Here is a 57,671-nt window from a genome sequence, read left to right as displayed (position 1 = left end):
GCACGCCGGAAAGCGCCATCGCGGCGGCACAGGGACTGCTCTCTGACAGCCTGAAATGGGTGGCGATCACCAGTGCGCCTGTCGCTGACGACCCGCAAAACATCCACGTGGTGCTGGTGACGAATGAAGGCGTTACCGTCAGTGCGCATCCGCGGGTAGAAACCGATCTGAAAGGGACGGGCGATCTGTTCTGTTCAGAACTGGTGAGCGGCATTGTTGAGGGGAAAACCGTTGCCGATGCCATTCGCATGGCTGGCGATCGGGTGACGGACGTGATGCTCTATACCCAGTCGAAAGGCTACGACGAGCTTATCCTGCCGGCATAAACAAAAATGGCGCCCGAAGGCGCCATTTTACTGTGCGGCAAGAATTACTTCTTGATGCGGATAACCGGGGTTTCACCCACGGTGACGCTGCCAGACAGTTTGATCAGTTCTTTGATTTCGTCCATGTTGGAGATAACAACCGGAGTCAGGGTAGACTTGGCTTTTTCTTCCAGCAGTGGCAGATCGAATTCAATCACCGGGTCGCCAACTTTCACACGCTGGCCTTCTTCCGCGATACGTTTGAAGCCTTCGCCTTTCAGTTCAACGGTGTCGATACCGAAGTGAACGAACAGTTCGATACCGCTATCAGATTCGATAGAGAACGCATGGTTGGTTTCAAAAATTTTACCGATGGTGCCGTCAACTGGAGCAACCATTTTGTTGCCAGTTGGTTTGATAGCAATGCCATCACCAACGATTTTCTCAGCAAACACTACATCCGGCACGTCTTCGATGTTGACGATCTCGCCGGAGAGCGGAGCAACAATCTCAATAGTTCCGGAGTCTTTCTTATCATCAGAAACCAGAGATTTCAGTTTATCGAACAAACCCATGATCTTCTCCTAAGCAGTAATTTGGGCCGCATCTCGTGGATTAGCAGATTGTTTTTTCTTCAATGAACTTGTTAACCAGCGTCATTAACTCGTCCGTTGTCGGTTGAGCAAGAGCCTGCTCTGCTAACACCTTCGCATCTTCGAAGTTCGTGTTACGGATAATCTTCTTAATGCGCGGGATGGAAATGGCGCTCATAGAGAATTCGTCCAGACCCATACCCAGCAACAGAAGTGTAGCACGTTCGTCGCCTGCAAGCTCACCACACATGCCAGTCCATTTACCTTCTGCATGAGAAGCATCAATAACTTGCTTGATCAAGTTCAGTACGGACGGTGACATTGGCTGGTAGAGATGTGAAATCATATCATTACCACGGTCAACTGCCAGGGTGTACTGCGTTAAATCATTGGTACCGATACTAAAGAAATCAACTTCTTTGGCTAAATGACGCGCAATGGTCGCCGCCGCTGGTGTTTCCACCATCACGCCGATCTCGATTGACTCGTCAAACGCTTTACCTTCGTCGCGCAGTTCCTGTTTGTAGATTTCGATCTCTTTCTTCAGTGCACGCACTTCTTCAACAGAGATGATCATTGGGAACATGATGCGCAGCTTACCGAACGCAGAGGCACGCAGGATCGCGCGAACCTGGTCACGCAGGATCTCTTTACGATCCATTGCGATACGGATTGCACGCCAGCCCAGGAACGGGTTCTCTTCTTTCGGGAAGTTCATGTACGGCAGCTCTTTGTCGCCACCGATGTCCATGGTACGGACGATAACCGCCTGAGAGCCACACGCTTCAGCCACGGCTTTATACGCGGCAAACTGCTCTTCTTCTGTAGGCAGCGCGTCGCGGTCCATGAACAGGAATTCAGTACGATAGAGACCGACGCCTTCCGCACCGTTGCGCTCAGCGCCATCAACGTCGCGGACGGTACCGATGTTTGCGCACACTTCAACCTGATGGCCGTCCAGGGTGATGGCTGGCAGGTCTTTCAGCTTAGCGAGTTCCGCTTTTTCACTCGCAACCTGCTCCTGAACCGCGCGCAGTTTATCGATCTCTTCATTGGTTGGGTTAACGTAAACCAGATTGTTTACGGCATCCAGAATCAGATAGTCGCCGTTTTTCACCTGAGAGGTGACGCTACCGGTACCCACGATGGCAGGCAGTTCCAGAGAACGCGCCATGATAGAGGTGTGGGAGGTACGGCCACCCGCGTCGGTGATGAAACCGAGGACCTTTTTCAGGTTCAGCTGTGCGGTTTCAGACGGGGTGAGGTCAGCAGCAACCAGGATCACTTCATCCTGAATTGCGCTCAGGTCGATAATGGCCAGACCCAGGATGTTGCGCAGCAGGCGCTTACCGATGTCACGTACGTCAGCCGCACGCTCTTTCAGGTATTCATCATCCAGTTCTTCCAGGGCAGTTGCCTGACCTTCGATAACTTCATGCGCAGCCGCGTCGGCCGTCATGCCTTTATCTTTAATCAGGGCTATGATTTCCTGCTCCAGCTCCTCATCTTCGAGCAGCATGATGTGCCCTTCGAAGATGGCTTCTTTTTCTTCACCGAAAGTTTCGCCAGCTTTAGTTTTGATTGCTTCCAGTTGCGCAGATGCCTTGGCACGACCGCTCAGAAAACGTTCAACTTCCTGATCAACCTTGTCGGCAGAAATTTTTTTCCGGTCGATGACGATCTCGTCTTCTTTCAGCAGCAGTGCTTTGCCGAAAGCGATACCCGGGGATGCTAAAATGCCTGAAATCATAACCCTACCTTACTTGTGACTGATATTTAAAAGAACCCGGAAACTTACTCGAGCTCAGCCATCAGTTTTACCAGATGCTCAACTGCTTTCTGCTCGTCTTCACCTTCCGCAGAGATGGTGACTACGGTGCCCTGAGTCAGGCCCAGAGTCTGCAGTTTGAACAGGCTTTTTGCGCTCGCGCTTTTGCCGTTGGAAGTCACAGTGATTTCAGAAGAAAAGCCTTTTGCTTCTTTAACAAACTGAGCAGCAGGGCGGGTGTGCAGACCGTTCGGAGCGGTAATGGTAACTTCTTGCTGGAACATTGTATTTCCCCAACTTATAGGTTTAGTGTTGTGGAACTAAAGTCTAGCCTGGCGACTGAACTTTAGCCTGTATTGTTAGCGCTGACGTTTCGATCGTCATTAAACATTATGCAGCGAAAGCAAGACTTGAACCAAATCATAAAATCGATTCAGCAAGGCTATTTCGTTCGCTGATTAATTTCACGCATCAAAATAATTGCTGGTTTAAATACCAGACCCTTCGGGGTGAAGCAATGCCAGGAGGGGTAAAAGTTTGAAGCAGGCCACAAAAAAGCACCTGAAAAGGTGCTTTTTTACGCGTTATTAACATGCTGGCACTACTGTTGCAGCTCTTTTTCAGTGAAGAGATCGGCAAACAGCGCGGTGCTCAAGTAACGCTCACCCGAGGAAGGAAGGATAACCACAATATTCTTATTGGTAAAGGCTTCATCTTCCTGAAGCTTGAGCGCTGCCGCAACGGCCGCACCGGAAGAGATACCCGCCAGAATACCTTCTTCATCCATCAGGCGACGCGCGGTAGAGATGGCTTCTTCGTTCGTAATGGTGATCACTTTATCGATCAGCTTCAGATCCAGGTTGCCCGGAATGAAGCCTGCGCCAATACCCTGAATTTTGTGCGGGCCGGGTTTGAGCTCTTCCCCCGCCAGCGCCTGGGTGATAACCGGTGAGTCAGTCGGCTCAACGGCAACGGTAATCAGATCTTTTTTACCCTTCGTGCCTTTAATATAGCGTGACACGCCGGTCAGCGTACCGCCGGTACCCACGCCGGAGATAAAGACGTCAACCTGGCCGTCAGTATCTTCCCAGATTTCCGGGCCGGTGGTCTTCTCGTGAATTTCCGGGTTTGCCGGGTTGCTGAACTGCTGCAGCAGCAGGTATTTCGCCGGATCGCTGGCCACAATCTCTTCGGCTTTCTGAATGGCACCTTTCATGCCCTTCGCGCCTTCGGTCAGCACCAAGTTCGCGCCCAGCGCTTTCAGCAGCTTACGACGCTCGATGCTCATGGTTTCAGGCATGGTCAGCGTCAGCTTGTAGCCGCGCGCGGCAGCAACATAGGCCAGAGCGATCCCGGTATTGCCGCTGGTCGGTTCCACCAGCTCAACGCCAGGCTTCAGTACGCCACGTTTTTCAGCATCCCAAATCATGTTTGCACCGATGCGGCATTTTACGCTGAAGCTCGGGTTACGTGATTCGACCTTCGCCAGGATGCGTCCATTACCGATACGGTTCAGTCGAACCAGGGGCGTATGACCGATAGTCAGCGAGTTGTCTTCATAAATCTTACTCATGGCCTGTCCTTAACTGTATGAAATTGGGATACCGACCCAGCATACCTGCTAAGCAGGTAGGGGGAAGTAAGGAATTCGCATATCTATATACTGCAAGGAAATAATGGGGATCAGTATGGAATAAGGGGCGGCATAAGCCACCCCTGCTTTACACATTTTTGCATTATTTCCATAACGCGTGCTTAGCACGGTAGCAGTCCACCCACATTGCCGTCGCGCCGCAGACGGCAACCGGCATGATGAACAGATTCAGGAATGGGGTCATGGTAAACAGGCTGGTCAGCGCACCAAACTGCATATTGGCAACCTTCTGGCTGCGCAGGGCAGTGCGCATCTCTTTAAACGGTACCTTGTGGTTGTCGAACGGATAGTCGCAGTACTGGATGGCCAGCATCCAGGCGCTGAACAGGAACCACAGCACCGGAGCCACCGTCTGGCCAATGCCGGGCACAAAATAGAGGATAAGCAGCACAATCGCGCGGGGCAGGTACCAGGCAAACTTCTGCCATTCACGCTTCATAATGCGAGGGAGGTCTTTCATGATCCCCCATATGCCCGTGTCCGGCGGTGTTGCGCCGGTAAGGCGCGCTTCCAGCTGTTCCGCCAGCAAACCGTTAAACGGCGCGGCTATCCAGTTGGCAATCGTCGAGAAGAAGTAGCCAAACACCAGCAGCACGGAGATCACCGCCACCGGCCAGAGCAGGTAGTTAAGCCACTGCAGCCAGTTTGGCACATGGCTCATCAGCGACGGGATCCAGCTCTCCAGCTTTGTGAACAGCCACCAGAACGCGCCGCCCATCAGAATAATGTTGATCAACAGCGGCAGGATGACGAAGCGTCGAATACCCGGCAGGGAGACCAGTTTCCAGCCCTGAGAAAAATACCAGACGCCGCTGCGCGGGGGGGAAGAAGATGTTGAAACCATAGCCAGGCTGTACTCCTTTTTACACAACCAGTGGAATTGCCCGCCTATATTATCCACTTACGGACCAATGACCAGTTCGGAAATGTTCGAAAAACCAGCAAAAAGCACGATTTCCTTCATCTTTATGCTGTGAATGCTCTGCACACACTTGCACTTGACGTAAACGGCAAATACTCTTAGTGAGTAAATGTTTGCCGTGGTGGCAAGGTGTTAGAACAACAGAGAATATAATGATGCAGGATTTGCGTCTGATATTAATCATTGTTGGCGCGATCGCCATAATCGCTTTACTGGTACATGGTTTCTGGACCAGCCGTAAAGAGCGTTCCTCGATGTTTCGCGATCGCCCACTGAAGCGCATGAAGTCCAGTCGTGACGACGATGACAGTGAAGATGACATCGATGGAAGCGACGATGACGGCGTGGGTGAAGTTCGTGTTCATCGGGTCAATACTGCGCCCGGCGTAGGCCATGGGGAGCATGAAGCGCCTCGTCCTTCGCAGCACCAGTATCAACCGCCGTATGCTTCTGCACAGCCGCGCCAGCCAGCGCCGCAGCCTGTGGAAGAACCGGTGCGCCAGCCGCCGCAACAGCCTGTCTATCAGCAGCCTGCTGCGCCACAACCGGTTCAACAGCAACCGGTGCAGCAGCCCGTGCAACAGCAGCCTGCACAGCCGGTGTCACAACCGCAGCAGCCTGTTCATGTTCAACCTGCGCCGCAGCCCGCGCCAGCCCCGCACGTTGAGCCTGAGCCCGTTGCAGAGCCAGAACCGGTTGTTGAAAAACCGCAGCGTAAAGAAGCGGTGATCATCATGAACGTGGCCGCGCATCACGGTAGCCATCTCAACGGTGACGTTCTGCTTAACAGTATTCAACAGGCAGGCTTCAAGTTTGGCGATATGAACATTTTCCATCGTCACCTGAGTCCTGACGGTAGCGGCCCGGCGCTGTTCAGCCTGGCCAACATGGTTAACCCAGGTACCTTTGATCCGGACATGACCGGTGATTTCGTTACGCCTGGCGTCACTATCTTTATGCAGGTGCCGTCTTACGGCGACGAACTGCAAAACTTTAAGCTGATGCTGCAGTCCGCTCAGCATATCGCTGATGAAGTGGGCGGTGTGGTGCTCGACGATCAGCGTCGAATGATGACCCCGCAGAAACTGCGCGAGTATCAGGACCGCATCCGCGAAGTTAAGGAAGCTAACGCGTAATCGCCGCGTTGACTTCGACTCCTCCTCAACCCCCGCCTGTCGGGGGTTTTTCATCTATGGTAACGTTATGAACAAAACTGAGATATTAAAGCAAATAGAAAATCTTCGTGATGAGCTTCGCTACCATGAGCACCGATATCATGTATTGGTAGATCCGGAGATTACCGACGAAGATTACGATTCTTTGATGAGACAACTGATCCAATTAGAGACTTCGTACCCGGAATTTGTAACTCCGACTTCTCCGACTCAACGTGTCGGTGCTCCAATCGTAGATGGCTTCAAAAAAATCAAACATCGAATTGCGATGTTATCTTTAGACAATGTTTTTGAAGAAAAAGGTTTTTACGCATTTAATTCTCGTGTCGAACAGAGACTGAACCGCAAGGTTTCTTATTGCTGCGAACTTAAGCTTGATGGATTAGCTATTAGTATTTTTTATGAGAATGGTCACTTCATTAGAGCAGTTACTAGGGGAGATGGTGTTGAAGGTGAAGACGTTACGGCAAATGTTAAAACCATAAAATCAGTGCCGTTAGTGCTTTACGGTAATAATATTCCTTCTCAATTGGAAATCAGAGGAGAGGTAATTTTACCAAAACAAAAATTTAATGATTTGAATAATTATGCTCGTAAGCATGGTGGGAAACTGTTTGTAAATCCTAGAAATGCAGCGGCAGGAACCATGCGATTACTTGATCCTGCACTTGTAAGCAAAAGGAATCTGTATTTTTACAGTTATGGCTACGGTGTTGTCGAAGGCGGAAATTTACCTGAAGGGCAATATGAAACATTACAGTTATTCAAAAAATGGAGAATACCTGTAAGTGATGATGTGCAATTGTATGAAGATGTGAATGATGTAATGAGTTATTACAATCGAATCGAATTGCGCAGGCCATATATGGGATTCGATATTGATGGAATAGTAATTAAAGTCAATAACAAGCGCCAGCAAGAATTGCTAGGGTTTGTTGCTAAAGCTCCACGATGGGCTGTTGCATATAAATTTGCGGCTCAAGAAAAAACCACACGTGTCATTGGTGTTGACTTTCAAGTTGGAAGAACAGGAGCTATCACGCCTGTAGCACGATTAACCCCGGTATACGTCGGTGGTGCAACAGTGAGTAACGTCACTTTGCATAATGAAGATGTTATTAAAAATCTTGGATTAAAAATTAACGATTGGGTAATAGTGCGGCGCGCAGGCGATGTAATTCCGCAAATTGTAAAAGTAATTGAAAAACAAGATGATGAAATGCGTCGTGTTGATATTATCTTCCCAACCCATTGCCCTGTGTGTGGCTCGGACGTTGAGCGTGTGGAAGGTGAAGCCGTGGCGCGCTGTACGGGGGGCTTAATCTGTGGCGCACAGCGTAAAGAGTCACTGAAGCACTTCGTTTCCCGTCGCGCTATGGACGTGGACGGCATGGGCGACAAGATTATCGATCAGCTGGTTGAGAAAGAGTATGTCCACACGCCAGCGGACCTCTTCAGGCTGACCGCAGGTAAACTGACCGGTCTGGACCGCATGGGGCCAAAGTCAGCCCAGAACGTGGTTAACGCGCTGGAAGCCGCCAAAGAGACCACCTTCGCCCGCTTCCTGTACGCGCTGGGCATTCGTGAAGTGGGTGAAGCGACGGCCGCGGGTCTGGCGGCGTATTTTGGTACGCTGGAGGCGCTGGAAAAGGCGAGCATCGAGGAGCTGCAGAAAGTCCCGGATGTCGGCATCGTCGTTGCCACGCACGTCTTTAACTTCTTTGCCGAAGAGAGCAACCGTAACGTCATCGGCGAACTGCTGGAAGAGGGCATTAAATGGCCCGCGCCGGTGGTGGTTAATGCTGAAGAGATCGACAGTCCGTTCGCCGGTAAAACGGTGGTGCTGACCGGCAGCCTGAGCCAGCTTTCACGCGACGACGCCAAAGCCCGTCTGGTGGCGCTGGGGGCAAAAGTGGCGGGCAGCGTGTCGAAGAAAACCGACCTGGTGATTGCCGGAGAAGCGGCGGGGTCGAAGCTGGCGAAAGCCCAGGAGCTCGGCATTGAGGTTATCGACGAAGCGGAAATGATGCGTCTGTTAGGAGAGTAAGGTGGAGAAAGAGCAGCTCGTTGAGATCGCCAATACCGAGATGCCGTTCGGTAAATACAAGGGCCGCAGGCTGATTGATTTGCCGGAGGAGTATCTGCTGTGGTTTGCCCGTAAGGATGAATTTCCGGCAGGGCGACTGGGCGAGCTGATGGCGATAACGTTACTGATCAAAACCGAGGGGCTGACCCAGCTGGTGCAGCCCCTGAAACGTCCTTAAGCCTTCGCGGCGCGGGTCGCTTCCTGCGCCAGCTTTTCGGTCTGGCGCTTGTAGCGACGCGCCAGCACCGCGCAGACCATCAGCTGGATCTGATGGAAAATCATCAGCGGCAGCACCATCATCCCAATCACCGAGGTCGGGAACAGAATGTTGGCCATCGGGATGCCGTTCGCCAGGCTCTTCTTCGAACCGCAGAACACAATCGTAATTTCATCCGCTTTGTTGAAGCCGCACTTACGTGCCACAAAGACGTTTACTGCTATTACAATCGCCAGCAGGACAATGCTGACCACCACGATAAACAGCAGCGAGCCTGCCCCCACCTTGTGCCAGATCCCGTTCACGACAGCTTCGCTGAAGGCGGAGTAAACCACCAGCAGAATCGAGGTCTGGTCGGTTTTTGAAATCCATTTTTTATGCTTCGCCACAAATGCGCCGGTCCACGGGCGGGAGAGATGACCCAGGACAAACGGCAGCAGCAGCTGCAGACAGATTTTGCCCACCTGCTCAAGGTTACCTTCCGCACCGTGCATGTTCATCAGCAGGCCCACCAGCAGCGGCGAGACGAAAATCCCCAGCAGGCTGGAGGCTGATGCCGAGCAGACCGCGGCCGCCACGTTCCCTCCCGCGAGAGAGGTAAAGGCAATGGCGGACTGCACCGTGGCCGGAAGAATACAGAGATACAGGAAGCCGGTGTAGAGCGCCGGGTCGACGTTAACCGGCGCCCACCAGGCAAACAACACCCCGAGGATCGGGAACAGAATAAACGTGCTGCACATCACCCAGAGGTGCAGTCGCCAGTGGCTACCGCCCGCGATAATGGCTTCACGGGAGAGTTTTGCGCCGTGCATAAAGAACAGCAGCGCGATGGCGGCCGTCGTCAGTCCTTCAAAGAACGGGACGAACCCGCCGCGAGCGGGAAAGAACGAGGCCAGTAAAACGGTAACCACCAGGGTGAGCGTAAACGGATCAACAATACGAAATAGTTTCATAATGACTCCTGAAAACAGATGTCGCTATTGTGCTTTTTTCCATTTAAGAAATAAAATTGATTTATTGCATCCATTCATGAATTAAACAGATGAATTATTCCTTACGCCAGCTTCGCATTTTCGTCACCGTCGCCCATGCCCGCAGCTTTAGCCGGGCAGGGGAGATGATTGGCCTGAGCCAGTCGGCGGTCAGCCACAGCGTGAAAGAGCTGGAGAATCAGACGGGGGTAAGATTACTTGATCGTACCACGCGCGAAGTGGTGTTGACCGAAGCCGGGCAGCAGCTGGCTCTACGCCTTGAACGGCTGCTGGATGAGCTGAACAGCACGCTCAGAGACGTGGGGAGACTGGGCCAGCAGCTTTCGGGTACCGTGCGGGTTGCGGCCAGCCAGACGATCTCTGCGCACCTTATCCCGCAGTGTATTGCCGAGGGAAGCCATCTCTACCCGGACATTGATTTTGTGCTGCATGACAGACCGCAACAGTGGGTGCTGGAGAGCATCCGCCAGGGAGATGTCGATTTTGGTATTGTTATCGATCCCGGCCAGGTGAGCGATCTGGAGTGCGAAAGCGTACTTTCAGAGCCCTTTTTGCTGCTCTGCCGTGACGACGATCCGCTGGCCGCGTTACCGGAGGTCAGGTGGCAGTCACTGCAGGGCGCGAACCTGGTTTTACAGGATTATGCCTCGGGCAGCCGTCCGCTGATTGATTCCGCGCTGGTGGATCAGAGGGTCAAGGCTGCAATCGTGCAGGAGATTGGTCACCCGGCGACGCTGTTTCCCATGGTGGAAGCCGGCATTGGCATCAGCGTATTGCCCGCCCTGGCGCTTCCCCTGCCGCAGGGAAGTCGACTGGCCGTGAAGCGGTTGATGCCCGTTGTCGAGCGAAAGCTAATGCTGGTGCGGCGAAAAAATCGTTCACTCTCGGGGGCGGCGCAGGCTATCTGGGAAGTGGTGCGTATCCAGGCACAGCGATTAACCGAGGCCCGCATACGCGATCCACTGTTTAACGCATCAGAAGATTAGATGTAGATATCAATCTGATTAGTGTCTGACGGGCTATTCACGCCTTCCACTTTGCCCAGTTTTTGTTCCTGCTTTTTCTGGGTCTCTTCGGCCTGCTGGCGCTGCAACGCGGCGAGCTGCGCCTGCAGCACTTTGATCTGGGTCTGAATCAGTTCCTGCTGTTTTTTCTTCTCATCGGTGCTGATGGGGCTGTTCGACAGCTCTTTTAACTGCTGGGTCAGCTTTTTGATCTTGTCGAGAATGCGGGTGATTTGCGCAGAGATATCGTTACTGCTCGAAGTGCCACTCGCGCCGCTGGTTTGTATCTGTTGGGTTGAAGCCTGAATGGTCGTCATACTTTTTCCTCGCGTTATAAAACAGAGGTATCGGCACCGACGGGATTAGCTTGAGCAAAACTGCCATATCTGGCAGGGAGTTGCATCGATACACAATCAGTATTGATGGTGCGGTGAAAGTGTATTGGAGGTCACCGGCAGGCTGCGGATATAAGACGTAAGTCATGCGATCCCCGCATCGCGATCTTCATCCTTAAGGAGCCTCTATGACCCTCTTGAATAATCCGTGGTACTGCGCCGACATCATTCGCGCCGCTAAGCCGAACTTCACGCCTCGCGTGGCATTTATTCTCGGCTCTGGCCTGGGTGCCCTTGCCGACCAGATTGATGACGCCGTTTCCCTGAGCTACGAAACGCTGCCTGGCTTCCCGGTGAGCACCGTGCATGGCCATGCCGGGGAGCTGGTGCTCGGGCATCTTGCCGGGGTGCCGGTTGCCTGCATGAAGGGGCGCGGCCATTTCTATGAGGGGCGCGGGATGTCCATCATGACCGATGCGATCCGCACCTTTAAGCTGCTGGGGTGCGAACTGCTGTTTAGCACCAATGCGGCGGGCTCGTTACGCCCGGACGTTCAGCCAGGCAGTCTGGTTGCTCTGAGCGACCATATTAACACCATGCCGGGCACGCCGATGGTAGGACTGAACGATGAGCGCTTTGGCGAGCGTTTCTTCTCGCTGGCCAATGCTTACGACGCGGATTACCGCGCCATTCTGCAAACCGTGGCGACGAAAGCCGGCTTCCCGCTCCATGAAGGGGTGTTTGTTTCTTATCCCGGTCCGAACTTCGAGACGGCGGCCGAGATCCGCATGATGCAAATTATCGGCGGCGATGTGGTGGGCATGTCCGTAGTGCCGGAAGTGATTTCCGCGCGTCACTGCGGCCTGAAGGTCGTGGCCGTTTCTGCGATTACCAATCTCGCGGAAGGGCTGGGCGATATCAAACTCTCGCATGAACAAACCCTCGCTGCCGCTGAGCTTTCCCGCCAGAACTTTATCAATCTTATCTGCGGTTTTCTTCGCCATATTGCCTGAGTAAAACAATAAAGTGGCCCGTGAGGGCCACACTGCTATAAGGAATGGGTTATGAGCATCACGACTCGCTTAAAGATGATGTCCTATATGCAATATTTTATCTGGGGGAGCTGGCTGGTTACCCTCGGCGCTTACATGATTAACACCCTACATTTTACCGGCTCCGACGTGGGCATGGTGTACAGCTCCAAAGGACTTGCCGCGATTGTTATGCCCTCGCTGGTGGGAATTATTGCCGACAAATGGCTGCGGGCAGACCGTGCGTACGTGATTTGTCACCTCGTTTGCGCCGTCGCGCTCTGCTATGCCGCACAGGTCAATGAGCCGGGCCTGATGTTCTGGGTCATGCTGGTGAATGCGATGGCCTTTATGCCCACGATTGCGCTGTCGAATACGATTTCTTACTCCTGTCTTGAACGGGCAGGGCTGGATACGGTGAGCCATTTCCCACGAGTGCGGGTGTATGGCACCGTGGGCTTTATTGCCGCGATGTGGACCATAAGCCTGATGGGGGCAGAGCTGAGCAACCTGCAGCTCTATATGGCGGCTGCCGCGTCCGTGCTGCTGGCGCTCTATTCTCTGACATTGCCAGCCATTCCGGTGGCGAAAACAAAAACGTCTCCGTCGCTGGCCAGCAAGCTGGGCCTCAATGCGTTTGTCCTGTTTAAACAGCCCCGCATGGCGGTGTTCTTTTTATTCGCGATGCTGCTGGGGGCCGTGCTGCAGATAACTAACACGTTTGGCAGCCCCTTCCTGCATGATTTTGCGCGTAATCCGGCGTATGCCGATAGCTTTATCGTCAAATATCCGTCCATCTTGCTCTCCGTTTCGCAAATCTCTGAAGTGTTCTTCATTCTGACCATTCCGTACTTCCTCGGACGCTTTGGTATTAAAACGGTCATGCTGATGAGCATGGTGGCCTGGATGCTGCGGTTTGGGCTGTTTGCCTTTGGCGATCCGTCTGCAACAGGCTTTGTGCTGCTCATGCTCTCAATGATTGTCTACGGCTGCGCGTTCGACTTTTTCAATATTTCCGGCTCGGTGTTTGTCGAACAGGAGGTGAGCGCCGATATCCGCGCCAGCGCACAGGGGCTGTTTATGACAACCGTTAACGGTATCGGGGCCTGGTTCGGATCGGTATTGAGCGGTATGGCCGTCGATTATTTCTCGGTGGACGGAGTGAAGGACTGGCAGACGATCTGGCTGGTATTCGCGGCCTATGCCCTGGCGCTCGCGGTGGTGTTTTATTTCAGCTTCAACTATCGCCACACCTGCAAAAACAGCGAGATGCGCACAGTTGCGCACTAAATTTCCCCTCTGGACGATGAAAGGCTTTAAGGTAGGCACATAAGTGTTATCGCCAGGATATGTTTTGATGGAACGCGCCTATCGGACCGATCTCAAGCTGCTGCGCTATTTTCTGGCCGTGGCGGAGGAGCTGCATTTTGGACGGGCTGCGGCCCGTCTCAATAAGTCTCAGCCGCCGTTGAGCCTGCATATTAAAGAGCTGGAAAGCCAACTGGGGACGTTACTGTTTATTCGCCACTCGCGGAGCGTCGCGTTGACGCATGCCGGTAAGGTGCTGATGGAAGAGTCCCGTCGTTTGCTTGCCGGTGCAAACCAGGCGCTGGCTCGCGTCGAGCAGATTGGCCGGGGGGAGGCAGGGCGCATTGAGCTGGGTATTGTCGGTACCGCCATGTGGAGTGAGGTGCGCACGGTGATGCGCGCTTTTTTGAAATCGCACCCGAATGTAGATGTTGTATTCCGCGAGAAATCCCCGGTCATGCAGATGGCGCTGCTTGAGCGCCGGGAGCTGGATGTGGGCATCTGGCGAATGGCAACCGAGCCCACCGCTGGGTTTACCAGCGTACGGTTACGTGAGGCTGCTTTTCTGGTGGCGATGCCGGAGGATCACCGGCTGGTGAGCGAATCATCGATTGCGCTCGCAGAGTTGCAGGACGAGTATTTTGTCACAATGCCTTCAGCGCATTCTGACTGGGCATTTTTACATCGCGTCTGCCAGCAGGCCGGGTTTTCGCCGATGATCGTGCGTGAAGCCGTTGAGCCGCAAACGGTACTGGCGATGATCAGCATGGGCATGGGGATTACGCTTGCGGCAGACAGTTACGCGCAAATGCAGTGGCCGGGCGTGGTGTTCCGCCCGCTGAAAGAGCGTATACCGGCAGATTTGTATGTGGTGTATGACGAGAAGCAGGCGACGCCAGCGGTGAAGACATTGATTGCGACGTTAACAATGTAAATCGCAGATAGCAAAAAAGCGCCTTTAGGGCGCTTTTTTACATTGGTGGGTCGTGCAGGATTCGAACCTGCGACCAATTGATTAAAAGTCAACTGCTCTACCAACTGAGCTAACGACCCGAAATGGTGGGCGATGACGGGCTCGAACCGCCGACCCCCTCCGTGTAAAGGAGATGCTCTACCAACTGAGCTAATCGCCCATTTCGGAACTGCTGCGATAAGGTGAGAATGGTGGGCGATGACGGGCTCGAACCGCCGACCCCCTCCGTGTAAAGGAGATGCTCTACCAACTGAGCTAATCGCCCAATCTCAATTCTTATCTACACTGCGAGTCTACCGAAGTAGATGGTGGGTGATGACGGGCTCGAACCGCCGACCCCCTCCGTGTAAAGGAGATGCTCTACCAACTGAGCTAATCACCCCCGCTGTGTGGAGTCGCATTATAGGGAGAGTTGAAAATGAGTCAACGCATTTTCTAAAGTTTTTATTCGTTCGTCGTAAAATTAAGCAAAACGATCGCGAAACGGGCAGTGGCGCATGATTTCTAAACAAAAATCGCAAACTCGGGCCCGATTCAGGGAACAACATTGAGGAATCGCCGCACAGTGATAGAATATTGCCCATCGTTTTTTCCCCAGGATTTGCCGATTGCCGGCATCTTTATAACGTAAGGCCATTTCATGAAAATCAAAACTCGCTTCGCGCCGAGCCCGACAGGCTATCTGCACGTCGGTGGTGCACGTACCGCTCTCTATTCCTGGCTTTTCGCACGCCACAACAAAGGTGAGTTCGTGCTGCGTATTGAAGACACCGATCTTGAGCGCTCCACGCCAGAAGCAATTGAAGCCATTATGGATGGGATGAACTGGCTGAACCTGGAATGGGACGAAGGTCCCTATTTCCAGACCAAACGCTTTGACCGCTATAACGCCGTCATTGATGAGATGCTGGTCGCGGGCACGGCGTATAAATGCTACTGCTCCAAAGAGCGTCTGGATGCGCTGCGCGAAGAGCAGATGGCGAACGGTGAAAAGCCGCGTTATGACGGCCGCTGCCGCCATGACCACAGCGAGCATGCTGCTGATGAGCCTTGCGTCGTGCGTTTTGCTAACCCGCAAGAGGGGTCTGTGATCTTTGACGACCAGATCCGTGGCCCGATCGAATTCAGCAACCAGGAGCTTGACGACCTGATCATCCGTCGTACCGATGGCTCCCCAACCTACAACTTCTGCGTGGTGGTTGACGACTGGGATATGGAAATTACCCACGTTGTGCGCGGTGAAGACCACATCAACAACACGCCACGTCAGATCAACATTCTGAAGGCGCTGAACGCGCCGGTGCCTGTCTATGCGCACGTCTCCATGATCAACGGTGATGACGGCAAAAAACTGTCTAAACGCCACGGTGCGGTGAGCGTCATGCAGTATCGCGACGACGGCTATCTGCCAGAAGCGCTCCTGAACTATCTGGTGCGTCTGGGCTGGGCCCACGGTGACCAGGAGATCTTCAGCCGCGAAGAGATGATCGAACTCTTCTCTCTGAGCTCAGTCAGCAAATCCGCCAGCGCGTTTAACACTGACAAGCTGCTGTGGCTGAATCATCACTACATCAATACCATGCCGCCAGAATATGTGGCGACGTATCTGCAGTGGCACATTGAGCAGGCAAATATTGATACCCGCACGGGCCCTGAGCTGGCGGATCTGGTGAAACTGCTCGGCGAGCGCTGCAAAACGCTGAAAGAGATTGCTGAAAGCTGCCGCTACTTCTATGAAGAGTTTGATGCGTTCGATGCGGACGCTGCGAAGAAACACCTCCGCCCGGTTGCGCGTCAGCCGCTGGAAGTGGTGCGTGACAAGCTGGCTGCCCTCACCGAGTGGACCGCTGAGAATGTGCATCACGCCATTCAGGCGACGGCGGACGAGCTGGAAGTCGGTATGGGTAAAGTCGGTATGCCACTGCGCGTTGCGGTGACCGGTGCAGGTCAGTCTCCGGCGCTGGACGTAACAGTTCATGCCATCGGCAAATCACGCAGCGTGGCGCGCATTAACAAGGCGCTGGACTACATCGCTGAACGTGAAAATCAGCAGTAATCACGTCTAAGAAAAAAAACGGCAGGGTAACCTGCCGTTTTTTTTATGCCTCTTTTTCCGCGATACCCAGACGTGTAAGAAAACCGTGAATGCCTTCGCGTTTCAAAAAGGCGTCCAGACGCTTCTGTTCTGACGGCGTCATACTCTCCAGCGTCTCTATAATGCCCGGAGACAGGTTTGAAGAGGGGCCATTATAGGCAGACGTGGCCTCCGCGAGATGGTAAACCGCCTGACGGTTGCGGATCGCCGGGAGACTCATTATATGTTCCTTCACGCGTGCATCGACATGAATGAGCCGCGCGCGACCGCCTTTCACGCCGTTGAGCCCTTCGGTTTTCCACCCCTGCTGACGTATCCAGCGATTGACCGTTTGTCTGGCGACGCCCAAACTTTCCGCCAGCTCTTCCGTGGTCATTTTGCTCCGTAATCTTTTCATATCAGTCCCGATCGCGTATCCCTAAACGTTGCAACAATCCGGTGATCCCTTCCCGTAATAACAGCGATGTCATCTGCTTCTGCTCTTCCAGCGTCATTTCATTAGCCAGCGTCAGGAGGAGGGTATGAAGCGAACAATCATGGCTGGTGCCTTCTGGCAGTTCGGACGTTTCGCTTGCCCGACGTGCGCTGCGGATAAAGTCACGGACTTTTTCGTTCACATGTACCAGGCGCGCTTTTCCGCCCTGGACGCCTGGTTTTGGTGACGTAATCCAACCCTCTTTGCGTACCCATTTATTGATGGTCTGGCGGCTATAGCCAGTGAGCAGGGCTAACTCTTCTGGCGTCATTCGTTCCTTGATCATACAATTTCCTGAATATCTGTGGGGTTAATTAACGGCTCATTTTATAGCACCGTTTTACGTGAAAACGTGACAGGCTTAACTCCTGATTACGAGCACGCTCGCAAAGTGATTCATTTGCATGATTTTTCGGCGATCGAACGGCGGTCATTGATTTTGCCGTTGACACTCCGCAGCGGAATTCATATTATGCCGCCCGTCAACATGACAGCTTTACGATGGGGCTATAGCTCAGCTGGGAGAGCGCTTGCATGGCATGCAAGAGGTCAGCGGTTCGATCCCGCTTAGCTCCACCAAACTCTGAACCCAACAGAGTGCGGTCAGTAAAGTCACATGTGGGGCTATAGCTCAGCTGGGAGAGCGCTTGCATGGCATGCAAGAGGTCAGCGGTTCGATCCCGCTTAGCTCCACCAAAATTGTAAACCCTCGTCATATGACGAGGGTTTTTTTTTATCTGTTTGTAACGTCCATTACTGCATTTTGTTATCAAAAAGAAGGTATTCCTGTACCTCTCCTCAATTGACATCAATAAACCAGTCTATAAATAGACTTGAACTTGATTCGTGCAATTAATAAACCTATTATCCATCCGGTCAATGATTCGAACGGATAATATATTCCCCAATTTAATGAATAGAAAAACGTATAATAATGTAAAGATATTTATGATTGCCCTGGCACTTTGCCTGATTGCGGTACCTGTCTCCCGTTATCTCTCTCCGCGTGCAATTGTTAATGGTCATGACGTTTATTTAGCATGGTTGCCACTCAGCGTGATGCTGGCGGTAATTTTGATATTTGGGCGCCGGGCAATTCTTCCCATTGTGTTAGGTTTTACTGTCACTAATTTATTTTATGTTAATTTAGCACCACTACAATATTCAGTTTTGCTTTTCTGTCAGACCTTTGCGCTGTTCGCGGCGTGCGGCCTGCTGCGCCTTATGCTGGGCAAGCGCTGGCGGCACAGCATTCCTAACAAGCACATTGGGCTACGTATATTCTGGCTCGGTTTTATGGTGCCGTTAGGTATTAAGCTGTCGATGTATATGGCAGGCTATTTGTTTGATTTTCCGGTGACTATTTCAACCTATTTTGGCGAAGGAACGGTAATTTATAACGTTGTGGATATTCAAAGCCTGATATGCGCGGGGCTGATTTTTACCATGATGTTCTATTACCCATTAAGAATGATAATTAATCCTCGTTATGCCATCGCCTTCTGGCGGCGAAGCGTGAAGCCCGTGTTTTATCACAAGAATCCATTATATGTTTTTGTCTGGCTGATGCTTTTAGGCTTCATTCTCGTCACTTTATGTGGTCCTTTTGAATCACCGGTCATTGCGGGTTATTTGATGCCGCTGATTTTTATTCTTTTTACCTTAGCAATAAGCCGCCTGACCTATGCGTTGATTTCTCTGCTGTGGGCCATCTCAGCGCTCCTGCTGTTGACCTACAACTACAACTTCCTTAACGGGGTGGAATCGGGCCATTCGCTCTCCTTTATCCTCTCCGTGCTGATCTCTTTCGCCATCTGCTTGCTTTACATGTCGCGAATTTACCAGCGCAGCGAGTGGCTGAAGCGGGGCTGGCAGGACAGGGCGCTGACCGATCCTCTTACCGGTTTGCCCAATATTCGCGCGCTGGAGGATTACCTTGAAATCCATCCGGATGCCAAAGTGTGCATTCTGCGCATGGACAATCTGGAGTTTTTGAGCCGCCACTACGGCATTATTATGCGGGTCCACTGCAAACGAACGATCGCCACGTCGCTTCAGCCGCTCCTGCAAAAAGATGAGCTGCTGTTCCAGCTGCCCGGAAGCGAGTTGGTGCTGGTCTTGCTCGGGCCGGAAATTGCTGAACGTCTCCAGCATATGGTCGATCGGCTCAACAGCAATAAGATTTTCTGGAACAACACCGGGCTGGATATTGAGTTTGGCGCGTCCTGGGGAATGGTCGAAAACGGCGAAAATCTGCATCACACGCTGGGGCAACTGAGCTGGCTGGCAGAACAGGCCTGCGGAGAGCAAAACGTACTCGCGCTCACGAATAGCCTTGAGGCGGCATCAGGACAAACGACAGAGCGTGTCCTGATGCTGGCGCGGATTAAGCATGCCCTGGAGGCGGGGCAGTTCCATTTGTATGCGCAGCCGATCCAGAAGGCGGACGGAAGTGGGTACTATGAAATCCTGACGCGAATGGAGAGCGAGGGGGAGATTATTACCCCTGACCGCTTTATTCCGCTGATTGCGCAGTTCAACCTCAGCCACCGGTTTGATATGTGCGTCATGGAAAAATTACTGGTGTGGCTGCGCGATAACCCTGCAACGCACGCTGGCGCCCGTTTTTCCGTCAACCTGATGCCGCTGACGCTGATGCAAAAAGAGGTGGCGACCGAGATTTGCGCGCTGTTTGAACGGTACGGCGTGGCACCGCAGGCCGTCGTGATCGAGATTACCGAAGAGCAGGCATTCTCTAATTCAGGCTCGAGTATCAACAATATTCAGCAACTGCGGGATTACGGTTTCCGGATCGCCATCGATGATTTTGGTACTGGCTACGCTAACTATGAGCGTCTCAGACGCCTGCAGGCGGACATCATTAAAATCGACGGCTGCTTTGTGAAAGACATTTGTACAGATGACATGGATGCAATGATCGTGCAGTCGATGTGTAATCTGGCAAAGACGAAATCGCTCTGCGTCGTCGCGGAATATGTGGAAACACCGGCACAGCGGGAGATGTTGCTCCGCTTCGGTGTGGATTACCTGCAGGGCTACCTGATAGGTAAACCCAAACCGCTGGAAGAATTGCGGGCATAAAAAAACCGGGAGCCAGGCTCCCGGTTTTTGTTTAACGGTAAACGTTACAGAACCAGTGCCGCAATGGACGCGGACAGGACGCTCACCAGCGTAGAGCCATAAACCAGCTTCAGGCCAAAGCGAGAAACCACGTTACCCTGCTCTTCGTTCAGGCCTTTAATCGCACCCGCGATAATCCCGATGGACGAGAAGTTCGCGAAAGAGACCAGGAACACGGAGAGAATACCTTCCGCGCGCGGAGAAAGCGTGCTGGCAATTTTCTGCAGATCCATCATCGCAACGAATTCGTTAGAAACCAGCTTGGTTGCCATGATACTGCCCACCTGCAGCGCTTCGTGAGCCGGAACACCCATCACCCATGCAACCGGGTAGAAGATGTAGCCCAGAATGCCCTGGAAGGAGATACCCAGCACCGCGGCGAACAGGGCGTTCAGGCCAGAAATCAGCGCAATGAAGCCGATCAGCATGGCGGCAACGATAATCGCGACTTTGAAACCGGCCAGGATGTATTCACCCAGCATTTCGAAGAAGCTCTGGCCTTCGTGCAGGTTTGACATCTGGATATTCTCTTCGCTGGCGTCAACGCGGTATGGGTTGATCAGCGACAGAACGATAAAGGTGCTGAACATGTTCAGAACTAGCGCAGCCACCACGTATTTTGGCTCCAGCATGGTCATATACGCGCCCACGATAGACATGGAAACGGTAGACATTGCGGTTGCCGCCATGGTGTACATGCGGTTGCGTGACATCTTGCCGAGAATATCTTTATACGCGATGAAGTTCTCAGACTGACCGAGGATCAGGGAACTGACGGCGTTGAAAGATTCCAGCTTACCCATGCCGTTCACTTTGGATAACAGGAAGCCAATTCCACGGATCACGAACGGCAGAACGCGGATGTGCTGCAGAATACCGATCAGCGCGGAGATGAAGACGATAGGGCAAAGAACCTTCAGGAAGAAGAACGCCAGACCTTCGTCGTTCATTTTACCGAAGACAAAGTTGGTCCCTTCGTTGGCGAATCCGAGCAGTTTTTCGAACATTTCGGAGAAGCCTTTCACGAAGCCGAGGCCTACGTTGGAGTTCAGGAAGAACCACGCAAGTAAAACTTCAATGACCAGCAGTTGGACAACATAACGAATACGAATTTTTTTGCGGTCTGTGCTGACCAGCAATGCGAGTGCAGTAACGACAACAAGTGCCAGGACAAAATGAAGGACGCGGTCCATATTTGCTCCAAATATGAGGCAGGTTTAATTTTCGTGCACATTCTATGTAACAAGAGAAAAGAAAACGAGATCGAGGACACACTATAGTTACATCCTGTGACGAGTCTCAAAAATAGTGATCCACAATACATTTTTGTTATGTTAGGTAAATGAGTGAAAAGTTAAGTTTGTGTGCTAGTCTTCACAAAAGAGTCCGCGATTTGAGTTTCTGTTAGATCGCCCAGCTTACCCGCCCGTCTATCGTTCAAAGCTATCAGAGAAATCACTGCAAACTTTATAAATGATCTTGATAATCATTCTCATTTTGATAGCATTAAACATAGCAAAGGCTATATTTCAGAGGCAGAAATGACAAACAGTCGCGTAGAGGGTAGCAGTGGCAGAGCAGCGCGCAAGTTGCGGTTCGCATTAATGGGACCTGCGTTCATCGCTGCCATTGGCTATATCGATCCAGGTAACTTTGCGACCAATATTCAGGCCGGGGCCAGCTTCGGCTATAAGCTGCTGTGGGTGGTCGTCTGGGCTAACCTCATGGCGATGCTGATTCAGATGCTCTCCGCAAAGCTGGGGATTGCGACGGGTAAAAACCTGGCGGAGCAAATCCGCGACCATTATCCGCGTCCCGCCGTCTGGCTCTACTGGGTTCAGGCTGAAATCATCGCCATGGCTACTGACCTCGCTGAATTTATCGGCGCAGCAATCGGCTTTAAGCTGATTCTGGGCGTGTCGCTGTTGCAGGGGGCGGTACTGACCGGGATTGCCACGTTCCTGATCCTGATGCTACAGCGTCGGGGTCAAAAGCCGCTGGAGAAGGTCATTGGCGGTCTGCTGCTGTTTGTGGCGGCGGCCTATATTGTCGAACTGATTTTCTCACAGCCGAATCTGGCGCAGCTCGCTAAAGGGATGGCGATCCCAAGCCTGCCAACCTCGGAAGCGGTGTTCCTGGCCGCCGGCGTGCTGGGAGCGACCATCATGCCGCACGTGATTTATCTGCACTCCTCGCTGACGCAGCATCTCCACGGTGGGACGCGTAAAGAGCGTTACTCCGCCACCAAATGGGACGTGGCGATCGCCATGACCATCGCGGGGTTTGTCAATCTGGCGATGATGGCAACAGCAGCCGCCGCTTTCCACTTTAACGGTCATACCGGTATTGCCGATCTCGACCAGGCGTATCTCACGCTGGAGCCGCTGCTGAGCCATGCTGCCGCCACGATATTTGGTCTTAGCCTGGTGGCTGCTGGTCTCTCTTCTACAGTGGTGGGTACGCTGGCAGGCCAGGTGGTGATGCAGGGGTTTGTCCGGTTCCATATTCCGCTGTGGGTGCGCCGCTCCGTCACCATGCTGCCGTCATTTGTGGTGATTTTGATGGGGCTCGACCCCACGCGAATTCTGGTCATGAGCCAGGTGCTGCTGAGTTTTGGTATTGCGCTGGCGCTGGTGCCGCTGCTGATCTTTACCAGCGATAAAACCCTGATGGGTGAGCTGGTCAACTCGACGCTGGTGAAACGGACCGGGTGGGCCATCGTGGTGGTGGTGGTGGCGCTGAACCTGTGGTTGCTGATAGGCACAGCGTTGGGGCTGTAAAAGAAAAAGGAGCCATGAGGCTCCTTTTTGCTGTTAGTCGTGGCCGTGGTGACCATGTCCGTGACCTTTGCCGCGACCCCAGCCGCCGCGACGGTCGTCACGATCCCGCCAGCCTTCACGGTAACCGCGTTCATAGGCGCTGTCTTTATACCAGCCGCGGTGTCTGCCGTTATCATGTTTCCACCAGCGGTCGCCGCGCCACTCATAGTGACGATGCCAGTAATCACGGTCGCGCCAGTAGCCGCCGTCCCAGTATCTGCCGTAGTCGTCACGATCGCCAATTTGTAATTTTACTGATGGCAACAGGGTGATTTCGCCCGCAGTGGCGATCAGCGGCGCCGAAGCCAGTAATACCGCTGCAAGAATCAGTGACCTGAACATACTCTTTCTCCTTCACGATCGGGGCCTTTGTTGGGCCTGTTAACGCAATTTTACGAGTTGGTAAACCTTCGTATCATCGCCTCAACTCCGAATTCCTGGGTGAGAGCACTTTTTGCTAAAAGCGGTGTTATTTTGAGCTGCTGAGGATCGCGTCTATGTGGGCCAATTCTTCCTCTGAGAAATGGCGGTTTGCCAGCATCCCCACGGCGTCATCAATTTGAGCCGCTTTACTTGCCCCAATCAGCACCGACGTCACTGCCTCATGGCGTAATACCCAGGCCAGCGCCATCTGGGACAGCTTCTGGCCGCGACTTTCTGCCAGGGCATTCAGCTTCCTGACTTTTTCCAGCTTCTCTTCGGTGAGCTGATCGGGTTTAAGGAACTGACTGCCGCTTGCCGCGCGTGAGTCTGCAGGAATGCCGTTCAGATAGCGATTGGTCAGTTGTCCGCCAGCCAGCGGCGAGAAGGGAATACAGCCGACCCCTTTTTCCTGCAACACGTCCAGCAGTCCCGCTTCCGGCGCACGTTCAAAGAGGGAGTATTTCGGCTGGTGGATCAGGCAGGGTGTCCCGAGGTCATTAAGGATATCAATCGCCTGGCGAGCCAGAACCGCCGGGTAGTTGGATAATCCGACATACAGAGCCTTCCCCTGACGCACCACATGGTCAAGCGCTTTCATGGTTTCCTGCAGCGGCGTTTCCGGATCTGGCCGGTGATGATAGAAGATATCCACATACTCCAGCCCCATGCGCTTCAGGCTTTGATCGAGGCTTGCCAGCAGATATTTGCGTGATCCCCAGTCGCCGTACGGACCCTCCCACATGGTATAACCCGCTTTGGTGGAGACGATCAGCTCGTCGCGCCAGGGCAGGAAATCCTCCTGCAAAATACGGCCGAAATTACGTTCGGCGGATCCGGGAGGCGGGCCATAGTTGTTGGCAAGGTCGAAATGCGTAATGCCCAGATCGAACGCACGCTGTAAAAGTTGACGGCTGTTTTCGATAAGGGTGGCGTCACCAAAGTTATGCCACAGCCCAAGCGAGATGGCGGGCAACCTGAGCCCGCTTCGTCCGCAGCGACGATACTCCATTGTCCCGTAACGATTTTTGTCCGGCTGATAACCCATTTTCGTAACCTCTGGCGCTGAAGTGAAAAATCAGTGTATGCGTTTACATTTACGTGAAAAAAAGCAGCATAGCGCAGCCTTTTTTGTAAAGCATTCTTTCCATGTCCTTCTTATCGCCAATTCTGGACACCCATCACGCTTATTTAATACTCAAGGTGAGGTCAAAACATTAGAAGGATACCTGTTTATGCGTACCCCATACTGCGTCGCCGATTACCTGCTGGACCGTCTTACAGATTGTGGAGCCGATCATCTGTTTGGCGTGCCGGGCGACTATAACCTGCAGTTTCTCGACCATGTAATAGACAGCCCGGATATCTGTTGGGTGGGCTGTGCCAACGAATTAAACGCCTCTTACGCCGCTGACGGATATGCCCGTTGTAAGGGCTTCGCCGCGCTACTGACGACATTTGGCGTAGGAGAGTTAAGCGCCATGAACGGCATTGCGGGCAGCTACGCCGAGCACGTTCCGGTCTTGCATATTGTGGGTGCGCCGGGAATGGCATCACAGCAAAGAGGTGAGCTGCTGCACCATACGCTGGGCGACGGTGAGTTTCGTCACTTTTATCATATGAGCGAGCCGATCACCGCTGCGCAGGCGATCCTGACCGAACAAAACGCCTGTTATGAAATCGACCGGGTGTTAACGACCATGCTCCGGGAGCGTCGCCCCGGCTATCTGATGCTGCCTGCCGACGTGGCAAAAAAAGCCGCCACCCCTCCTGTAAACGCTCTCACGCTCCGGCATACGCATGCCGATAGCGCCTGCCTGAAAGCATTCCGGGATGCTGCAGAAAACAGGCTTGCCAGGAGCAAGCGTACTGCGCTGCTGGCCGATTTCCTTGTCCTGCGCCATGGCCTGAAGCATGCGCTACAGAAATGGATCAAAGACGTGCCGATGGCACACGCCACCATGCTGATGGGCAAAGGGATATTCGACGAGCGTCACGCTGGTTTTTACGGCACCTACAGCGGTTCGGCGAGCGCTGGCGCGGTAAAAGAGGCGATTGAAGGGGCGGATACCGTACTGTGCATCGGCACGCGATTTACCGATACCCTGACCGCCGGCTTCACGCATCAGCTCACCCCGGCGCAGACGATAGAAGTTCAGCCTCATGCCTCACGCGTTGGTGATATCTGGTTTACCGGCATCCCCATGCTTCAGGCAATCGAAACGCTGGTGGAGCTGTGCAAACAGCACGTGCACGAGACGCCCGTGCCGTCCTCTCAAAGCGCGATGGCCTACCCGCAGCCGGATGGCTCGCTGACGCAGGCGAATTTCTGGCAAACGCTGCAGACGTTTATTCGTCCGGGAGACATTATTCTTGCGGATCAGGGCACCTCGGCCTTCGGCGCGATCGACCTTCGTCTGCCGGCTGATGTGAATTTTATCGTCCAGCCGCTGTGGGGATCGATTGGCTATACGCTGGCGGCGGCATTTGGCGCACAAACGGCCTGCCCGAACCGGCGCGTGATTGTTCTGACGGGGGATGGCGCGGCGCAGCTCACCATCCAGGAGCTCGGCTCGATGCTGCGGGATAAACAACACCCCATCATTCTGGTCCTTAACAACGAAGGGTATACGGTGGAAAGAGCGATCCATGGGCCTGAGCAGCGGTATAACGACATTGCGCTATGGAACTGGACGCAAATCCCGCAGGCACTGAGCCTTGATCCTCAGGCCCAGTGCTGGCGGGTCAGTGAAGCGGAGCAGCTGGCGGACGTCCTTGAAAAAGTGGCGCATCACGAGCGGCTCTCGCTGATTGAGGTGATGCTGCCGAAAGCCGATATCCCACCGCTGCTGGGGGCGATCACCAAAGCGCTGGAAGCGCGCAATAGCGCCTGATTATTTGTCGTTTCGCCAGGCCATCATCATCGGTTTGCCCGCCAGCAGGAGCCAGGCGGGCAACATCACGATACAAAGCAGAGGGAAAAGCGTCGAATCCGGTACGACTACCGCCGCCATAAACAGGCTTAGCCATGCGTCGCGCGTGACCACCAGAACCAACCCCAGAATAGAACAAGAGACGGTAATCGCCGCCGGGACCGCATCGACATGCTCGTGCAGCATCAGCCCCAGCGCGACGCCGACAAAGACCGCCGGGAAGATGCGTCCACCACGGAAACCGCAGGCGGCCGCCACCACCAGCGCTGCCAGCTTGATCACGGCAAACAGCAGATAGTCGGAGACGCTAAATATCTGGCTGAAAGCCAGCTGCTGCATCTCGTCCAGCCCTTTAAACAGCGTCACCGGCCCGCCGATTGCGCCTAAAATACCGAGGATCAAACCGCCAGCTCCCAGAATTAACACCGGGTGTTTGAGTCGATGCATCAGCCGGTGCAGACGTGGAAGACACCATACTGCCACCATGCCCAGCGCAATGGCGATGGCGACGACGATGGCGCCGCTGAAGATATCGGCGATTTGCATCTGGCCGTAGTGGGGCAGGGAGAGTGAAAAATGGGGATGGAAAAACAGGCTGGTGGTCAACGCCCCGGCGGCGGCGGCCATCAGCGGAGCAAACAGTTTATCCCAGAGCGGGACATCGTTATTACTGCTGAGCGTCTGCGAAAAGATCAGTGCTGCCGCCACGGGCGTGCCGAAAAGCGCCCCGATGGTGCCTGCTGAGGCGAGAATGGTCCAGTCCAGCGCGCCGACGCGGGGCAAAATGCGTGAACCGAGAAAAACCGCCAGGCCAATATTCACGGCCATAATCGGATGCTCTGGCCCCAGGCTGACGCCGCCGGCCAGACCGAGAATCAACGCGATAATCAGCCCCGGCAGTGCCGAAGGGGAAACCGGGGCACCAATCAGCGGTTCCTGCGCCGGGTCTGGTCCAGCATGGCCGGGACTGAAACGGATCACCAGGCCCACCGCAATACCGGTTAACGTCAGCATCCCTACGATCCAGGCAGGAGAGTCAGCGGTGACGCCCAGTCCTGCAGGAAGCGCGTTCCATAATAGTGTTTGCAGCACCGACGCGACTTTCATCACGACGATGAGCACCAGACTTGAAACCACGCCAATGATGAGCGCCGGAATGGCCAGCAACAGCATGGTTCTGGCTCGCGGGTGGAGCATGATGATTTCCTTGTACAAAACGGTATGACGTTACTTTGCACATTAAGCCTTATGGCAATAGTGCAAAAGGTGCTGAAACGGTAAAGTTATTCTGTGACGAAGATCGATAATCCATGGGCATTCACCTTCCGGTCGTTGTTGTTATCACGCCTTGAATTTACAGTGTCCCAAAGATTTATTCTGACTTTAGCGGAGCAGTAGAAGAATGACAAAGTATGCTTTGGTAGGTGATGTGGGCGGCACGAACGCGCGCCTCGCATTATGCGATGTAAGTAGCGGTGAAATTTCCCGGGCGAAAACCTATTCCGGGCTGGATTATCCAAGTCTTGAGGCCGTTGTCCGCGTCTATCTGGACGAGCATCAGGTAAGCGTCGAAGATGGCTGCATCGCCATTGCCTGTCCGATAACCGGCGACTGGGTCGCCATGACCAACCATACCTGGGCATTCTCCATCGCCGAGATGAAAAAAAACCTCGGCTTTGCGCATCTTGAAATCATCAATGACTTCACCGCGGTGTCCATGGCGATCCCGATGCTGAAGCCTGAGCATCTGATCCAGTTCGGTGGCGCTGAGCCGGTCGAAGGTAAGCCGATTGCGGTTTACGGGGCCGGTACCGGTCTGGGCGTTTCACATCTGGTGCACGTTGCTCAGCGTTGGGTGAGCCTGCCGGGTGAAGGCGGTCACGTTGACTTTGCGCCAAACAGCGAAGAAGAGGGCATTATCCTCGAAGAATTACGCGCGGAGATCGGCCACGTCTCCGCCGAACGCGTGCTGTCAGGGCCGGGGCTGGTGAACCTGTACCGGGCGATTGTGAAGTCGGACGGTCGTCTGCCGGAAAACCTGCAGCCGAAAGACGTCACCGAACGCGCGCTGGCGGACAGCTGCATTGACTGCCGTCGTGCCCTGTCGCTGTTCTGCGTGATTATGGGACGCTTCGGCGGCAACCTGGCGCTGACGCTGGGCACCTTCGGGGGCGTTTATATCGCGGGCGGCATTGTGCCGCGCTTCCTCGACTTCTTTAAAGCCTCCGGCTTCCGCGGCGGGTTTGAGGATAAAGGGCGCTTCAGAAGCTACGTGCAGGACATCCCGGTTTATCTGATCGTGCATGATAACCCAGGGCTGCTGGGGTCGGGTGCCCACCTGCGTCAGGTTCTCGGTCAGATTCTCTGATGCCTGGCCCTCTCCCACGGGAGAGGGCTTTTTCGTTACAGGTGCATAAGCTGGCGGAACTCTTTCACCTTGCTGCGGCTCACCGGCACCTGAAAATCCAGATCCTTCAGGCGCAAGATATAGGTGTTGTTAAACCACGGTTCGATCTCGCGGATCTTGTTTAAATTCACGCAGAACGAGCGGTGGCAGCGGAAAAAGTGCGACGCAGGCAGCTTGCTGCAAAACTCGGTGATGTTCATCGCCATCACGTAAGATTCCCGCCGCGTATAAACAAACGTCATCTTTTCATGGGCTTCGGCATAGTAGATATCATTGACCGGCGTCACGATGATGCGCTCATCTTTGACCAGATTAATGGTGTCGTTTTCCCGTACCGTTGGGCTGGCGCTAGCGGGGGCGGTCTGCTGCTGCCATGCGGCCTCCAGCTTTTGCAGCATGCTGACAATCCGCGACTCCTGGTAAGGCTTAAGGATATAGTCAAACGCCTCCAGCTCGAAGGCCTCTACGGCGTGCTCTTTCCATGCGGTCACGAACACAATAAACGGCTTATGGGCAAACTGATTGATGTTTTGCGCCAGCAATACGCCATCCAGCGACGGAATGTTGATATCCAGGAAGATAGCGTCGACCCGGTTATGCTGCAGAAACTTCAGCACGTCCAGACCGTCATCAAAGGTGCCCACAATCTCCATCTGGCTGTGGGTGTTGATAAGCCAGGTTAGCTCCTGTTGAGCCAGGATTTCATCTTCTACAATGATGACTTTCATGGGTTACTCCACCAGGGGCAACAGTGATGTTGTTGAATGAACGGGAGTGCGCTCGTTCGGGACGTAAAAAGCAATTTCGGTACCCGGTTCAAGACGCTGAATGTGCAGCCCATCGCCGTAAAGCAGCTTGACCCGGTGATGCACGTTCAGCAGGCCGATTTTATTTCCGGGCATCTCGTTAGACTCCACGCGCTCAATAACTTTTGGATCAATGCCGTGGCCGGTATCGCGCACCGCAATACGCACGCGGTTGCCGCTTTCGGTGACGCTGATGGTGACGACGCCTTTGCCTTTACAGGGCTGAATGCCGTGAACAATCGCGTTTTCGACCAGCGGCTGGATAAGCAGGCTCGGGATCACGCAGTTGACCTCTTCATCAATATCGTAAATGACCGTGAGTTTGTCGCCAAAGCGCGCCTGCTCAATCGCGATGTAGTCTTTGATCTGATACAGCTCTTTTTTGATGTCGATCTGCTCGTCATCTTTTAGCTCGATGTTGTAGCGCAGATAGCGCGACAGGTTAAAAATCAGCTGTCGCGCGGTGTCCGGATTAAGACGTATGGACGAGGAGATCGCGTTCAGCGCGTTAAACAGGAAATGGGGATTGATTTTGCTCTGCAGCGCGCGCAGCTCTGCCTTATTTGCCATCTCACGCAGCTGTTCTGCACGGGAGACTTCCAGCTGGGTGGAGATAATCTGCGACAGGCCAATCGCCATCTCCTGGAGCGAGGAGGTGATCTGATGCGCGTGACAGTAATAAATCTTCAGGGTGCCCGTCACGACGCCTTTCTCCCACAGCGGGATCACCAGCATCGAGTGGATTTCCGGCGTTCGGTGGGCTTCGTCATTGTTTTTAATGATGATTTTACCGTAGTTGATCGCCTGTCTGGTGGTTGGGCTGATGGTGTCATCGTTGTCGCGATAGTTGTGTTCCCCGACGCCAACGTAGGCCAGCACGTGGTCAATGTTGGTGATGGCGACGGCGTCTGCGTGGATGTCGTGGCGGATAATCTCGCAGACCTGACGCAACGACTCCGCGTTAACGTGGCGAAATAGCGGTAGCGTTTTGTTGGCGATATCCAGCGCCAGCTTGGCCTGACGGGCGGCGCTGGCCTCTTTTTCCCCTTCAACGCTTTGCACCAGCAGCACGATAAAACCGATGCACACGCTGCCCAGGATCATCGGAATCCCGATTTTCGAGACGATATCCAGCCCCAGCGCGGTGGTCGGGGCCCAGACGACGACCAGGATCATGGTCAGCGTTTCGCATACCATGCCTGCGACGATCCCGGCGCGCCAGCGCTGTTTTTTCGGGATTTTGCGGCTGATCCAGCCGGAGAGCACCCCGGCGATAATGCTGGTAATAAAGCAGGGCACCGCCGTGACGCCGCCGATATCAATCAGGTAGCGATGGGTTCCGGCAATCACGCCGGTGATAACGCCCACCCACGGGCCAAACAAAATTCCGCCGGACATCACGGCGATAATGCGCACGTTAACCAGCGAGCCCTCTACCGGCACGCCTGACCAGGTACTGAACAGGGCGAACAGTGAGAAGATGGCGGTAACGGCCAGCAGCTCTTTTGGCGAGTGGGCGGATTTGTGCAACAGCTCGCGAAACAGGCGAATGCGGATGAGGAAGAACAGGCAAATCAGCATTAATGCCGCACGGTCAAAAACCGCCAGCAGCATAGTGAATATTTCGTGCACGAGTAGACCTGGGAAAACGGGAAAGAACCATGATAAAAAACCTGACGCGTATTGACCAGCTATCCGTCAGGTTTATCAAATGAGGAAAAACCATAATTCTTAAAGGGGATTGTCCGGCGGTCACGGACACGACCTGAATTTTTATAGCCAGCGTATCGTCAGGTAACTGTTTTGATATCATCCTGTTAAATAACGGCTATCAGAAAGCCAACCCTGAAACAGGGGCTTCCGCTTTTTGGCACTGCCAGGTTCCGGTTTTCAGGCGATCGCTTTTTTTTCATTTCCCTCTCGACAGCATGATTTTTTTCAGGTTATTTTCTAAGCATGCCACATCGGTGGCAGCGTCGCTCGGACGGTCCGGGCGCTAACGTAAATCTGAGGAATCTATGGCTGAATTCAGTCCTGAACGCCGTTTTACGCGTATCGATCGTCTCCCCCCTTATGTTTTCAATATCACTGCTGAACTGAAAATGGCTGCGCGTCGGCGCGGCGAAGATATTATTGATTTCAGCATGGGTAACCCTGACGGCCCAACGCCGCCGCATATCGTTGAAAAGCTCTGCACGGTTGCCCAGCGTCCGGATACGCACGGCTACTCGACCTCTCGCGGTATTCCCAGATTACGTCGCGCGATCTCGCGTTGGTATCAGGATCGCTATCAGGTTGATATCGATCCGGAAAGTGAAGCGATTGTCACCATCGGCTCGAAAGAGGGGCTGGCACACCTGATGTTGGCCACGCTGGATCATGGTGATACGGTGCTGGTGCCTAATCCAAGCTACCCGATCCACATATATGGCGCGGTGATTGCCGGGGCGCAGGTCCGTTCCGTTCCGCTGGTGGAAGGTGTCGATTTCTTTAACGAACTTGAGCGTGCGATTCGCGAAAGTTATCCGAAACCGAAGATGATGATCCTCGGTTTCCCGTCAAACCCAACCGCCCAGTGCGTGGAGCTCGATTTCTTCGAGAAAGTCGTCGCCCTGGCCAAGCGGTATGACGTGCTGGTGGTTCATGATTTAGCCTACGCTGACATTGTTTATGACGGCTGGAAAGCGCCTTCCATCATGCAGGTTCCGGGCGCGCGTGACGTGGCGGTCGAGTTCTTTACGCTGTCAAAAAGCTACAACATGGCAGGCTGGCGTATAGGTTTTATGGTGGGTAACAAAACGCTGGTGAGCGCACTGGCGCGCATTAAGAGTTACCACGACTATGGTACTTTCACGCCGCTACAGGTCGCGGCTATTGCTGCTCTGGAGGGCGACCAGCAGTGCGTTCACGAGATTGCCGCCCAGTATAAGCGCCGCCGTGACGTGCTGGTAAAGGGCTTGCATGAAGCGGGCTGGATGGTGGAAATGCCGAAGGCGTCTATGTACGTCTGGGCAAAAATTCCGGAGCCGTACGCGGCGATGGGATCGCTGGAGTTTGCCAAAAAGCTGCTGCAGGATGCGAAGGTGTGCGTATCACCGGGCATTGGCTTTGGTGATTATGGCGACACCCATGTGCGATTTGCCCTGATTGAAAACAGCGACCGCATTCGTCAGGCGGTGAGGGGCATCAAGAGTATGTTCCGGGCCGACGGCCTTCTTTCGTCGAAGAGCGTGTCTGAACATCCCGCGTCGACATGACATAAAAAAACAGGAGCCGATGGCTCCTGTTTTTTTGACTGCATGTTCTTCACTAGATCATCAGGGCAAAGGTTCCGGCCCAGACTAAAACAATCACCGAAATGCCCATAAAGAAATATTTCACGTTTCATCGCTCCGCGTATCTTGTGGTACGCATTTAAAAACAGAGTCCACCTGATTATAGAGAACTGAAATCCGGTCAAAACGGAAATGAGAATTTTCCCGTTACGCCGCTCACTCCAGCTCAGAATTCTGTGCTTTCCTGTTGCCAGACGGCGCTAATGTACGCCTAAAAATGAGGGGTGACAAGAGGGATTTTTTTAAATAATTTCCGTTACTTACGAGTGTCGTGGAACGGCGACAGTTTGATTTCGCATCGCAATAAATTCACTTTGGGCGACGCAATGAAAGACGATTTCTCAACGGGATGACAGGTGATTGAAAAGGTTAGTTTCTTAGCGAAACTAACCTTAATGAAAGGCTTAAATATAGAGCGAGGCTTCGCCAAGAGGGCGGGTTTTGAAACGACGATGCATCCACAGATACTGCTCTGGCGCACGCATGATTTCAGTTTCGATGACTTTATTGATAAACGCCGCGGCTTCGCACTCGTTTTCCGGATAGTTAGCCATTTCAGGAGAGATGTGCAGACGATAGCCTGATTTATCTGCTTTTCTCACCATCGTTACGGTCAGCATTGAGGCGCCTGACAAACGAGAAATGACAAAGGTGCCGTTAGTCGTCGCAACATCTTTAACCGCAAAGAAAGGCGCAAAGCTGCTGCCTTTACGCCCATAATCCTGATCGGGTGCAAACCAGACGGCTTCACCTTTCTTCAGGGCACCGACCATACCGCGCAGGTTATTACGGCTGATCATCGCCTTATTGGAACGCATGCGGCCACGCGTCTGGACCCACTCCATCAGTGCACTGTTGTGTGGTCGATAGGTCGCCATCATTGGCTGGCACAGGCCCATCACGCGGCCACCCAGTTCCAGCGACATAAAGTGAACGCCGACGACCATCACGCCGCGTTTTTGCATCTGCGCGCGTTGCAGGTTATCCAGTCCTTCTACATCAAACCACTTACGGACACGCTCATCCGGCCAGAACCAGGCCATGCCGGTTTCAAGCAGCGCCATGCCGATAGACTTAAAGTTTTCAGCGATGAGCTTCTCGCGCTCTTCGGCATTGTACTGCGGAAAGCAAAGCTCAATATTTTTCCGCGCGATAGATTCGCGACGTTTCAGGAAGACGCGTGAAGCGCTGCCCAGTTTCGACCCCAGCAAACGCAGTACAGGGTACGGAAGTTGAACCAGCAGCCAGAGAACGCCAAGACCAAACCATGTAAACCAGTAACGCGGGTGTAAAAACGCGCGTTGAAATTTGGATTGAGACAAAATAGTGAAACCTATGTGAAGCCTGTAAAGGTAGCGCAGAGTTTGCGATACGACGTGCCGATAAGACCGTTCTTCAAGGTGATGGTTGCAGGCTTTACCGAACTTTACGGCGTTGCCTGGCCACTGCTGATTTGGGCGGGCGGCGTAATGTAGCACCGTTATACGATATGTGCTATTACTCGTTTTTGATTAAAAAAGCGGCAGTTCGGAAGGTGATTGATTTTACAGATTTTATAGGCAGTCGCATGAAAGCGCCTTTACTGCCTGAGCGAAAGGCAAAAGCGTTAGCGTTCAGAGGGAAGGCGTAAAGAAAAAAACGGCATTGTTGATTTGCGCCAAATTAAACATTTACGCCTTTATTTATTCCTCCGCATAATAAATAAGAATTTTCTTCGTGAAAATTCTTAAGTGTTATTCATACCATCAATGGAATAGTCATCTGTTTTCATTCATTGTGTTTATCTATTAATCGTGCCGCAATAAAATATTGCCGTTCTTTCGCGCTTTTTGACGTAGTGCTGTGATGCAAATCAAAACAAGATGTTTTTATTAACATCTCTCTGGCTACAACCCCTTCTGCGATACAAATATTCGATTTGTGCGAAAAGAGCAGTTTCTTTTCCTGATTTAGTTGGCCTATTTACGATAATGTCTTAGTGGAAAATTCTTAAGAAAATTCTTGCATCGGATTAATGATCTGTGTATTTGATTTTGTTCCGATCATTATTCTATTATTGCGCATCAAGAACGATACCGTGAAGTTGGCATAGCAAAACAAAGAGGGATGATTAGATGGCTGACAGTTTTCAGAATGAGGTGCCTAAGGCACGTATTAACCTGAAGCTTGACCTGCATACTGGCGGAGCAAGCAAGAAAATGGAATTACCCTTGAAATTGCTTGTTGCGGGTGATTTCAGTAATGGGCAGGAATCTGCGACAATATCTGAGCGCGAAAAGATTAACATCACCAAAAATAATTTTGACAGCGTTCTTTCCGAATATTCCCCAAAAGTTAACCTGGCCGTTAAAAATACGCTGTCTGACGATGGTGGTGAGGACAACATTCAGCTGACTTTCCAGAGCATGAAAGATTTCACGCCAGAGCAGGTGGCTGCCCAAATTCCACAGCTGAAGGCGATGCTGGCAATGCGCAACTTGCTCCGCGATCTGAAAGCCAACCTGCTGGATAACCAGACTTTCCGAAAAGAGCTGGAAAAAATCGTTCTTGACCAGTCACTTAGTGCTGAGTTGCGAAATGAACTATCCGCACTGGCTTCAAAAAAACCTTAACCATCATGCTGTTTTAACGGATTAATCAAGGAATGCTCATGTCTGTACAAAATAATACTGCTGGCGGGGAAAGCGTGGTGCTGGAACGCCCTGCTGTGGGTGGGGTATACGCTTCACTGTTTGAGAAAATCAATCTTAACCCTGTCTCCGAACTGAGCGCGCTGGATATCTGGCAAGATGCGCAGGCGATGTCGGATGCGACCGCTGACGAGCGTCTCACCGCAGGTATGCAGGTCTTTCTGGAATGCCTGACCAAGGCAGGCTCGAAGGTCGAAAAACTGGATAAAAGCCTTATCGATCACCACATCGCTGAGCTCGATTACCAGATAAGCCGCCAGCTCGACGCCGTTATGCACCATGAAGAGTTTCAGGCGGTTGAGAGCCTGTGGCGCGGCGTGAAGTCGCTGGTTGATAAAACAGATTTTCGCCAGAACGTGAAAATTGAGCTTCTGAGCATGTCTAAAGAAGACCTTCGCCAGGACTTTGAAGACAGCCCGGAAATTATCCAGAGTGGTCTCTATAAACACGCCTACATTGATGAATACGATACCCCGGGCGGCGAGCCGATTGCGGCGCTGATTTCCGCTTATGAGTTCGATGCTTCAGCGCAGGATGTCGCTCTGCTGCGCAACATCTCTAAAGTATCTGCGGCTGCACATATGCCATTTATCGGCTCGGCAGGCCCGAAATTCTTCCTCAAGGAGTCCATGGAAGACGTCGCGGCGATTAAAGATATTGGTAACTATTTTGACCGCGCGGAGTACATCAAGTGGAAATCGTTCCGCGATACGGACGACGCTCGCTACATCGGTCTGGTGATGCCCCGCGTACTGGGACGTTTACCGTATGGCCCGGATACTGTTCCGGTTCGCAGCTTCAACTATGTTGAAGAAGTCAAAGGTCCGGATCACGACAAATACCTGTGGACGAATGCGTCGTTTGCCTTCGCGTCCAATATGGTGCGTAGCTTCATCAATAATGGCTGGTGTGTACAAATCCGTGGCCCGCAGGCCGGCGGTGCGGTTCAGGATCTGCCTATCCATCTGTATGACCTGGGTACCGGCAATCAGGTAAAAATCCCGTCTGAGGTCATGATCCCTGAAACGCGTGAATTCGAGTTCGCGAATCTGGGCTTTATTCCTTTGTCCTACTATAAAAACCGCGACTACGCCTGCTTCTTCTCAGCCAACTCCGCCCAGAAACCGGCGCTGTATGATACCGCAGATGCAACGGCCAACAGCCGCATCAACGCCCGCCTACCGTACATCTTCCTGCTGTCGCGTATCGCCCACTACCTGAAGCTGATTCAGCGCGAGAACATCGGTACCACCAAGGATCGCCGACTGCTGGAGCTTGAGCTGAACACCTGGGTCCGCAGTCTGGTGACCGAAATGACCGATCCGGGCGACGAACTTCAGGCATCTCATCCACTGCGTGATGCAAAAGTGGTGGTGGAAGATATTGAGGATAACCCGGGCTTCTTCCGCGTGAAATTGTATGCGATTCCGCACTTCCAGGTGGAAGGGATGGACGTCAACCTGTCGCTGGTTTCCCAGATGCCGAAAGCGAAATCGTAATAACAGGCAGGAAGCCGATGAAAACGGAACAACCGTTATGGGGTAGGGGCATTATGGTCGCTCCCCAGCATTTTCAGCAACAGGTCGCGTATGCGGCCTGGTCTGCTGAATGTATTGCCCGGCTGGGCCTCTCCTGCCCGTGGGGGGTGATAAATGCTACCTTCGAGTCGGAAGCTCTCAGGCTTGGGCGTCTTCAGGCCCGTCATCTGCATGTCCGTTTTCAGGACGGTACGCTGATTGATACAGACAATGCTGATTCGCTGCCACCGGTACTGTCGCTTGAACGCGAATCGCAGGAGGTGACGGTGGTGCTGGCACTCCCGCTACTGCGGGCGAACGGCGGCAACTGCCTGAAACCCGATGAGGTGGCCGAGCGTCCGGTGCGATATCGTCAGCGCTGGCGGGATGTACGCAATACCTTTGGGGAAGACACTCGTCAGATTGCCGTGATGCAGCCTGAACTGACGCTGCGTTTTGCCCATCAGAACAACAGCGATTATCTGACTTGTCCGGTCGCCCGCCTGCAGCAAGACTCGCAGGGTACATGGCTATTGGATGAAACATTTCTTCCTCCGCTGTTGACCCTCCAGGGGAGCCGTTGGCTGGTTACCCAACTGGAACAACTACTGACACAACTGCGTGCGCGACTGTGCCGTCTGATGGCAATGCGGCGTGAAAGCAATGAGCGCATGGCTGATTTCGCCGTGGCAGATGTATCACTGTTCTGGCTGCTCAACGCGCTGAACAGTGCCGAGCCCGTGCTGGGTCAGTTCCAGCGTAATCTTCAAAGCCCACCGGAACGTCTGTATCCGGAACTTTCTCGCCTTGCGGGGAGCCTGCTGACCTTTTCCCTGGAACATCAGGTGAGCGCCATACCTGCCTGGCATCACGAGCAACTCAATGCGGTATTTCCACCGCTGTTTGATTTGCTTGGCGATCTGCTTGAAGCCAGCCTGCCGTCACGCGTGGTGGCCCTGGCACTCGACTATGACCCACGGCTGCACTTCTGGCAGGCTCGCCTGCATGACCCGCGTCTGCGCGAAGGGGCTGATTACTATCTTTCTGTGCGCTCACCGATTCCGGTGGCGCAACTGCAGGAGCAGTTTCCGCGCCAGTGTAAGGTGGGCAGCCCTGACCATGTGCGCGGGATCGTCAACTCTTCCCGCGTGGGCGTGCCGCTGACGCCGCTGCGCCATGTGCCAGCCGCCATTCCACTGCGCCTGGAAAATCAGTATTTCAGTCTCGATCTCTCCCATCCTCTGGCGACTGAAATGCTCCAGAGTGGGACATGTATGTTTTACGTCCCGGGCATGCTCGGAGAGCCTGAACTTGAACTCTTTGCGGTATTGAGAACATGAGTGAACGTAAACACGGCGCTGTCGTGTCTGTTGATATTGACGCACTGCTGCAGGATACCTGGCTTCAGGTCATCAGCCTTCGCTATGGCCCGCAGTTTCAGGAAGGCGAAGGTCGGGTCTTGTGGGAACGCTGTATCGCTGATGTGGAACGCGTTCAGCGTGAACTGAAAGCGAGTGAACTTGATGAAGCCAGCTGTAAGCATATCCTCACTGCACAATGTGCATTGCTTGATGAGGCAGTCAAAGGGCGCGGTGTAGAGGATGATGCCTGTGTGCAGTGGTATGACATTCCTCTGCAGGGACACTTCCTCGGCACAATGGACGCGGGTGACACTTTGTGTGACAGGATGCGCGATGTGCTGCGTGAACCTGCACCAGATAATGCCGTACTGACCTGCTTCCAGCGGGTAATGATGCTCGGATTCCTGGGCGATTTTCGTGCGCTAAACGATCCGGAACGCCAGAAGCTGGTCAGCGCCCTCAATGAGCGCGTTACACCGTTCAGCTACCCGCAGACCCATCCCGTTCTGGCAGAGAGCCGCAGCGGACGGGGAGCGGGAGGCTGGCTGGCGTCATGGCCCGCGCGTATCGGCCTGAGCGTGATTGTTCTTGCCGCACTCTGGTGGGGACTGGATCGCTGGCTCGATCAGATGCTGCTGACCCTGTTGCCGGGAGTCGTAAAATGAGTCCTGTACAACAGCGCGGGCTTGCGCTGTGGGCTGCCCTGCTGAGTGCTGTGGTCTGCCTGGCTTTTCTGCCGTTATCCCGGCTGGCTTCAGTGCTCGTTCTGCTGGCGATGATCGGGGTCATAGTCGCGTTCTGGTATATCGCCAGACCTCGTGCGGAGCATGACGTCAACCTGCGTCTGGATGACCTTCCTGAAACCACTTACCGTCAACCTGTGGTGTTGGTTTGTGGCGATATGCCTCTGACCTGGCCGCAGCAGTCACCAGTACTGATCGTCACGCAGGGATGCTGGATCCGCGTTGAGGACCATCAGGATCTGGAGCAGGTTGCCCGTCAGATTCTGTGGCAGCGCCCGGACTGGGGGCGTCAGCTGTCGGTGATGGTCAGTGTCTGCCCGCAGAAACATGTCGACAGCGAAGCCCTGACAAGTCGTCTGCTGGCTCTGCGCTGGCAAATCAGCCAGTTGCGTAAAGAAACGGGACAGTCTGTGCCACTCATTCTGAATGGTCAGATTGGCAGCGCGATGACGGATGACATGCTCTGGCAGGCCGCTATTCCGGGTGAAGGGTGGACTGTCTGGCGTGAGTCGAATGCGCCTTGTTCGATCGCCGCGTGGGTCACCACTGGCGGTGCGCCTGTGATGCAGCAGCAGGTGCTGATGAACAGCCTGATGAGCTGGTTCCATCAGCATGTCCAGGCGGTATTCATCGATGAGAATCCTGATATTCCGGTCATTGCACCTGCAGCGCAGCTGTGGGGAATGGGACCGATTCTTGCCGGAAGCCTTGCGTCCTCTGCCTGGACGGCATGGTTATCGCGTCATACTGCCATGCAGCAGGTAGCCGGCTGGCAACCGATAGGGACGGACAGCACGGTGATCTCACCCTTACCGGATTTCATCCTGCCGCTGCTACCGGAAGGAAGTGGACTTACTCCCCGCGCCCGCACCTGGCGCTGTGCCCTTGGTCTTTTCACCCTGGCGGCCATCGCCGCGCTGCTCAGCAGTGGCTGGAACAATCGCCAGTTGCTGCATCGCGTGAGCTTCGATATAGCCCGTTACGACAGTCTCTCCACGGATGACTACGGCCCGAAAGCTAGCGCCGTTGCGGCCCTTCGTGAGAATTCTGCGTTGCTGGATGACTATGCACGTAACGGCGTACCGGTCCGGCTGGGCCTGGGGCTTTATCAAGGGGAACGTCTACGGATATCCCTACTGGAAGCGATCCGCTCGTATATGCCGCCGCCTCCTAAACCGCAGCCAACCCCAAAACCAGCACCGAAAATAGTGAGGCTCGACAGCATGTCGCTGTTCGATTCCGGCAAGTCCGTGCTGAAAGCGGGTTCCACCAGGATGCTGGTGAATTCACTGGTTGGCATCAAAGCGAAACCGGGCTGGCTGATTGTCGTGTCTGGGCATACCGATAACACCGGCAATCCGCAGCTGAACCAGACGCTGTCTCTGAAACGCGCCGAAGCGGTGCGCAACTGGATGCGGGACACGGGCGACGTGCCCGAAAGCTGTTTTGCGGTGCAGGGCTATGGCGAAAGCCGTCCTGTCGCAACCAACGACACCCTGGAAGGGCGTGCGCTCAACCGCCGTGTCGAAATCAGTCTGGTACCGCAGGCCAACGCCTGTCAGATACCCGGCAAACACCCGGCGCCATCGCAGGATGATGGCGCTTCACTACACAATGGAGAGTAATTCCATGGCAATTCCTGTTTATCTTTGGCTGAAGGACGACGGCGGCGCGGACATCAAAGGGTCTGTTGACGTTCAGGATCGTGAAGGCAGCATCGAAGTGGTTGCACAGGAGCATAACCTGTACATCCCAACCGACAACAACACCGGCAAGCTGACCGGCACCCGTATCCACACGCCGTTCCTGTTCACGAAGGAAATCGATTCCTCCAGCCCGTATCTGTACAAGGCGGTGACAACCGGTCAGACCCTGAAATCCGCTGAATTCAAGTGGTACAAAATCAACGACGCGGGCCAGGAAGTGGAGTACTTCAACACCAAACTGGAAAACGTGAAGGTAGTGAAAGTGAATCCTGAAATGTATGACATCAAGGATCCTTCTAAAGAGAAGCACAACCACCTTGAGCGCGTTGAACTGCGTTACGAAAAAATCACCTGGACCTACAAAGACGGCAACATCATTCATTCCGATTCCTGGAACGAACGCGCCACGGCGTAATCCTGATGCGGGCAGGTTTTCCTGTCCGCAGTTTTTTGCTGAGTGCCTGAGATGCGGGCACTCAGCAAAGAAAAAACAATCTGCCTGCCTGACCTTATGCGCTTTGGTGAACAGCGAGGGGCGGTAGCGTGTCCAGGAACCGACAAAGAGAGAATCTCATGGAAAATCCAGCCATCCTGTTACGTCGTCTGAACCCTTACTGTGCCCGAGCGATGGAAGGCGCAGCTTCGCTCTGTCAGACCCGTGCCCATGCCGAAATTCTGCCGGAGCACTGGCTGCTGAAGCTGCTGGAGCAAGGGGAAGGTGACCTGACCGTGTTGGCGCGTCGCTATGAATGGGATATGGATGGCATCTGGCAGGATTTACTTGGCTGGCTCGACAGACAACCTCGCTCCGTGCGCCATCGGCCCCAGCTCTCTGATGACATCCAGACTCTGATGCAGCAAGCCTGGCTACTTGCCTCACTTAATGGCGAAGAGCACATTCGCAGCATCCATCTGCTGATGGCCCTGGTTGAAAAACCAAAACTGGCACGTTGTGACGGCCTTTGGCCGTTGTTAACGCTTGCTCAGAGCCAGCTGGAGCGCCTGCGACCGTTGCTGGATGCGCAATCGGATGAGCGTCCGGAAATGCAGCGCGAAGCCGAGTTGGCACAGAACCACGGTGGTGAGGTGGAGTTTGTCGGGCGTCCGGCTGGTGTGGAAATGAAAGAGGGGGAACTGAGCCCTGCGCTGCAGAACACGCTGGATAAATTCACCCTCGATGTCACCGCCAAAGCGAAGGAAGGGAAGATCGATCCGGTGTTTGGCCGTGACACAGAAATCCGTCAGATGGTGGATATCCTCTCTCGTCGCCGCAAAAACAACCCGATTCTGGTCGGTGAGCCGGGCGTAGGGAAAACCGCACTGGTTGAAGGTCTGGCATTGCGTATTGCCGAGGGTAATGTGCCTGAATCACTGAAAACGGTCACTCTGCGTACCCTTGACCTGGGCCTGCTGCAGGCCGGTGCAGGCGTGAAAGGCGAGTTCGAACAGCGGCTGAAAAACGTCATCGATGCGGTGCAGCAATCCCCGTCCCCGGTCCTGCTATTTATTGATGAAGCACATACCATCATCGGCGCGGGCAACCAGGCGGGAGGCGCCGATGCAGCGAACCTGCTAAAACCGGCGCTGGCGCGTGGCGAACTGCGTACGATTGCGGCCACAACCTGGAGCGAGTACAAGCAGTACTTCGAACGCGACGCGGCCCTGGAGCGTCGTTTCCAGATGGTAAAAGTCGATGAGCCTGACGATGACACCGCCTGTCTGATGCTCCGTGGTCTGAAATCCCGTTACGCCGAGCACCATAACGTGCACATTACCGACGATGCGGTGCGCGCTGCTGTTACGCTTTCCCGCCGCTACCTCACGGGCCGCCAGTTGCCGGATAAGGCGGTTGATCTGCTCGACACCGCCGCAGCGCGCGTCCGAATGAGCCTCGACACGGTACCGGAACAGCTGACCTGCATTCGCTCGCAGATTACCTCTCTTGAAATGGAGAAGCAGGCGCTGCTGGAAGATATTGCTGTCGGCAATCAGAGCCATGGTGAACGCCTGACCGTCATTGAGCAGGAAGAGAACGCTCTTATCGTTGCTCTCGACGAGCTTGAAACGCAGTACAGGCAGGAACTGAAACTCACCGAACAACTGCTGGAAAGCCGCCAGGACATCTCCCGTCAAAGCGAGACGCGCACGCTGCAGCAGGAACTGAACGGCATGCAGCACAGCAACCCGCTGCTCTCTCTGGATGTTGACGTACGCACCGTTGCCAACGTGATTGCTGACTGGACAGGCGTTCCGCTGTCATCGCTGATGAAAGATGAGCAGACCGAACTGCTGACCCTGGAAAATGAAATGGGTAAACGTGTGGTCGGGCAGGATGTGGCGCTCGAGGCCATCGCCCAGCGTCTGCGTGCGGCAAAAACGGGTCTCACCTCAGAGAATGGCCCGCAGGGCGTATTCCTGCTGGTGGGACCGAGCGGGGTGGGGAAAACCGAAACCGCGCTTGCGCTGGCCGATGTCATGTACGGCGGTGAGAGGTCACTCATTACGATTAACCTCTCCGAATACCAGGAGCCGCATACGGTTTCCCAGTTGAAGGGCTCACCTCCGGGTTACGTCGGTTATGGCCAGGGAGGGATCCTGACCGAAGCCGTGCGCAAGCGCCCGTATAGTGTGGTTTTGCTCGATGAAGTCGAAAAAGCCCACCGCGACGTGATGAACCTGTTCTATCAGGTCTTTGACCGCGGCTTTATGCGCGACGGCGAAGGACGTGAAATCGACTTCCGCAACACCGTCATTCTGATGACCTCGAATCTCGGCAGCGACCACCTGATGCAGCTGCTTGACGAACAGCCGGAGGCCAGCGAAGGCGATCTTCACGAGCTGCTGCGTCCGATACTGCGCGATCACTTCCAGCCAGCGCTGCTGGCCCGCTTCCAGACCGTGATTTACCGCCCCCTCTCGGAAGCAGCCATGCGTACCATCGTGGAAATGAAACTCTCACAGGTCAGCAAGCGCCTGCATCGACACTACGGCCTGAGCACGCAGATTGATGAAAGTCTTTATGATGCGCTGACTTCAGCCTGCCTGCTGCCAGATACCGGTGCGCGTAACGTCGATAGCCTGCTCAATCAGCAAATTCTGCCGGTGCTCAGTCAGCAACTGTTGACCCATATGGCCGCAAAACTGAAACCACAGTCATTACGCTTTAGCTGGAGTGAGGGAGAGGGGATCGGGCTGGAATTTGATGTGAAACAGGGAGTGGACGCATGAGTAATAATCCTCCATTAAGATACAGTCATAGCCACCACCTGCTGGCGGTGAAAGACTGTGGGTCCGCGCTCGACGTGCTGGCGTTTGAAGGCGATGAAGCCCTGAGCACGCCGTTCCGCTACCGTATTGAATTCACCAGCAGTGACCACGCTATCGCCAGAGAGTCTATGCTGATGAAGCCCGGTTCGCTGACGCTGCAGGCCCCGGTAGACCAGGGTTACGGCATTAAAGTGCAGCAACCGGTGCGCACCCTTCAGGGCGTGGTGACCGGTTTTGAACGCCTCAGCACGTCAAAAGATGAAACCCGCTACGCCCTGACGCTCCGGCCACGTCTGGCGCTGCTCGACCGCTCGCACCAGAACGCCATTTACCAGGACATGTCGGTTCCGCAAATCGTGGAAAAAATCCTGCGCGAGCGCCACGGTATGCGCGGTCAGGATTTTCTGTTCTCGCTGTCAAAAGAATACCCGCGCCGTGAACAGGTGATGCAGTACGGTGAGGACGACCTGCACTTTATCATCCGCCTGCTGGGTGAGGTCGGTATCTGGTTTCGCTTCACCACCGACACGCGCCTCAACATTGACGTGGTGGAGTTTTACGACAGCCAGCAGGGGTATGAAAAAGGTCTGACGCTGCCGTCGGTACCGCCATCGGGCCAGCATTCAAAAGGCGTGGATTCGGTCTGGGGAATGGAATGCCATCACAACGTGGTGCAGAAGCAGGTCAGCACCCGGGACTACAACTACCGTCAGGCCACGCAGGACATGAACACCCTGGTGGATGCGACCCGCGGGGATGTCACCACATACGGTGATGCCTATCACTGGGCGGATAACTACCTGACGCCGGGCAGCATCTATGACCGTAATCCGGCCCCGGAGTCCGGGGCGTTTTATGCCCGCCTTCGTCACGAACGCTACCTGAATGGTCAGACCCGGGCGCAGGGCATCACCAGCTGTCCGACCCTCTCACCGGGTCAGGTACTGAAAGTCACCGGCGGGTATGAAGTGGCGGACGTGTTTGCGCAGGGCGTGGTCATCACGGCGATGCACACATATGCCCGCCGTGATAAGGACTTTGCGGTTGATTTTGACGGCATTCCGGACAGCACCGATTTTGGTTTCCGCCCGGAACCTGGCTCACGCCCGGTGATGGCTGGCACCTTACCGGCCCGCGTCACCAGCACCACCGAAAATGACACCTACGGGCATATCGATAAAGACGGTCGTTACCGCGTCAACATGCTGTTTGACCGTGATAACTGGGAAACCGGCTTCGAGAGCCTGTGGGTGCGCCAGTCACGCCCTTATGCAGGGGACACCTATGGCCTGCACCTGCCGCTGCTGGCGGGCACCGAAGTGGCGATTGGCTTTGAGGACGGTAACCCGGACCGGCCGTACATTGCCGGCGTACTGCACGACTCGGCGCACGGCGACCACGTCACCATCCGCAACTACAAACGTAACGTCCTGCGTACCCCGGCGAACAACAAAATCCGCCTCGATGACGAGCGCGGAAAAGAGCACATCAAGGTCAGCACGGAGTACGGCGGCAAGAGCCAGCTGAACCTCGGCCACCTGGTCGACAGCGAGAAACAGCAGCGCGGTGAGGGGTTTGAGCTCAGAACGGACAGCTGGGGAGCCATCCGGGCACAGAAAGGGATGTTCATCAGCGCTGATGGCCAGACGAAAGCACAGGGCCAGGTGCTGGAGATGCAGCCAGCGGTCAGCAATCTGGGTGATGCCCGGGAGCAGATGACGTCCATCTCCGGTGATGCGCAGAAGGCGACCGCGAACCCGGCCGATCTCCAGGCGCAAATCAAACTGCTGGAACAGCAGCTGACAGACCTCAAAAAATCAGTGCTGCTGCTCAGCGCGCCGGATGGAATGGCACTGACCAGCGGACAACATCTGCAGGTATCAGCCGGGCAGAACCTGATAGCCACGGCCGGTAAAAATGCTGATGTCAGCGTGGTGAAAAATCTGTTCATCGGGGTGGGCAATGCCCTGAGCGTTTTTGTTCGTAAGCTGGGGATCAAGCTCATCGCGAACCAGGGACCGGTGAGAATCCAGGCACAGAATGACCTGATGGAGCTCATCGCTCGTGGAGAAATCAGCGTCGTCAGTACCGAAGATCGTATCGAGATTATTGCCAAGAAGCAGGTCACGATCAACGGGGGTGGAAGCTATATCACCCTCGATGCCAATGGCATTGAATCTGCCACACAGGGGGAGTACCGGACTAAAGCCGGGCATTACGGACGAAAAGAAAAGGCTAGCAAGCCAGAAGACTTCCCGAATGTGGCTCCTGAAACCACAGAACCTTCCAGTAAATTCAGCTTTTCCTGACAAGGAGTCAGTTTATGATTATCAGCCCACCGCTTCTGAAAGCGAAAGATGCCCATGAAACTGATGCGGCCTGGATTGAAAGAGTCATGACCGTAGTTGACCGCCGTGGGTATCCGGTTAACGATTATGGTTCGTGGCATGGCGGAATACATATACGTCAGACTGACGAAGGGAGACCTGCTGAGAGCGTGCGGGCGATAGCAGATGGTACCGTCGTTTCACTCCGCAAAAGCTCAGACAAGCGCGATCAGGCACCATTTAACATCAACGCCGATAAACCCAATACAAAGGGGAGTGATGATGGTTATGTGCTGATAAAGCATGAAACCGAGATCGGTAGCGGTGATGTAGCAAAAGTGGCTTTCTACTCCCTATACATGCACCTGAAGTCGCTGGCTGAAACTGTTAAAGCCGGTGAGAAAGTTTACCGTAAGGATCCGTTAGGCCTTCCGGGCATGGTGGATGGAGTCAATGCTTTCCATTTCCAGATTTTCTGCGATGATGACAACATCAGCAAGCTGACGGGCAGGAAATCAGGAGAGCTGGATATTTCGAAGAATGGCCGCACTGATGCGGTTTACGGTGATATTCACTTTTATCTGCCTCCGCAGACAAAGTTTTATGACAAGGCCCCTGCAGATAACAGCACGTCTATCACCGGACTTTCTGAGCTCTATACCAGCAATGCGCCTCTGTATGCCAGCATGACTCTGGCCCAAGGCAACTGCACGATGGTAACGCGGCAGAAAAATACGCAGGTTGACGGGAAATATGATCTGCTGGGCGAGCCACTGGTTAATGCTGATGGCAATGACTACGAATACAATCTCTATAAAACCGCGATGCGGAATTATAAGGAAAGCCCGAGTGCCGGGTTCGAATTACTTCGCTTTGGGCGGGTGATCAATACAGACCATGAAACACTGGTACCGGCAGATGCGCCATTATGGATGACGGTCAATTACCCGGGGGGAAAGGGGGTAGTCAATCTAGCCGATCCTAGTATTAAAAAGTTTAGTGACGCTGACTTTCCGCATTGGACAGGCTGGCAGATGGTTGATGACGCTAGTGATAGCGATAGTCAGTGTAATTCAGCCATTATCAAGAAGCTGCAGGAAGATGGTGAGTTCGATAACCAGTGCGGAAAGCTAATCTGTCATTTCCCGTTTGAATGGGAAAAAAGTACGATCGACACCCGCTTCTCGTGGCTGAAAACGGGAAGTGAAGAGCATGACCCGATGACGGAAGAAGATTATGCAAAATTCAAGGCTCATGCCGAAGCATTGTGTTTCGACATTGGGGAACTTAGCAGCGGAAGTTTGTGGCATTTTGAGCCAAAGGCAATAATTAACCATTTTAGAAATTGTGGGTGGTTAAGCTTCTCTGAAATGAAACAAATAGTACCTAGCCACGCTCTACGCCAATCAGGCAGAAATCGGTTTGCCTGGGAAGCTGTTAACACAAGCTTAAGAACATCGGGCTCGATTTTGAGCAGCCAGATTTCAAATCTAAACTCCTCCATGAGAAAGTATTGTATTAATACTCCATTTAGAGTTTCTTGTTTTTTAGGTAATGCAATACAAGAAACTGGGTGGTTGAGTACGCTTCATGAGGGGAACGGCAGTAACCTCTGGTACGCCCCATGGTACGGGCGTGGCTTTTTGCAATTAACTAACCCAGAAAACTACCTTAACTATTTTAAATATATTGGTAGAACAGTTGAAGAGCAATTAAAACAGAGTTTGGTTGATGCATATGCATCAATTGCAGCACAACCTCCTGCGAATAGATCCAATGCTACACTGCAAGATCGCCATTTCCCTACGCTTACAACAGAATTTATAGAGCTAAGAAATGCTGTTAGTGATTCACATAGCACACTAGCTGCAGATAGTGCGGGGTTTTATTGGGTGAAAAATAAGATGGCAAAATATGCTGATGAGGAGCATGTTTTAGAGAGAGTTTCCGTTAATACAAATCTTGGAACAAAGTATTACTACCGAAGCCCTAGTTTTTGGGAAGCAAGTGCCGCAGTTAATTTGCCTGGTAGAATTGGTTCGCTTTACCATCACTCACTAAACGGATTCGACTCGAGATGTTGTGCCTACGGAGTTGCCCTTGCTATTTTAACGGAAAATAAATTCCCGAATGCTTCTGGAAATTTGGTTTTGAACTTCCCGGAAGGATATAAACATAGGAAGTAAAAGTTATGAAATTGCTATATATATCAGTTTTCCTTAGCGTTAGTTCCTTCGCTATGGCTTCAGCACCAGTTGCTAAAGTGGAAGGTGCCTCAGTAACTAGAGCGTTGACATCAGATTCTAACGCAGATATTTCTTCGTCATCCAATTTTGATGCATGCAATATGCATTTTAGTGATTTTAAATACCTCGCATTGTCTGATGATGAGTACTTCCAAAAAAAATCACCAATATCGGAGTGGACTTGCCTGTATTCTGGTGAAGCATTTGAAGCAGGATATGATGTACAGCAAGTTAACAACATGGGGGTAAGTGTTAGTGCCGCTGATAATAAAATTGTTTATGACTACAAAAATAAGGTATGGAAATCAATTCCGGATGATACATATGTGAAAAATGGGAAGGCAAATCATCTATCTCTATTTCAAGTTAAAAGCAAAGATGCATCTGGTTTTATGGCTGTTAATGCCATGGCGAAACTTAAAGATGGGACGCTAGGCCAGAGTATTTATTTTTGTTTGATACATAAAAATAATGCCCTATGTGGTTCTGGTGTTAATTCTTCGGATAATAAAGGTGAAGATCTATCTAAAGATACATTGAAATTGCTTGAGAGCATTTCATTTGATGGTGACTAGCCTTAGTTAAAATTCGTAAATTTTAAAGCATGAGAATGTGAATGTCGTATTCCCTGAAAGATCTTCCGAAATGTTATCCCCGGCAAGTTCCACCTAAAATATCCCGTTGGCTTGCCGTATTGGTTGCGATGCTGGTCATCAGCGTGATTCTTATGCGCATATTCGGACGATACATCGATAACAGTCACTTCTGGATGTGGGCCATTGGCACACCATTAGTTGTGTGGATTGTGTGTTTCACTATTCGCATGTGGACCTGGTCATTACAGGACAGTAAAGCGAATGGTTTTGACCGGCGTCGAGAGCAATGGATCTTGAGTGAGACCCGTAGGGCTCGTCGTGCGCTTCAGGTGTTGAATACGACATTTATTACAGCCCATCAGGAAGACGAACAGCGTTCTGTCGCTAATGATATGATCAATAATCACAGCATTATCATTTCGCAGTCGGACTGGAAAGGCGAGAAAAGCAGGAGGCTGAGCCGTATTACGGCAGAACCAGAAGATACTCCTGGATTGGTTATCTCACGTTTGTTCTCCGAGCTTATTGCCGATCTTCCAGTTCACCAGTTTCCTGAGAACGCTTCGCTTGTTGTCATCCTCGATGTCTCGTCATCTCTACCGCTCCCTGCTGTCAGAAATATCTGGCAGGAAGCCTGGCAGGAGAGTGGCATAACCTGCGCGCTTGAGTACACAGACAGCAATGGGCCGGGGGTAGTCAACCACTGGTTGGATCACCGCATTAAAGATGATGCGATGTTATTGATTGTAGGCCTCCAGACTGATCCGGTTGTTTCAAACAATACTGCTGAAGCTGCCGTTGCTCTGCTTCTTGGCAACCGCCTGACGCAGGAGGCACTCGAACCTCTCGCGCTGCTGCATCGGCCAGATGCTGCTCCATCAGGCGAACTGAGTGAGGGGATGAAAATGGCCGCCTGGAACGTCCCGCTCAAAGAAAACATCGTAAAAAATTTATGGCTTGCCGGGCTGACGGGTGAGCAGCGCGCAGAAGTTATCGAGTGCCAGAATGCACACCCTGCACAGTCTGTAGAGGACGAAGCAGTCGTTTCGCTCGATATATCCATGGGACATGCCGGCGCCGCGGCCCCCTGGCTGGCTATTGCTGCCGCCACCGAAATCGCCCGACAAACTCAGTCGCCACAGATGATTATCTGCGGTGATACCACACAGAATGTGCTTTGGAGCACGCTCGTTACCCCGATTGCTTCCCGACAGGAGATGGATCCGTGAAGCTACCTTTAGCACCGAAGACTACGGAAGGCCGCTATGTTGCTGTTGCATTGATTTTCTTTTTGCTGTTAGCCGTTATGACGTTCATGCTCTGGAAGCATCCGGATATAGCCGGGATTGAAAACGGAAGTCAGCAACAAATTTACTGGCTTATTGCCGGCGGATGTATTTCAGGCTGCGCCCTTATCGTATCCGTAGTGCTTCTGGCGGCGGTACGCAATGCCGGCAAACAGGAGTTTAATGCGCTTGTCGACAACACCAACGGTGATGATGAGAAAAAGAAGCGGGAAAATGATAAAGCGCCTGTTCACCCTGCGGTGGCCATGTGTAACAAGATCCGGGGACATCTCCGCTCCCGTATTGGCCTTTGCTGGCGTCGTAAAACCCGTCTGCTGTTAATCACTGGCGATGAGGCAACAATCGAACTGCTGGTACCTGGCCTGCAGGAAAACCAGTGGCTTGAAGGTAACCGTACCGTTCTGATTTACGGCGGCAGTCTGACTGCTGAGCCCGATAAGGAAAAATACGCAGCGCTGCGTAAACTGCGCCGCGGTCGTCCACTTGACGGTATTGTACGCGTCATGCCGCGGTCGCTTAATCTCACCCCTCAGATTAGTGATAACGATTTACGCGGACTGGAAAAAATCAGTGAGCTGCTCCGTTATTCCACGCCGGTCTGGCTGTGGCAGTTGTGTGACAGCAAGTGGTCGCAGGCAAAACGCACTGAACAGACGGTAGGGGCCAGTTTCCCACTGCGTGCCAGGCCTGACGATATTACCCGCCAGCTTGAGCTGATGTTGCCTGCCCTGCGAACACAGGGCGTGAGTCAGGTCGCTGAGAACAACGGCCACGATTTCCTGCTGCGTCTGGGCCAGTACCTCAAAGACGGCGGTATCGTCCGCTGGACTCAACAACTGTTGCCATGGTTGGCTGCCTCTCAGCAGCGTGTTCCGTTGCGTGGTCTGATGTTCAGCCTGCCGGACAGTTACCCTGTTCATACTACTGATGGGACAGCCGAACCTGAGAAATATATCCCCGAATCACAACGCCATGCCCTTGCCCTGCCCGCAACATGGCAGGGTATCGTTGATGACTGCATCCGTGTGCGTGGCCGCCGTGTCGGTATGGCCTGGGAACAGACGCTGGCCTGGACGCTGATGACCATCATCGGTATCTGGGGAGCGGGTACACTGCTGTCGTTCGCGGTCAACCGCATGCAGATAGTCTCTGTTGCCGAGCAGGCGCATGCGCTGGTGGAGCATCCTTCCGTATCGGATTACCAGCTCACGGCTCTGCATACCCTGCGTAATGACGCTGGCCGCCTGCAGCACCGTATTCAGGATGGAGCGCCCTGGTACCAGCGCTTCGGTCTGGACCATAACCAGCAGCTGCTCGATGCGTTGCTGCCCTGGTACGGCGTGGCAAACAACCGCCTGATACGCGACCCGGCGAATCAGGCGCTGACACAAAAACTCAGCGCATTGGCAAACTCTGCCCCCAACAGCGACCAGCGTGCACAGCTGGCGAAGCCAGGTTATGACCAGCTTAAAGCCTGGCTGATGATGGCCCGTCCGGATAAAGTCGACGGCGCGTTTTATGCGCAGACCCTGAAAACCGTGCAGCCGACACGAATGGGTATTTCTACCGGTCTGTGGCAAAGCCTGGCGCCGGATTTGTGGGCCTTCTACATTACCGAACTGCCTAAGCAGCCACAGTGGAAAATCACACCGGATGCGCAGCTGGTCAGCCAGAGTCGCCAGCTGCTGCTGCAGCAAATCGGGCGTCGTAACGCTGAAAGCACACTGTATGAAAATATGCTCAAGTCAGTGCGTCGTAACTTCGCCGATGTCTCCCTGGAGGACATGACCAGCGGTACCGATGCGCGTCGACTTTTTACTACCGAGGAGGTCGTGCCGGGCATGTTCACCCGCCAGGCCTGGGAAGGTGGCATTCAGCAGGCTATCGAAAAGGCTGCAAATTCCCGCCGGGATGAAATTGACTGGGTGCTGAGTGATTCCCGTAAAGCCGTATCGGCGGATCTGTCGCCGGAAGCGCTCAAAGCACGCCTGACAGAGCGTTATTTCATTGACTTTGCCGGCAGCTGGTTGAATTTCCTTAACAGCCTGCACTGGAACCCGGCAAACAATATTGCGGACGTTACCGACCAGTTGACGCTGATGAGCGATGTCCGCCAGTCGCCACTGATTGCCCTGATGAATACCCTCGCCTGGCAGGGACAGACAGGTCAGCAAAGCGAAGGTCTTTCGGACTCCATCATCAAATCGGCTAAAGATCTCGTCGGTGGAAAAGATAAACCTGCCATTGATCAGTCTGCGTCAGGGCCGCAGGGGCCGCTGGACGATACCTTTGGCCCGCTGCTACAGCTTCTGGGTAAAAACAAAGGTGGTAACGTCATGTCGGCGGACAACTCCCTGAGTCTGCAGACGTATCTGACCCGTATCACCCGCGTGCGTCTGCGACTGCAGCAGGTGGCCAGCGCTTCTGACCCGCAGGCAATGATGCAGACCCTGGCACAGACCGTATTCCAGGGCAAAAGCGTGGACCTCACCGACACTCAGCAATACGGCAGCCTGATTTCGGCAAGTCTTGGCGAAGAGTGGAGCGGGTTTGGCAGCACTATGTTTGTGCAGCCGCTGACCCAGGCCTGGGAGACCGTACTTCAGCCGTCGGCAGCCAGTCTGAATGACAAATGGAGCCGTTCGGTTGTCGCGAACTGGCAAACTGCCTTTGACGGTCGTTTCCCGTTTGCTGCCAGCAAAAGCGATGCCTCTTTACCGATGCTGGCTGAATTTGTGCGTAAGGACAGTGGACGGATAGAGCGCTTCTTGTCGACAGAGCTCAACGGTGTGTTGCACAAAGAGGGTAGCCAGTGGGTACCGGATAAGGTCAACAGCCAGGGGCTGAACTTTAACCCGGCCTTCCTGCGGGCCATTAACCAGCTGAGCCAGCTGTCAGACATCCTTTTCACCGATGGCAGTCAGGGCATCAGCTTTGAGCTGCAGGCGCGTCCTGTGCCACAGGTGGTGGAGACGCAGCTAACCATTGATGGACAAAAGCTGCACTACTTCAACCAGATGGCCGACTGGCAAAGCTTCCGCTGGCCGGGAGAGACTTACAAGCCGGGAACGATGCTGACATGGACCACGGTCAACGCCGGTGCGCGCCTGTTCGGGGATTACAGCGGGACCTGGGGCTTTATCCGCTGGCTGGACTTGAGCAAGCGTCAGCAGCTTGACCGCAGCCAGTGGATGATGAGCTTTACTGCACCGGATGGTCGCACCCTGCAGTGGGTGCTGCGCTCACAACTCGGAAAAGGCCCGCTGGCGCTGTTGGATCTGCGTGGTTTCACGCTGCCGGATCACATATTCAGTGTCGACAGCGCGGCCACCGCTCAGGCGCTGATGACTAATACGGAAAACAATGACATGGAGGGCGTCGAATAATGAGCACATTGCAGAATTTGGTTACCGCCTGTCAGGCTGACGATGCTCAGCTGCGTGAACAGGCGCAGACGCGCACGGATAACTGGCAGCCCTGGCTTGCTCCGGTAAGCGTAGCCTGTCCGACAGGGGAAGACCCGGGATATGACGATGATTTTCAGCGTATCCGCGAAGAGGTTAATAAGCTCTCCGGGATTGATACTGAACTGATATGCACGCTTGCTGAAAAGTTACTGACCACCACGGCCAAAGACATCCGTATTGCGACCTATTACTGCTGGGCGCGACTGCACCAGGATGGCGAAGCTGGCTTTGCCGAAGGGCTTGAACTGCTTGCCGGATTATTGCAGCGCTACGGCATGCAGCTTCATCCGCAGCGGGACCGAAGCCGCAAGGCTGCACTGGAATGGCTTGCCGGTAGCCGTGTCCTGGACAGTCTGTCACTGTTCCCGGAAGTCATACGCGAGGATGCACAGCGTACCGCCGGGGCCTTGCTGCTCATCAGTACCCGTCTGGAGACCGAGCCGGAAGCATCGCGGCCAGAGCTGAATGCCCTGTACAGCGGGCTGGAGTCTCGCCTGATGAAGGCAGGTGGTGTGGATGCCGTGGTACCGCAGAACGCAGGGAATAAGGCGCAGTCACAGCCCTTTACGCATGCGACCGAGTCAGATACGCCGGTTCTGAACCGCATCACCTCCGGTCAGGATTTGCTGGCCCAGGCCCGTACCCTGACGGGATATCTGCGCGAGCAGCCTGATGGCTGGCTAGCCGCACATCGGCTGATGAAAAGCTTGCGCCATGACACGCTGAGAGCGATCCCTGCACCGGATGCCGAAGGGAAAACACGTATCGAACCACCGCGGGCTGACCAGCGGGCCATGCTTAAACGGTTGTACCTGCAACAGAGCTGGCTGGAGATACTGGAGCAGGCGGACAGCACCTTCTCGCGTGGCGCTAATCACCTCTGGCTGGATTTGCAGTGGTATATCCACCAGGCTCTGGTGAAATTGGGGGACGATGTGCTGGCCGATATCATCATCGCCGATCTGAAAGGGCTGCTGAGCCGTCTCACAGGACTTGAAACGCTGGCCTTTAATGACGGAACGCCGTTTGCCGATGAGGTCACGCTTAACTGGATAAATCAGAGCGTGCTGGACGATTTGTCCAACTGGCGGGATGAGCCGGTCAGTGCTGCTGGTGAGACAGATAACGATATCCTGCTCCTCGAGCCGGAAGCGCTGGATAAAGCGGACACTGACGGTCTGGATGCCACACTTCACTGGCTCCAGACCCGTCCTGGTTGCGACTCTACAAAAGACAAATGGCTGCTGCGCCTGCTGATGGCCCGCATAGCCGAGCAGAAGGGCAAAAATGAACTGGCGCTGCATTTGCTGGGTGAGCTCGACAGTGCCGCACAGTCAATCACCCTCACGCAGTGGACACCGGCACTGCTGTTTGAAGTGAAATCGCGTCGCCTCAGACTGCTGCGCATGAAAGCCACACGCAGTGAAACCGATAAATCACGACTTCAGCCCGAGATGGATTTACTTCTGTCCGGTCTGATTGCGCTCGATCCGGCAAGCAGTGCAGTGCTTTGCGGATAATCCGGACTGAATTCAGCTAGAGGGAAAAATATGGCAGCAGAAGGCTTTTACCTGGTGCAGGGCGACAAGACGACCTGCGGCGGGAAAATCACCACGGGCGCAGAGGATCACACTCTGTTTGATAAACCGGTTGCCCGGGAACAGGACAGCGTGACCTGCGGTAAACATGCCGGGCTTTTCAAGATAGCCGGTGGCATCGACAACGATACCATTCATGACCGGCGAATGGCCGGAACCCTCGACAGCTACAGTACATGCCCCTGTAAGGCTAAGTTTATTCCGTCGATGATGGATGATACGTATGAGAAGAGCAGTGGTGCTTCCTCTGGAGAATCGGCAGCAGGCTTTACAGCGGCTCCGACGCAGACTTCTCCTGAGCTGCCTGGTTATCTGACCGGTGAGCAAAAGCTGACAGGGTTTGTGCCTGATTATCCTGTATTAAGGAATACACATGATCTACCTGACGGCAATTTGAGGGCAATGTTGAATGCGAATAACAATAACGTCATGTTACTTACGTTGGGGGAAGTGTTTGAGTATTTGACATCTATGGGATTCTATAAGTCAGGGTGGTCATTTATTTCCCAAAGCAAACCCGGTGAATTTGTTGTTAACTATGGCACAAGTATAAAAGATGCGTATTCCACCTCGAAAGTATTATATCAGTTAGGTAGCCTTGGTATAACTGCAACTGTGTATGTTAACCACAAGGGAACAGAGCTAATAAAAATAAGTGGTTATGCGGGAATTCGGAAGATATTAAATGCTCCAGTATTCGCTGCAAAAAATCCTAAAATCATCAAATATGGAATAGGGAAATATGGGTTGAATAATGCTATAAAAGAAGGTTTTCTTTTTGGTCTGATTTATGTATCAGTGGCTGATTCCGTAGACTTTATTTTTAATGATGAGACTACGTTGGCAAAGTTTATAGGGAAGTGGGCTGTTGATGTGGTTAAAGTTGGTATTTCGTCAGCGATTACTTGGGGGGCTGGGGCGTATGCTATAGGGGTGTTCTCAACAATTGCAGCGCCAATAGTTGTTGTACTGGTTGCTGGTGCGTTATCCGCATGGGCACTCAATAAATTAGATGATGAGTATAAAATTACAGACAAAGTGATTTCTCTCATTGAATCGGCGCAGCAGGAATTTGTTGAGAAAGCAAAAGAAATGGAGAAAGGCATATGGGATTTGGGAGCAATGTATGTTGATGGTATGCTTACTCGTGGGAAAATGGTTGTTGAATACGAGGTAAAAAAATACATTAGACAATCATTAGACAATTTCTCAAAGGAGTGGTTTTAATGCAGAACTTTCCATTTAAACGCAGGGTTGGAATGTTTTTGGGGATGCTGTGTCTCTATGTGCCTCTGATCTTGGGCGGTGGGTTGCTTTCCTTAACTACGCTTAAAGAATATTTTGCATTTCCATCTGAATTATCATTCTCATCTTTTTTTGTTTATGGTTTTTCTGCTGCATTCATCTTGACTCCTGTCGCATTTTTTTCTTTATGGCCTATTTTTTTTGGGCGCAGAGTTTCAATTGAAATACAAAGATATTTAACCAAATACATGATTGCGATGTTTATTATTACTGTCGCCTTTCAGATTGGATTTAAAGTTTATTTTTCAAATAAGCTTGAGGCTAAAGGATATGTTGCCTGTCAAACCACTCCTAATGCTTGGTTTTTTGGGATGGCAACAAAATATGTAATGCCTCCTGTGACTTGTGATAAGTGATTTTATAGAAGTGCATTTCGCAATGTGAGTTTAATGTACTTAAAGGGAGTTTCTTGAAAACGGTAAGGAAGTTGTTGTGGAAAAACTCAACGCTATATCAGAAAATATCTAATGAGTATCCAGCGGAGGTTGTATTGATGTTTGAAACAAAGGTTCGGCCTGTTTTAGCCATATTGCTCATACTGGGGTTGTGTAGTTTTAGTGTTTACCTTGGGAACGATACATTTAATGAGTATTTTTCGTTTGGTGATAACATCGTTTTTTCGTGGTTGACGGTTTCTTTTATCGCTTTACCTGTGGTAATGATCTTTCCATTTATATATTTCATTTTGCTTTTATTAAAAGGTAAAGAATATGCATTCAAAACGATGGATGTGTATGTGGTATATTT

48 protein-coding genes and 6 tRNA genes (2 of these 54 cut by a window edge) are annotated in these 57,671 nt (G+C 53.2%); 33 read left to right on the top strand and 21 right to left on the bottom strand.

Going from position 1 to position 57,671, the window contains the following annotated elements; all coding sequences use genetic code 11:
• On the top strand, window positions 1-326 hold the 3' end of the coding sequence (pdxK, locus tag LJA86_RS12045; protein WP_048226156.1) for a pyridoxine/pyridoxal/pyridoxamine kinase. 511 nt of this gene lie to the left of the window's left edge; only the last 326 of its 837 coding nucleotides appear in the window; its start codon lies off the left edge, out of view; it ends in the stop codon at window positions 324-326.
• 44 nt (window positions 327-370) lie between these two features.
• On the opposite strand, the gene crr is transcribed toward pdxK, so the two are convergent.
• The 5 genes from crr to cysZ form a co-directional block, all read right to left on the bottom strand.
• Window positions 371-880 carry a PTS glucose transporter subunit IIA gene (gene crr, locus LJA86_RS12040; RefSeq protein WP_003861316.1) on the bottom strand — a complete coding sequence of 170 codons (510 nt, stop codon included), beginning with the start codon at window positions 878-880 and terminating at the stop codon, window positions 371-373.
• A gap of 40 nt (window positions 881-920) precedes the next feature.
• Window positions 921-2,648, bottom strand: a complete 1,728-nt coding sequence (gene ptsI, locus LJA86_RS12035; protein WP_229226214.1) for a phosphoenolpyruvate-protein phosphotransferase PtsI — start codon at window positions 2,646-2,648, stop codon at window positions 921-923.
• A gap of 44 nt (window positions 2,649-2,692) precedes the next feature.
• Complete coding sequence (ptsH, locus tag LJA86_RS12030) at window positions 2,693-2,950, bottom strand: phosphocarrier protein Hpr (RefSeq protein ID WP_045909449.1); 258 nt, start codon at window positions 2,948-2,950, stop codon at window positions 2,693-2,695.
• A gap of 317 nt (window positions 2,951-3,267) precedes the next feature.
• On the bottom strand, window positions 3,268-4,239 hold the full coding sequence (gene cysK / locus LJA86_RS12025; protein WP_045909448.1) for a cysteine synthase A: 972 nt from the start codon (window positions 4,237-4,239) through the stop codon (window positions 3,268-3,270).
• 163 nt (window positions 4,240-4,402) lie between these two features.
• Window positions 4,403-5,164 (bottom strand): sulfate transporter CysZ, encoded by a 762-nt coding sequence (cysZ, locus tag LJA86_RS12020; protein ID WP_229226213.1) that lies wholly within the window; start codon window positions 5,162-5,164, stop codon window positions 4,403-4,405.
• A 230-nt stretch (window positions 5,165-5,394) separates the two neighbouring features.
• Between cysZ and zipA the strand changes: the two genes are divergently transcribed.
• From zipA to LJA86_RS12005, 3 genes are all read left to right on the top strand, one after another.
• Window positions 5,395-6,378, top strand: a complete 984-nt coding sequence (gene zipA, locus LJA86_RS12015) for a cell division protein ZipA (protein WP_111968136.1) — start codon at window positions 5,395-5,397, stop codon at window positions 6,376-6,378.
• Between the two features lie 67 nt (window positions 6,379-6,445).
• Window positions 6,446-8,464 carry an NAD-dependent DNA ligase LigA gene (gene ligA, locus LJA86_RS12010; RefSeq protein WP_229226212.1) on the top strand — a complete coding sequence of 673 codons (2,019 nt, stop codon included), beginning with the start codon at window positions 6,446-6,448 and terminating at the stop codon, window positions 8,462-8,464.
• A gap of 1 nt (window position 8,465) precedes the next feature.
• Window positions 8,466-8,681 carry a DUF3820 family protein gene (locus tag LJA86_RS12005; RefSeq protein ID WP_003861328.1) on the top strand — a complete coding sequence of 72 codons (216 nt, stop codon included), beginning with the start codon at window positions 8,466-8,468 and terminating at the stop codon, window positions 8,679-8,681.
• Here the strand turns inward: LJA86_RS12005 and LJA86_RS12000 are convergent.
• Window positions 8,678-9,673 (bottom strand): bile acid:sodium symporter family protein, encoded by a 996-nt coding sequence (locus tag LJA86_RS12000; RefSeq protein ID WP_045909444.1) that lies wholly within the window; start codon window positions 9,671-9,673, stop codon window positions 8,678-8,680. The genes LJA86_RS12005 and LJA86_RS12000 overlap by 4 nt on opposite strands.
• 89 nt (window positions 9,674-9,762) lie before the next feature.
• Between LJA86_RS12000 and LJA86_RS11995 the strand changes: the two genes are divergently transcribed.
• A complete protein-coding gene (locus LJA86_RS11995; RefSeq protein ID WP_069719731.1) occupies window positions 9,763-10,698 on the top strand; it encodes a LysR family transcriptional regulator in 936 nt (311 codons plus the stop codon).
• Here the strand turns inward: LJA86_RS11995 and LJA86_RS11990 are convergent.
• Window positions 10,695-11,033: a FlxA-like family protein gene (locus tag LJA86_RS11990; protein WP_229226211.1), complete on the bottom strand. Its 339-nt coding sequence runs from the start codon at window positions 11,031-11,033 to the stop codon at window positions 10,695-10,697. The two genes, LJA86_RS11995 and LJA86_RS11990, sit on opposite strands and share 4 nt — an antisense overlap.
• Window positions 11,034-11,239: 206 nt before the next feature.
• Here LJA86_RS11990 and xapA point away from each other — a divergent pair, with 206 nt between their 5' ends.
• From xapA to LJA86_RS11975, 3 genes are all read left to right on the top strand, one after another.
• Window positions 11,240-12,064, top strand: coding sequence for a xanthosine phosphorylase (gene xapA, locus LJA86_RS11985; protein WP_229226210.1), 825 nt, complete (start codon window positions 11,240-11,242; stop codon window positions 12,062-12,064).
• A 51-nt stretch (window positions 12,065-12,115) separates the two neighbouring features.
• Window positions 12,116-13,372: a nucleoside permease gene (locus LJA86_RS11980; protein ID WP_229226209.1), complete on the top strand. Its 1,257-nt coding sequence runs from the start codon at window positions 12,116-12,118 to the stop codon at window positions 13,370-13,372.
• A 67-nt stretch (window positions 13,373-13,439) separates the two neighbouring features.
• Window positions 13,440-14,324, top strand: coding sequence for a LysR family transcriptional regulator (locus tag LJA86_RS11975; protein WP_229226208.1), 885 nt, complete (start codon window positions 13,440-13,442; stop codon window positions 14,322-14,324).
• A gap of 43 nt (window positions 14,325-14,367) precedes the next feature.
• Here the strand turns inward: LJA86_RS11975 and LJA86_RS11970 are convergent.
• From LJA86_RS11970 to LJA86_RS11955, 4 genes are all read right to left on the bottom strand, one after another.
• Window positions 14,368-14,443: transfer RNA gene (locus LJA86_RS11970), tRNA-Lys, on the bottom strand.
• A 4-nt stretch (window positions 14,444-14,447) separates the two neighbouring features.
• A tRNA-Val gene (locus LJA86_RS11965) sits at window positions 14,448-14,523 on the bottom strand.
• A 29-nt stretch (window positions 14,524-14,552) separates the two neighbouring features.
• Window positions 14,553-14,628, bottom strand: a tRNA-Val gene (locus LJA86_RS11960).
• A gap of 41 nt (window positions 14,629-14,669) precedes the next feature.
• Window positions 14,670-14,745 (bottom strand) — tRNA-Val (locus LJA86_RS11955).
• A gap of 258 nt (window positions 14,746-15,003) precedes the next feature.
• On the opposite strand from LJA86_RS11955, the gene gltX reads away from it, so the two are divergent.
• Window positions 15,004-16,419 carry a glutamate--tRNA ligase gene (gene gltX / locus LJA86_RS11950; RefSeq protein ID WP_063622216.1) on the top strand — a complete coding sequence of 472 codons (1,416 nt, stop codon included), beginning with the start codon at window positions 15,004-15,006 and terminating at the stop codon, window positions 16,417-16,419.
• Window positions 16,420-16,462: 43 nt separating this feature from the next.
• Here gltX and LJA86_RS11945 read toward each other — a convergent pair whose 3' ends face one another.
• On the bottom strand, window positions 16,463-16,855 hold the full coding sequence (locus LJA86_RS11945; protein ID WP_045909400.1) for a YfeC-like transcriptional regulator: 393 nt from the start codon (window positions 16,853-16,855) through the stop codon (window positions 16,463-16,465).
• A 1-nt stretch (window position 16,856) separates the two neighbouring features.
• The gene (locus tag LJA86_RS11940) at window positions 16,857-17,219 is read right to left on the bottom strand and encodes a YfeC-like transcriptional regulator (protein ID WP_229226207.1); all 363 of its coding nucleotides are present in this window, start codon (window positions 17,217-17,219) and stop codon (window positions 16,857-16,859) included.
• A 217-nt stretch (window positions 17,220-17,436) separates the two neighbouring features.
• On the opposite strand from LJA86_RS11940, the gene LJA86_RS11935 reads away from it, so the two are divergent.
• From LJA86_RS11935 to LJA86_RS11925, 3 genes are all read left to right on the top strand, one after another.
• Window positions 17,437-17,512: transfer RNA gene (locus LJA86_RS11935), tRNA-Ala, on the top strand.
• Between the two features lie 41 nt (window positions 17,513-17,553).
• A tRNA-Ala gene (locus LJA86_RS11930) sits at window positions 17,554-17,629 on the top strand.
• Between the two features lie 216 nt (window positions 17,630-17,845).
• Entirely contained in the window at window positions 17,846-20,035 is a 2,190-nt protein-coding gene (locus LJA86_RS11925; RefSeq protein WP_229226266.1) for an EAL domain-containing protein, read from the top strand.
• Window positions 20,036-20,079: 44 nt separating this feature from the next.
• Here the strand turns inward: LJA86_RS11925 and LJA86_RS11920 are convergent, their stop codons facing one another.
• The gene (locus LJA86_RS11920) at window positions 20,080-21,267 is read right to left on the bottom strand and encodes a NupC/NupG family nucleoside CNT transporter (protein ID WP_045909397.1); all 1,188 of its coding nucleotides are present in this window, start codon (window positions 21,265-21,267) and stop codon (window positions 20,080-20,082) included.
• A gap of 348 nt (window positions 21,268-21,615) precedes the next feature.
• Between LJA86_RS11920 and LJA86_RS11915 the strand changes: the two genes are divergently transcribed.
• A complete protein-coding gene (locus tag LJA86_RS11915) occupies window positions 21,616-22,854 on the top strand; it encodes an Nramp family divalent metal transporter (protein ID WP_048029632.1) in 1,239 nt (412 codons plus the stop codon).
• A 33-nt stretch (window positions 22,855-22,887) separates the two neighbouring features.
• Here LJA86_RS11915 and LJA86_RS11910 read toward each other — a convergent pair whose 3' ends face one another.
• Both LJA86_RS11910 and mgrA read right to left on the bottom strand, forming a co-directional pair.
• Window positions 22,888-23,235, bottom strand: a complete 348-nt coding sequence (locus LJA86_RS11910; protein WP_045909395.1) for a DUF2502 domain-containing protein — start codon at window positions 23,233-23,235, stop codon at window positions 22,888-22,890.
• A 127-nt stretch (window positions 23,236-23,362) separates the two neighbouring features.
• A complete protein-coding gene (gene mgrA, locus LJA86_RS11905) occupies window positions 23,363-24,361 on the bottom strand; it encodes an L-glyceraldehyde 3-phosphate reductase (RefSeq protein ID WP_111967605.1) in 999 nt (332 codons plus the stop codon).
• A gap of 187 nt (window positions 24,362-24,548) precedes the next feature.
• On the opposite strand from mgrA, the gene ipdC reads away from it, so the two are divergent.
• Window positions 24,549-26,207 carry an indolepyruvate decarboxylase gene (gene ipdC, locus LJA86_RS11900; RefSeq protein WP_229226206.1) on the top strand — a complete coding sequence of 553 codons (1,659 nt, stop codon included), beginning with the start codon at window positions 24,549-24,551 and terminating at the stop codon, window positions 26,205-26,207.
• On the opposite strand, the gene LJA86_RS11895 is transcribed toward ipdC, so the two are convergent.
• Entirely contained in the window at window positions 26,208-27,443 is a 1,236-nt protein-coding gene (locus LJA86_RS11895) for an ion channel protein (RefSeq protein ID WP_045909392.1), read from the bottom strand.
• A gap of 205 nt (window positions 27,444-27,648) precedes the next feature.
• On the opposite strand from LJA86_RS11895, the gene glk reads away from it, so the two are divergent.
• Complete coding sequence (glk, locus tag LJA86_RS11890; RefSeq protein ID WP_048029635.1) at window positions 27,649-28,614, top strand: glucokinase; 966 nt, start codon at window positions 27,649-27,651, stop codon at window positions 28,612-28,614.
• Window positions 28,615-28,649: 35 nt separating this feature from the next.
• On the opposite strand, the gene LJA86_RS11885 is transcribed toward glk, so the two are convergent.
• Together LJA86_RS11885 and LJA86_RS11880 are read right to left on the bottom strand one after the other, a co-directional pair.
• On the bottom strand, window positions 28,650-29,381 hold the full coding sequence (locus LJA86_RS11885) for a LytR/AlgR family response regulator transcription factor (RefSeq protein WP_023294232.1): 732 nt from the start codon (window positions 29,379-29,381) through the stop codon (window positions 28,650-28,652).
• Window positions 29,382-29,384: 3 nt separating this feature from the next.
• On the bottom strand, window positions 29,385-31,091 hold the full coding sequence (locus LJA86_RS11880) for a LytS/YhcK type 5TM receptor domain-containing protein (protein ID WP_229226205.1): 1,707 nt from the start codon (window positions 31,089-31,091) through the stop codon (window positions 29,385-29,387).
• Between the two features lie 386 nt (window positions 31,092-31,477).
• Between LJA86_RS11880 and alaC the strand changes: the two genes are divergently transcribed.
• Complete coding sequence (gene alaC, locus LJA86_RS11875) at window positions 31,478-32,716, top strand: alanine transaminase (RefSeq protein WP_048029637.1); 1,239 nt, start codon at window positions 31,478-31,480, stop codon at window positions 32,714-32,716.
• Window positions 32,717-32,768: 52 nt separating this feature from the next.
• Here the strand turns inward: alaC and ypdK are convergent, their stop codons facing one another.
• Together ypdK and lpxP are read right to left on the bottom strand one after the other, a co-directional pair.
• Window positions 32,769-32,840 (bottom strand): membrane protein YpdK, encoded by a 72-nt coding sequence (gene ypdK, locus LJA86_RS22210; RefSeq protein WP_099458937.1) that lies wholly within the window; start codon window positions 32,838-32,840, stop codon window positions 32,769-32,771.
• A 358-nt stretch (window positions 32,841-33,198) separates the two neighbouring features.
• Window positions 33,199-34,119 (bottom strand): kdo(2)-lipid IV(A) palmitoleoyltransferase, encoded by a 921-nt coding sequence (lpxP, locus tag LJA86_RS11865; RefSeq protein WP_111967611.1) that lies wholly within the window; start codon window positions 34,117-34,119, stop codon window positions 33,199-33,201.
• 12 nt (window positions 34,120-34,131) lie between these two features.
• Between lpxP and LJA86_RS11860 the strand changes: the two genes are divergently transcribed.
• The 17 genes from LJA86_RS11860 to LJA86_RS11780 all read left to right on the top strand — a co-directional run.
• Entirely contained in the window at window positions 34,132-34,269 is a 138-nt protein-coding gene (locus LJA86_RS11860) for a hypothetical protein (protein ID WP_159427010.1), read from the top strand.
• 639 nt (window positions 34,270-34,908) lie between these two features.
• On the top strand, window positions 34,909-35,406 hold the full coding sequence (tssB, locus tag LJA86_RS11855; protein ID WP_045909386.1) for a type VI secretion system contractile sheath small subunit: 498 nt from the start codon (window positions 34,909-34,911) through the stop codon (window positions 35,404-35,406).
• Between the two features lie 32 nt (window positions 35,407-35,438).
• On the top strand, window positions 35,439-36,983 hold the full coding sequence (gene tssC / locus LJA86_RS11850) for a type VI secretion system contractile sheath large subunit (RefSeq protein ID WP_045909385.1): 1,545 nt from the start codon (window positions 35,439-35,441) through the stop codon (window positions 36,981-36,983).
• A 17-nt stretch (window positions 36,984-37,000) separates the two neighbouring features.
• Window positions 37,001-38,341, top strand: a complete 1,341-nt coding sequence (tssK, locus tag LJA86_RS11845) for a type VI secretion system baseplate subunit TssK (protein WP_229226204.1) — start codon at window positions 37,001-37,003, stop codon at window positions 38,339-38,341.
• Complete coding sequence (gene tssL, locus LJA86_RS11840) at window positions 38,338-39,027, top strand: type VI secretion system protein TssL, short form (protein WP_045909383.1); 690 nt, start codon at window positions 38,338-38,340, stop codon at window positions 39,025-39,027. The genes tssK and tssL overlap by 4 nt, the downstream gene beginning before the upstream one ends.
• A complete protein-coding gene (locus tag LJA86_RS11835) occupies window positions 39,024-40,730 on the top strand; it encodes an OmpA family protein (RefSeq protein WP_045909382.1) in 1,707 nt (568 codons plus the stop codon). Before tssL ends, LJA86_RS11835 begins: the two co-directional genes overlap by 4 nt.
• 4 nt (window positions 40,731-40,734) lie before the next feature.
• Entirely contained in the window at window positions 40,735-41,226 is a 492-nt protein-coding gene (gene hcp / locus LJA86_RS11830; protein WP_023325816.1) for a type VI secretion system effector Hcp, read from the top strand.
• Window positions 41,227-41,384: 158 nt separating this feature from the next.
• The gene (tssH, locus tag LJA86_RS11825; protein WP_229226203.1) at window positions 41,385-44,039 is read left to right on the top strand and encodes a type VI secretion system ATPase TssH; all 2,655 of its coding nucleotides are present in this window, start codon (window positions 41,385-41,387) and stop codon (window positions 44,037-44,039) included.
• Window positions 44,036-46,387, top strand: a complete 2,352-nt coding sequence (locus tag LJA86_RS11820) for a type VI secretion system Vgr family protein (protein WP_229226202.1) — start codon at window positions 44,036-44,038, stop codon at window positions 46,385-46,387. The genes tssH and LJA86_RS11820 overlap by 4 nt, the downstream gene beginning before the upstream one ends.
• 14 nt (window positions 46,388-46,401) lie before the next feature.
• Complete coding sequence (locus tag LJA86_RS11815) at window positions 46,402-48,591, top strand: M23 family metallopeptidase (protein WP_229226201.1); 2,190 nt, start codon at window positions 46,402-46,404, stop codon at window positions 48,589-48,591.
• Between the two features lie 5 nt (window positions 48,592-48,596).
• Entirely contained in the window at window positions 48,597-49,226 is a 630-nt protein-coding gene (locus LJA86_RS11810) for a hypothetical protein (protein ID WP_229226200.1), read from the top strand.
• A 41-nt stretch (window positions 49,227-49,267) separates the two neighbouring features.
• Window positions 49,268-50,476, top strand: coding sequence for a hypothetical protein (locus tag LJA86_RS11805; RefSeq protein WP_229226199.1), 1,209 nt, complete (start codon window positions 49,268-49,270; stop codon window positions 50,474-50,476).
• Window positions 50,473-53,940 (top strand): ImcF-related family protein, encoded by a 3,468-nt coding sequence (locus tag LJA86_RS11800; protein ID WP_229226198.1) that lies wholly within the window; start codon window positions 50,473-50,475, stop codon window positions 53,938-53,940. Before LJA86_RS11805 ends, LJA86_RS11800 begins: the two co-directional genes overlap by 4 nt.
• Window positions 53,940-55,541, top strand: a complete 1,602-nt coding sequence (gene tssA / locus LJA86_RS11795) for a type VI secretion system protein TssA (protein WP_229226197.1) — start codon at window positions 53,940-53,942, stop codon at window positions 55,539-55,541. Before LJA86_RS11800 ends, tssA begins: the two co-directional genes overlap by 1 nt.
• 30 nt (window positions 55,542-55,571) lie before the next feature.
• The gene (locus LJA86_RS11790; protein WP_229226196.1) at window positions 55,572-56,846 is read left to right on the top strand and encodes a PAAR domain-containing protein; all 1,275 of its coding nucleotides are present in this window, start codon (window positions 55,572-55,574) and stop codon (window positions 56,844-56,846) included.
• On the top strand, window positions 56,846-57,280 hold the full coding sequence (locus LJA86_RS11785) for a hypothetical protein (protein WP_229226195.1): 435 nt from the start codon (window positions 56,846-56,848) through the stop codon (window positions 57,278-57,280). Before LJA86_RS11790 ends, LJA86_RS11785 begins: the two co-directional genes overlap by 1 nt.
• A 137-nt stretch (window positions 57,281-57,417) precedes the next feature.
• On the top strand, window positions 57,418-57,671 hold the 5' portion of the coding sequence (locus LJA86_RS11780) for a DUF1240 domain-containing protein (protein ID WP_229226194.1). 175 nt of this gene lie beyond the right edge of the window; the window shows 254 of its 429 coding nt (coding positions 1-254); the start codon lies at window positions 57,418-57,420; the stop codon falls past the right edge of the window.

Source organism: Enterobacter sp. TCD1-1 (assembly GCF_020567405.1).
In the GTDB taxonomy this organism is placed as follows: Bacteria; Pseudomonadota; Gammaproteobacteria; order Enterobacterales; family Enterobacteriaceae; genus Enterobacter; species Enterobacter quasiroggenkampii.
Note: the sequence above shows the minus strand (reverse complement) of the source record. Positions and strands in the feature narration are given on the sequence as shown.

Excerpts from the sequence above, each read along its gene's own strand:
- crr (WP_003861316.1), bottom strand. The coding sequence starts at position 880 with ATGGGTTTGTTCGATAAACTGAAATCTCTGGTTTCTGATGATAAGAAA.
- ptsI (WP_229226214.1), bottom strand. The coding sequence starts at position 2,648 with ATGATTTCAGGCATTTTAGCATCCCCGGGTATCGCTTTCGGCAAAGCA.
- ptsH (WP_045909449.1), bottom strand. The coding sequence starts at position 2,950 with ATGTTCCAGCAAGAAGTTACCATTACCGCTCCGAACGGTCTGCACACC.
- cysK (WP_045909448.1), bottom strand. The coding sequence starts at position 4,239 with ATGAGTAAGATTTATGAAGACAACTCGCTGACTATCGGTCATACGCCC.
- cysZ (WP_229226213.1), bottom strand. The coding sequence starts at position 5,164 with ATGGTTTCAACATCTTCTTCCCCCCCGCGCAGCGGCGTCTGGTATTTT.
- zipA (WP_111968136.1), top strand. The coding sequence starts at position 5,395 with ATGATGCAGGATTTGCGTCTGATATTAATCATTGTTGGCGCGATCGCC.
- ligA (WP_229226212.1), top strand. The coding sequence starts at position 6,446 with ATGAACAAAACTGAGATATTAAAGCAAATAGAAAATCTTCGTGATGAG.
- LJA86_RS12000 (WP_045909444.1), bottom strand. The coding sequence starts at position 9,673 with ATGAAACTATTTCGTATTGTTGATCCGTTTACGCTCACCCTGGTGGTT.
- LJA86_RS11995 (WP_069719731.1), top strand. The coding sequence starts at position 9,763 with ATGAATTATTCCTTACGCCAGCTTCGCATTTTCGTCACCGTCGCCCAT.
- LJA86_RS11990 (WP_229226211.1), bottom strand. The coding sequence starts at position 11,033 with ATGACGACCATTCAGGCTTCAACCCAACAGATACAAACCAGCGGCGCG.
- xapA (WP_229226210.1), top strand. The coding sequence starts at position 11,240 with ATGACCCTCTTGAATAATCCGTGGTACTGCGCCGACATCATTCGCGCC.
- LJA86_RS11980 (WP_229226209.1), top strand. The coding sequence starts at position 12,116 with ATGAGCATCACGACTCGCTTAAAGATGATGTCCTATATGCAATATTTT.
- LJA86_RS11975 (WP_229226208.1), top strand. The coding sequence starts at position 13,440 with ATGGAACGCGCCTATCGGACCGATCTCAAGCTGCTGCGCTATTTTCTG.
- gltX (WP_063622216.1), top strand. The coding sequence starts at position 15,004 with ATGAAAATCAAAACTCGCTTCGCGCCGAGCCCGACAGGCTATCTGCAC.
- LJA86_RS11945 (WP_045909400.1), bottom strand. The coding sequence starts at position 16,855 with ATGAAAAGATTACGGAGCAAAATGACCACGGAAGAGCTGGCGGAAAGT.
- LJA86_RS11940 (WP_229226207.1), bottom strand. The coding sequence starts at position 17,219 with ATGATCAAGGAACGAATGACGCCAGAAGAGTTAGCCCTGCTCACTGGC.
- LJA86_RS11925 (WP_229226266.1), top strand. The coding sequence starts at position 17,846 with ATGAATAGAAAAACGTATAATAATGTAAAGATATTTATGATTGCCCTG.
- LJA86_RS11920 (WP_045909397.1), bottom strand. The coding sequence starts at position 21,267 with ATGGACCGCGTCCTTCATTTTGTCCTGGCACTTGTTGTCGTTACTGCA.
- LJA86_RS11915 (WP_048029632.1), top strand. The coding sequence starts at position 21,616 with ATGACAAACAGTCGCGTAGAGGGTAGCAGTGGCAGAGCAGCGCGCAAG.
- LJA86_RS11910 (WP_045909395.1), bottom strand. The coding sequence starts at position 23,235 with ATGTTCAGGTCACTGATTCTTGCAGCGGTATTACTGGCTTCGGCGCCG.
- mgrA (WP_111967605.1), bottom strand. The coding sequence starts at position 24,361 with ATGGGTTATCAGCCGGACAAAAATCGTTACGGGACAATGGAGTATCGT.
- ipdC (WP_229226206.1), top strand. The coding sequence starts at position 24,549 with ATGCGTACCCCATACTGCGTCGCCGATTACCTGCTGGACCGTCTTACA.
- LJA86_RS11895 (WP_045909392.1), bottom strand. The coding sequence starts at position 27,443 with ATGCTCCACCCGCGAGCCAGAACCATGCTGTTGCTGGCCATTCCGGCG.
- glk (WP_048029635.1), top strand. The coding sequence starts at position 27,649 with ATGACAAAGTATGCTTTGGTAGGTGATGTGGGCGGCACGAACGCGCGC.
- LJA86_RS11885 (WP_023294232.1), bottom strand. The coding sequence starts at position 29,381 with ATGAAAGTCATCATTGTAGAAGATGAAATCCTGGCTCAACAGGAGCTA.
- alaC (WP_048029637.1), top strand. The coding sequence starts at position 31,478 with ATGGCTGAATTCAGTCCTGAACGCCGTTTTACGCGTATCGATCGTCTC.
- tssB (WP_045909386.1), top strand. The coding sequence starts at position 34,909 with ATGGCTGACAGTTTTCAGAATGAGGTGCCTAAGGCACGTATTAACCTG.
- tssC (WP_045909385.1), top strand. The coding sequence starts at position 35,439 with ATGCTCATGTCTGTACAAAATAATACTGCTGGCGGGGAAAGCGTGGTG.
- tssK (WP_229226204.1), top strand. The coding sequence starts at position 37,001 with ATGAAAACGGAACAACCGTTATGGGGTAGGGGCATTATGGTCGCTCCC.
- tssL (WP_045909383.1), top strand. The coding sequence starts at position 38,338 with ATGAGTGAACGTAAACACGGCGCTGTCGTGTCTGTTGATATTGACGCA.
- LJA86_RS11835 (WP_045909382.1), top strand. The coding sequence starts at position 39,024 with ATGAGTCCTGTACAACAGCGCGGGCTTGCGCTGTGGGCTGCCCTGCTG.
- hcp (WP_023325816.1), top strand. The coding sequence starts at position 40,735 with ATGGCAATTCCTGTTTATCTTTGGCTGAAGGACGACGGCGGCGCGGAC.
- tssH (WP_229226203.1), top strand. The coding sequence starts at position 41,385 with ATGGAAAATCCAGCCATCCTGTTACGTCGTCTGAACCCTTACTGTGCC.
- LJA86_RS11820 (WP_229226202.1), top strand. The coding sequence starts at position 44,036 with ATGAGTAATAATCCTCCATTAAGATACAGTCATAGCCACCACCTGCTG.
- LJA86_RS11815 (WP_229226201.1), top strand. The coding sequence starts at position 46,402 with ATGATTATCAGCCCACCGCTTCTGAAAGCGAAAGATGCCCATGAAACT.
- LJA86_RS11810 (WP_229226200.1), top strand. The coding sequence starts at position 48,597 with ATGAAATTGCTATATATATCAGTTTTCCTTAGCGTTAGTTCCTTCGCT.
- LJA86_RS11805 (WP_229226199.1), top strand. The coding sequence starts at position 49,268 with ATGTCGTATTCCCTGAAAGATCTTCCGAAATGTTATCCCCGGCAAGTT.
- tssA (WP_229226197.1), top strand. The coding sequence starts at position 53,940 with ATGAGCACATTGCAGAATTTGGTTACCGCCTGTCAGGCTGACGATGCT.
- LJA86_RS11790 (WP_229226196.1), top strand. The coding sequence starts at position 55,572 with ATGGCAGCAGAAGGCTTTTACCTGGTGCAGGGCGACAAGACGACCTGC.
- LJA86_RS11785 (WP_229226195.1), top strand. The coding sequence starts at position 56,846 with ATGCAGAACTTTCCATTTAAACGCAGGGTTGGAATGTTTTTGGGGATG.